Raw genomic sequence first — 56,662 nt, forward strand, 5'->3', positions numbered from 1 at the left:
CCCGTTTCGTCGCCGAAACGATCGACCAGCGCGGCCCACCGAGGGTCTATCTTCTCATGCCCGTGCCCGGGCTCGAGATCGGCCCACTTGACACCGCATTCGGTGCACAGTCCCCGGCAGTCCTCGGTGCACAGCGGGGCCAGCGGGAGCGCCAGCACCACCGCGTCGCGGACCGTCGGCTCGAGATCGATCCGGTCGTCCACCAGGCGGGGGATCTCGTCCTCGTCGGTGGTCTCCTCGGTCGCGGAGCCGGGGTAGGCGAAGAGCTCGGTCAGGTCGACCTCGACGTCCTCGGTGATCGGGTCGAGGCACCGCGAGCAGTGCCCCGTCGCGACGGCGGACGCCGTCCCGCTGACGAGCACACCCTCGACGACGGATTCGAGCATCAGGTCGAGTTCGAGGCTGGAGCCGGCGTCGATGGTGATGACGTCGGGCACACCGAGCGCGTTCTCGACGGGGATCGAGCGTTGGACGGCCTTGCTCAGGCCGGCGTGACGGCCGAGCTCGCGGGTGTCGAGCACCCACGGGTTCCGGTCGTCCAGCTGCGCAGGCCTGGCCTGCGGCGACTTGTTCTCAGACATCGGTCACCAGGGTACGCAGGTACCGCCACTCACTTTCGGGCGGCCGGAACCGGGCCGGTCCGTGAAGGCCTCCTTACCTACCCTGAAGGTAGTGAAGGAGGCCCTCACTACCTTCAGGGCCGGATGAACCAGCAGCCCTGGGGCGATCAGCTCTGGTAGTCGTACAGCGAAGTCCGGCTGTTGCCCGGCAGGTTGACCGGCGACCGCAGGTGGTTGCGCCCGGAGTCGACCGTCCGCAGCGTGGTCGCCAGCAGCTCGGAGAACTCGGCCAGCTTCCCGTCGACGTAGGCGTCGCAGTCGCCGCGCTGCTTGTCGGCCTCGACGTGCGCCTCGTCGACGATGCGCGCCGCCTCGCCGTGCGCGGCCTGGACGACCTCGGTCTGGGCGACGAGCCGGGCCTGTTCGGCGCGGCCGTCCTCGATGGCGCGCTCGTAGGCGTCGCGGCCGGCCTGGATCATCCGCTCCGACTCGGCACGCGAGCGGTCGGTGAGGTTCTGGAACTCCGCCTGCCCGGCGGCGACCATGCGCTCGGCCTCGCTGTGCGCGTCGCTCATCATCTGCTCGGCGCGGGCCCGGGCGTCGGCGAGGATGCGCTCGGCCTCGGCCTGCGCGTCGGCGACCGTGCGGTCGGCCTCGGTGTTCGCCGTGGTGATCGTCTCCGCCGCCTCGGTGCGGGCGGTCTGGATCAGCTGATCACGCTTGTCCAGGACGTCCTGCGCGTCGTCGACCTCGCCCGGCAGGGCGTCACGGATGTCGTCGAGCAGCTCCAGGGTGTCCCCGCGCGGGACGACGCAACTGGAGGTCATCGGCACGCCGCGGGCTTCCTCCACGATGGTGACGAGCTCGTCGAGCGCCTCGAAAACCCGGTACACGGCCACTCCCTACCTACAGCGATCCCCACATTCCCTGAGTTCAGTTTGCCCTCATCACCGCCGTAAGGGGTGAAAGCGCGCGGTACCGGGCGTGTCCCCGCCGGTACCGCGCGCCATGATCACCGAAGGGTCAGCTCCGGATCCAGGACGAGCGCCAGCAATTGCTGGTCGGTGAGCGACGGCCCGCCGCGGCCGTTCAGCGCGCCGAGGTCCGTCACGGTGACCGCGGTGCCGTCGGCCAGGAACGCGATCGCGTCGCGCCCGGAGACCGATTCGACGGTCGTCCCCTTCAGATTCGCTCCGGGGTCGCCCTTCTCGTTGATCACGACCCGAGCCCCGCCCGGCCGGGGCAGCACCTCGCACCGCAGGGGTTTCCCGTCCGGCAACGTGACCTTGACCTCGGGGCAGGCGGCCCGATCGGAATATCCGTTCCTGGTGGAGACCACCCCGGTGAGCGTCACGTTGAACCCTCGTTCGGTTTTCGAGGCGTCCCGATAGCGCACGCTCGCGGTCATCAGGTCCCACTCGTCCGGGTAGGACTGCTCGAACCCGCCGAACGTGAGCTCGGTCGCGCCGGGCAGGAGGGCCGTGACCGCCTTCTTCAGATGCTCCAAGTTGCGGACCTTCTGCGGCGTCAGGTCCATGCGCGGTGTGTTCCCGTCCGGTCGTATCTGGGGCGGGAGCGCGGAGGTGGTGGCGGCGGGCGAGACCGGCGCCGTCCCTCCCCACGGTGCCACGAACACCACCGCGGCCGCGATCACCGCCAGTGTCGCGATGCCCGTGGCGACGACCCCTCGCCGGTTTCGCGCCTTCTTCGCCGCCGTCGCGGCGACCTCGTCCGGGTCGAAGCCGAGCGGGGGCTCGGCCAAGGTGATCCCGCGCAGCCTGTTCTCGAGTTCGTCCATCACGCGCTCCTCCCGGAGACAGCCTCGTCGTGCTGTCTCTGCAGGGCCGCGCGGAGGACGCCGAGTCCTCGCGCGGCCTGGCTCCTGACCGTCCCTTCCGAACAGCGCAGCGCGACGGCGACCTCCGCGACCGGGAGATCGGCGCAGTAGCGCAGCACGACGGCGGCGCGCTGTTTCGGAGGAACTTCGGCGAGGGCGCGAAGCAGCGAATCCGAGATGCCGGCGGGAGCCGGAGCAGCGGGCTCTTCGGGGACGACGCCGTCGCGGTTCTCTCTGCTCCGCCATGGTCGTCGCCGCTCGTCGAGCCAGCAGCGCATCAGGATCTGCCTCGTGTAGTTGTCGACGGGCCCTTTCCGGCGGACCTTCGGCCAGACCCGGTAGAGCTTGATGAGCGCGGTTTGGACCAGATCCTCCGCGAGATGCCAGTCGCCGCAGAGCAGGTACGCCGTCCGCCTGAGCGGTAGCGCCTTGTCCCTGGCGAACTCCCTGAAGCTCGCATCGTCCCCAGACCGCATCGTGCCTCCTCGTCCGTGTTCCGGTGTATCTCACGGACGGGGAGGCACGAAATGTTGCACGGGCGGGTCAGCCGGCGAGGTTCACCAGCTTGAAGGTGACGTAGCGGTCCGGCGTGTAGACGATCTCGCCGCCCTTGCCGGAGATCACGCGGTCGCTCGTGCCCACCGGGAACAGCTGGTAGTAGCCGGCGGCGCACGACGGCAGCACACCTTCGCGGTTCTCGTAGACCGTGCCGGTCGCGCCGCCGCGAGCCTTGTCCACCACGGACTTCGCCGCGGACGACAGGGTCGAGTAGCCGATCTTCGTCAGCTTCGAGGTGTCGCCGCAGGACGGCGCGGGCGTGCCGTCGACGTCGATCACGGAGAAGGTCTTGTAGTGGTCGGCGGTGTAGAAGTGCTCGCCGGCGTTACCGGTCACGATGCGGCGCGCACCGCGATCGGGCGAGCCCGGCGTCGGGACCGTGTACTCGCGGTAGTAGCCCGACGCGCACTTCGGGAGGATGTTCTCCCGGTTCGAGAAGACCGTGCCGTCCTTGTCCGGGTACGGGAACGGGCCACCCTTCTGGATGAGGTTGTAGGTCGTCGTCGCCTCGGCGGGCAGCGACGACAGCGACACGTGCTTGAACCCGGTGAGATCCCCGCACGGGTTCTGCTGGACGGAGACGGGAGCGGCCGTGGCCTGCGCGGCGCTCAGCCCACTGAAAAGAGTGACAAGCAGAACGAGCAGCGCGGCGGCGATCCGCGATCGTTTGTTGGTCATTTTCGGACCGTAACCCGATCATGTATTCACCAGAAGGCGTCGAGATGAACTCTTCATCGCCGCCCACCAGCGCCCGACCAACGGCTTCGGCCGTTCGGGTCAACCTCGTTCGGAGTACTTCTCCGAGAGGCGTTTGAACACTATCGGCGGCACCAGGTGCTCGATGTCGCCACCGAGCGCGGTGACCTCCTTGACCAGCGAGCTCGACACGAAGCCGTACGCCGGGTTGTTCGCCATCAGCAGGGTTTCGAGCCCGGTCAGCTCGCGGTTCATCTGCGCCATCTGCAGCTCGTAGTCGAAGTCGCTGACCGACCGCAGGCCCTTCGCGACCGCGATGATGTCGTTCTCGCGGCAGTAGTCGACCAGGAGTCCCTGCCAGGAATCGACGCGCACGTTCGGCAGCTTCGCGGTGATCTCGCGCAGCATGTCCATCCGCTCTTCGGTGGTGAACAGGCCTTTCTTGCTCTTGTTCACCCCCACCGCGACGACGACCTCGTCGAACAGCTTCGACGCCCGCTCGATGATGTCGAGATGTCCATTGGTGGCCGGGTCGTAGGACCCGGGACAGACCGCACGCCGCATGGCGCGGACGCTACCAAGGGCGGCGCCCCCCTGCGCGTTCTGCGCGTTCTGCGTCACACCTGATATTCGGCCCAGTAGAGCGCGGTGTCGCCGTAGCGCTTCGTCCGCATCGGCTCGAAGCCCACCGGCCAGTCCGGTTCGCCGTCCCGCGCGGCCCGCTCGATGACCACCAGCGCCCCGTCCGTGATCCACCGGTTCGCCGCGAGCGCGGCCATGACCTCCCCCAGGCGGGTGGAATCCACAGCGTAGGGCGGGTCGGCGAGGACGATGTCGAAGGTTTCCGGTGCCGGAGCGGCCACGACGGACTCGACGGCCCCGGCCCGGACCGTGCCGCCGAGCCCCAGGGCGGCGACGTTCCCCTTGAGCACGTCGACCGCGCGCCGGTCCGATTCGACGAACAGCGCGCCCGACGCGCCGCGGGACAACGCCTCCAGCCCGAGCGCGCCCGAACCGGCGTAAAGGTCGAGGACCTGGGCCCCTTGCAGCTCGCCGGCGACCTCCAGCGCGTTGAACAGCGCCTCGCGTACGCGTTCCGAGGTGGGCCTCGTGCCTTTCGGCGGGACCTTCAGCCGCCTGCCGCCCGCGGTCCCCGCCACGATCCTGGTCATTGGAGCATCGTGCCTCAACGCCTTCCACCGTGACGTTGGCCGGGACTTGGTGAAGCCTCCGCCCAGCTCGCGTAGAGTCGTCCTTCGCCCTCGGAGGCGATAGAAGCGTTTAGGAGCGTTGCGTGTCCGAACCTCGGGTCAGACGGGCCGAGATCGCCATCGAGCAAGCCCATGTGGACACCGTCTACACCCGGCTCGCCGAACTGCGAGCCCAGGCTGAGGCCATGCGTACCAAGGGCTACGAGATCGGCCATGGCGCCGGGCGGGAAGCCATCTTCGAGCAGGCGTCCATGCTGTTCGAACGGGACATGATGGTGTATCACGCCAATCAGACCCTCCAGACCCTCGACGCGGAATACGAGGGCCTGGTCTTCGGCAGGCTCGACCACCTCGACAACGACCACATCTACGTCGGCCGTCTCGGCATCCGCGACGCCGAGTTCGACAACCTCGTCACCGACTGGCGCGCGCCCGCGGCCGCGGCGTTCTACCAGGCGACGGCCGAGGAGCCGATGGACGTCGTCCGGCGCCGGGTGATCCGGTGCTCGGGCCAGAACGTGCTCGACGTCGACGACGACGTCCTGATCGCCGACGCGGTCCCCGACGGCATGCAGATCGTCGGCGAAGGCGCGCTGATGGCCGCGCTCGGCCGGTCGCGCGGCGAGAAGATGCGGGACATCGTCGCCACCATCCAGAAGGAACAGGACGAGGTCATCCGCGCGCCGTGGCGCGGGGTCACCGAGATCACCGGCGGCCCCGGCACCGGCAAGACCGCGGTCGCGCTGCACCGTGCGGCGTACCTGCTCTACCGCCACCGCCGCCAGCTCGGCGGCGCGGGCGTGCTGGTGATCGGCCCGTCCGGCGTGTTCACCAGCTACATCTCGCGGGTGCTGCCGTCGATGGGTGAGACGAACGTCGAACTGCGCGCGCTCGGCGAGGTCCTCGACGGCCTCGAAGCCACCCGGCAGGACCCGGCTCCCCTGGCGGCGATCAAGGGATCGCTGCGGATGCGCAAGATCCTGCTGCGCGCGCTGCGGGACACGCCGGAAGACGCGCCCGAGGACATGAAGATCGTCTACCGCGGCGAGGTGCTGCGGCTCAACGCGCGCGAGCTCGACAAGGTGCGCCGCAAGGTGCACACCGCGGGCGGGCCGCCGAACCGGTCGCGGATACGCGCCGCCGAACTGCTGCTCGACGCGCTCGCCGCGAAGGCCGAGCAGCACGCGAAGGACGACGGCCGTCAGATCGACAAGGCCGAGCTGATCACCGAGCTCGGCGAGCGCATCGAGTTCCACCGGTTCCTCGTGGTCTGGTGGCCGATCCTGTACCCGGCGCAGATCCTGCGCTGGCTCGGCACCGAGAAGCGGCTCGCCTCCGCGGCGAAGGGCCTGCTCAACCGCAACGAGATCAGCATGCTCGCGGCCGACTTCGCCGACCGCTCGCGCGGCTGGACCATCGCGGACGTCGCGCTCCTCGACGAGCTTCGCGTCCTCATCGGCACGCCGCCCAAGAGCCGCCGGGCCCGCCAGAACGTCGAGGTCAACCCGGAGCGCGGCGGCGCCCCGACCCGGCCCGAGCACTACGACGAGTACTCGCACGTGGTCGTCGACGAGTCGCAGGACCTCTCGCCGATGCAGTGGCGGATGGTCGGACGGCGCGGCAAGTACGCGAGCTGGACCGTGGTCGGCGACCCGGTGCAGAGTTCGTGGCCGGATCCGGCCGAGGCCGCGATGGCGCGGGACCAGGCGTTCGGGCTCAAGACGACCCGCCGCCGGTTCACCCTGCGCACCAACTACCGGAACTCGGCGGAGATCTTCGACCTGGCCGCGAAGGTCGTCGCCGGGCACGCGGAGGCCGACGAGCTTCCGCGCGCGGTGCGGCAGACCGGCGTCACGCCGGAGGTCCGGCCCGTCGAGGCGTCCGGCCTGGAGGCGGCGACGCAGGCCGCGGTGAAGGAGCTGATGGGCGCCGTCGAAGGCACCGTCGGCGTGATCACCGCCATGGACCGGGTGCCCGAGGTCGAGGGCTGGCTCGCGGAGCTTTCCGACGAGCGGCTCAAGGTCGTCGGCAGCCTCGATTCCAAGGGTCTCGAGTACGACGCCGTCGTGCTGGTGGAGCCGAACGACCTCATCACCGAGTCGACCACCGGCCGCCGGGTGCTGTACGTCGCGCTGACCCGCGCGACCCAGCAGCTGACCGTCCTGGCGTCCAACCCGGACTGGATCCCGGCTGCCTGATCACGCGTGTCGTCCATCCGATCACGGGTGTCGTCCGCCTGATCACGCGAGTTCGCCGTTCAATCACGCGAGTTACGGGCCCAGTCACGCGAGTCGCGCGTTCAAGCACGCGAGTTCGGCCTTCGAGCACGCGGGTTCGCCGTGCCTCGACGGACGACACGCGTGATCGAACGGACGACACACGTGCTTGAGGACGCGACACGCGTGCCTGGACGCGCGACTCGCGTGCTTGGGGGCGTAACTCGCGTGATCGGGGGCGAAAAAGCTGAAGGGCTCCTTCAGGACACTGGTGAATGCCCTGAAGGAGCCCTTCAGACCCCCGGTGAGTGAACGATGTGGGGACGCATCGCACGTCCAGGGGTATTTCTAGCGCCTCTTCGTTGTTCGGTGTCACGGCGATTCCACCGAACAACAACGCCGAACAACGAATCGGCCGTGGTCACGGGCACGGAGGCGCGTAATCGAGCCCCGGCAGGTGTTGTTCCCACTCGTCCGCCGTGATCCGCGGGTACACCGTCGCGCAGATGCGTTCGGCCGCCCGCTCGGGGCTGGTCTCCCACAACCGCACGCTGCCGTCCGCGACCGAACCCGCGAGCGTATGCCCATCGGGGGCGAACGCCACGGCGTTGACCCGGTCGACGTCGTCGGTCAGGTTCGCCGATGCGCGGACGGATCCCGGATCGGAGACATCCCATAGTCGCACGGACCGGTCGTAGCTGCCGGTCGAGAAGGTCTTCCGGTCGCCGCTGAACGCGACCGAGATGACGTTGTCGGTGTGCCCCGCCAGCAACGCGGCCTCCCGCGGTGCCGCCGGATCCGTCACGTCCCAGAGCCGGGCCGTGCGGTCGGCGCTCCCGGTGGCGGCGAGTTTCCCGTCGGGGCTGTAGGCCACCGAGAACACCGTGTCGGAGTGTCCTTTCAAGACCGAAAGCTGCTTCGGCGCCTTCGGGATGGAGACGTCCCACAGCCGGGCGGTGTGGTCCCAGCCTCCGCTGAGCAGGGTGCGGCCGTCCGGGCTGAACGTGATCGAATGGACGTCGTCCTCATGCCCGGCCAGCGTCGCGAGCTCGACGGGCCGCCGGATGTCGGCGACGTCCCACAGCTTCATCGTGTGCCCGGAACCCGCGGTCGCGAGCGTCCGGCCGTCCGGGCTGAACGCGACGGGATCGATCTCGTCCGACGGCCGGTAGAAGACGCCCACGTCGACCGGCTTGCGCGGATCGGTGACGTCGATCAGCCGCATGGTGTGATCCCAGGAGCCGGCGGCGAGCGCCCGGCCGTCCGGGCTGAACGCGAGACCACAGACGCCTTGGCCGAAACCGGCGACCTTGCCCACCTCCCGCGGGTTGCGGGTGTCGGAGACGTCGACCAGGCGCACCACGCCGTCCTGGCTGCCGGTGGCCAGCAGTTTCCCGTCGGCGCTGAACACCGCCCGGCAGGCCGACCTCGCCGGACCGCTGATCGCGGGCCCCGGCAGATCCCACATCCGCACCGTCTGGTCGTCGCTCGCGGTCACCAGCGTGCGGCCGTCCGGGGAGAACACCGCCCAGACCACGGCCGCGGTGTGCCCGACGAGCGCCGGCTTCTGGCGCGGCTTCGCCGGATCGGTGACCTCCCACAGCCGCGCGGCACGGTCGAAACCGGTCGTGGCCAGTGTCGTCCCGTCGGGACTGAACGCCACGGACCGCACGATGGACTTGTGCGCGTCGATCGTCCCCAGCGGTGACGGCGCACTGGGGTCGGCGACGTTCCACAGGCGCGCGGTCTGGTCGATGCTCGCGGTGGCGAGCGTCCGGCCGTCCGGGCTGAACGCCGCGGAGTGGACCCCGGCGGTGTGCCCGTTCACGACTCCGAGCGGTTTGGCCGTGACCGGGTCGGCCACGTCCCAGAGCCGCGCGGTCTTGTCCGCGCCGGTCGAGACGAGTGTCCGCCCGTCGGGGGCGTAGGCGAGGCCGTTGACGTTGCCGGTGTGCCCGGTCAACGTGGCCGCCAGCACCGGTTTCGCTAGGTCACGGACGTCGAACAGGCGCACCGTGCCCTCGCCGTCCGCGGTGGCGAGCACCGCCGCCTTCGGGCTGAACGCCACCGCGTTGACCCGGCCCGGATGCTCCCCGACCAGCACTCCCTGCCCGGGTTTCGCCGGGTCGGCGACGTTCCACAGCCGCGCGGTCTTGTCCCAGCCCGCCGTCGCGACCGCGCCGCCGTCGGCGCTGAAGGACACCGAGTTGACGTTGCCGGTGTGCCCGGTCAGCGTGGCCAGCTCGCTCGGGCGATGGGGATCCTTGATGTCCCACAGCTTGGCCGTCTGGTCCCAGCTGCCGGTCACCATCACCTGGCCGTCGCCGCGCAGCGCGGTCGCGTTGACGCGATGGCCGTGCCCTCGGACACGGGTCGAGTACGGCGACTCGAACATCGCGAGCACACTGCCGCGGGTGTCCACACTCGGATCGACGCGGTACGCCGCCAGCGCGAGCTGCGCGGCCAGCGCCGGGTTCGTCATCCGCATCTCGATGGCCTGTCCGGCGACCTTCTGCGCGAGCGCGCTGTTGCGCTGGGCGGTCGCGGTCTGCTCGGCCCGGACGGCGTACACCATCGCTGCCGTCGCCAGCACCAGCAGGACCGCCAGGAGCGCGACCAGCTGGCGCAGCCGCCGGGTGCGGCGCCGCGCGACGGCCTGCTCCTGGTTCTCGATCGCCACGCTCGCCTCGAGGAACCGGCGTTCACGCTGGGAAAGCGCGCTCTCGTGCTCCCCCGCCCAGTCCCTGGCGATGGACAGCCGCGCGCCGCGGTAGAGCCAGCCGTCGTCACGGCCGACCGATTCCCAAGCGTCGGTCGCTTCGGTGAGCTGGCGGTGCACGCGCAGGCCCTCGCGATCCTCGGCGAGCCATTCGCGCAGGCGCGGCCAGCCCCGGATCAACGCCTCGTGCGCGATCTCGATGCCGTTGTCGTCGAGGGTGACCAGCCGCGAAGACGCCAGCCTGTCCAGCACGACGGCGACGTCCGGGTCGTCGGCATCCACCTCTTCGCGGGTGATGCGGCGCTTGGTGTCTTCGGTGCCTTCGCCGAGCGCGGTCATCCGCAGGAAGATCTGGTTCGCCAGCCGCTGCTGGTGTTCGCTCAGCGAGGTGAAGGTGTGCTCGGAGGTCTGCGCGACCGACCGTTCGATCCCGCCGGTGGACTCGTAGCCGGTGAGGGTGAGGGTGTTGCCGTGGCGGCGGCGCCAGGTCTCCAGCAGCGCGTGCGAAAGCAGCGGCAGCACGCCGGGCTGGCCGGTCGCGTCGGCGACGAGCCGCGAGACCAGCGCGTTCTCGACGCGGTACCCGGCGTCGATCGCCGGTCGCGAGATGGCCTGCCGCAGCTCCTCGGTGCTCATCGGGCCGACGAGGATCTGCGCGTCCTGCATGGCCTCGACCAGCTCGGGATGCCGCGCACAATGCGTGTAGAAGTCGGTGCGGATACCGAGGACGACCCTCGTCCGGCTCTCCGGTTCGGTCGTCGCGGTGACCAGCGCCGACAGGAAGGCTGCGCGCTCGTCGACGTCCTGGCAGAGCGTGAAGACCTCTTCGAACTGGTCGACGACCAGCACGACGTCACCCTCGCGGTCGGCGACCAGCTGACGGGCGGCCAGGCCGAGGTTGCGCGGATGTTCGGTGAGTTCGGTGAGCAGCCCGCCCGGCGCGAGCCCGAGCGCGGCGCCGAACTGGACGGCGCACTCCTGCAGCGGCCGCGACCCCGGGGTCATCAGCATGGTCACGGAGCCTTCGGCGAGCGCGGGGAGCAGGCCCGCCCGGAGCAACGACGACTTACCCGAACCGGAAGCCCCCAGAACCGCCAAGAATCGTTGATCCGAAAGCCTCGTGACGAGTTTTCCGACAAGTCGTTCGCGACCGAAGAATCGGCCCGCGTCATCCGGCCCGAATGCGGCCAGACCGATATAAGGGACCGATTCCCCATTCAGCGGGGCAACCGGTGAATCATCGACTCCGCCGCGCGTCCGCTCGGTCACGTCGTGCCATCGGGCCGTCCACTCCTCCTCGGGGCCGTCGCACGCCCGGACGTACGCCAAAGTCACCGCCAAGCTGGGCATCTTCTTCCCACCGGCGGCTTCGGAGAGGGTGCCCGCGGAGTAGTGGGCGCGCCTGCCCAGCTCGCGGTACGTCGGGTTCCCGGCCTTCTCCCGCAGACGCCGGAGATCGGCGGCGAACCCCAGCAACGGATCGTCGCCGGGGTCCAAAGGTCGTTCCGGACGCGGCACCCTCAATCCTTTCTTTTCAGTGGTTTTCCCACCCTCGCATTCGGGGGCAACCGTACCGTGGAAACGGGGGAACCCCACCGAGTACCGGGTACATCGGGACGGTTAATTTCGATCGATTGACAGACGCGGGAAGGGATCGGGGTCCCGCCGCGTTGTACCGGGGCGTGACCTCTTTGCCTGACATCCCGCTGTCCGTGCTCGACCTCTCGCCCGTCGTGGCCGGAGGCGGTGTCGCGGATTCGCTGCGCAACACGCTCGACCTCGCCCGCCGGACCGAAGCCCTCGGCTATCACCGGTACTGGCTCGCCGAGCACCACAACATGCCCGGTATCGCGAGCTCCGCGACCGCCGTGATGATCGGCCAGGTCGCGGCCGCCACCGAACGCATCCGGGTCGGCTCCGGCGGGGTCATGCTGCCGAACCACGCGCCGCTGGTGGTGGCCGAGCAGTTCGGCACCCTGGAGGCGTTCCACCCCGGCCGGATCGACCTCGGCATCGGGCGCGCGCCGGGCACCGACCAGCGGACCGCGCTCGCGCTGCGCGGCCCCGGCGGGCTCAGCGCGGAGAACTTCCCGCAGCAGTTCGCGGAACTGCTCGCCTACTTCGAGCACTCCGACCAGCGCGCCGTCAACGCCGTGACCGCCGAGGGCAACAAGCCGCCGGTGTGGCTGCTCGGATCGAGCGGCTTCAGCGCGCGCATGGCGGGCGAACTGGGCCTGCCGTTCTCGTTCGCGCACCACTTCAGCGCCGAGAACACGCTGCCCGCCGTGGCGCTCTACCGCGACGCGTTCAAACCGTCGGACGTCCTCGACGAGCCGTACGTGATGCTCGGCGTCTCCGTGGTCGCCGCCGAAACCGACGAACGCGCCCAGTACCTCGCCGCCCCCAGCGGGCTGACGTTCCTCAGCCTGCGCAAGGGCCGCCCCATCCCGCTGCCGACGCCGGAGGACGCCGCGGCGTACCCGTACACCGACATCGAGCGCGTGTTCATCGAGGACCGGGCTTCGAGCAGCATCATCGGCTCGCCTGAGACGGTCCACAAGGGACTGGAGACCTTGCTCGCGGACACGGGCGCCGACGAGCTGATGATCACGACCATGGTGCACGACCAGGCGGATCGGGTGCGGTCGTACGAACTGGTCGCCGAACTGACGCGCTGACGCCCGCCCTGACGCAGGTCGGCGGCAGGTTCGTGAAGGCCTCCTTGAGGGACTCTGGGTCCCTCAAGGAGGCCTTCACGGACTTTCGGCTCATCCGGCAGACCGGAAGTACATGAAGGTCCGGCGCCACGAATGGACCAACGCCCCGCCGATCACGAAAGAACGGACAAGATCCCCGCTCGCCTTTGTCAGAAAAAGACAAGAATTCACCGGTTACCAGGACGTGACGTCTTGATCACACCGAAGTTCTTGTCACCAGGCAGGCGCGTGATTAGCGTACCGACCAGTAGCAAACAGCACGGTAACACCCCGTTGATCCTCGTCAACGATTCCGTTCCGCCATTCGGAGCATAGGAATTGCGCAAGCTGGGGTGTATTCGCCGTGCCCGGAAAACGGGAGGGTCGGCGTGGGCGTCCGGACTGGCGCACCCTCATTCCCCGGCGCGGGTGCGATCCGGGAGACCGGAAGGCTCTATTCGCTCGGCCTCGACGTCGTCCGCCTGACCTTCCGACGGCCATTCCAGGCACGCGAGCTGATCCAGCAGTTCTGGTTCATCGCGAGTGTGTCGATCCTGCCGACGGCGCTGGTCGCGATCCCGTTCGGCGCGGTGATCGCGCTGCACATCGGTTCGCTGACCGCGCAGATCGGCGCACAGTCCTTCACCGGCGCGGCCAGTGTGCTGGCGATCATCCAGCAGGCCAGCCCGATCGTGACCGCGTTGCTGATCGCGGGCGCGGGCGGCTCGGCGATGTGCGCGGATCTCGGGTCCCGCACGATCCGCGAGGAGATCGACGCGATGGAGGTGCTCGGGGTCTCCCCGATCCAGCGCCTGATCGTGCCGCGGGTGCTCGCCGCGATGGGGGTCGCCGCATTCCTCAACGGAATGGTCAGCGTGGTCGGCGTTCTCGGCGGTTATTTCTTCAACGTCATCATGCAGAACGGGACACCGGGCGCATATCTGGCCAGTTTCTCCGCTCTCGCGCAGCTTCCGGACCTCTGGATCAGCGAGATCAAAGCGGTCATCTTCGGTTTCGTCGCGGCGATCGTCGCCTCTTATCGCGGGCTCAATCCGAAAGGCGGCCCGAAAGGCGTCGGTGACGCGGTGAACCAATCCGTGGTCATCACGTTCCTCCTCCTGTTCCTGTTGAACCTCGTGCTGACGACGCTTTACCTGCAGCTCGTCCCGGCGAAGGGCAGCTGATGGTCACGACCACACCCACCCGAACGACGCGCGTACGCGAAGCCGTCGACCGCCGGTTCGGATTCCTGGACACGCTCGGCGACCAGATCCTCTTCTTCCTCAAGGCGCTCGCCTGGGTGCCGCGCGCGGTGCGCCGCTATCTCCGGGAGATCACCCGCCTGCTGGCCGAAGTCAGTTTCGGCAGCGGCGCGCTCGCGGTCATCGGCGGCACGATCGGCGTGATGATCGGGATGACCGTGTTCACCGGCACGGTCGTCGGGCTCCAGGGGTATTCGGCGCTCAATCAGGTCGGCACGTCGGCGTTCGCCGGGTTCGTCTCCGCGTACTTCAACACCCGCGAGATCGCGCCGCTCGTGGCCGGGCTCGCCTTGTCGGCCACGGTCGGCTGCGGGTTCACCGCGCAGCTCGGCGCGATGCGCATCTCCGAGGAGATCGACGCGCTCGAAGTGATGGGCATCCCCAGCGTCCCGTACCTGGTGACCACCCGGATCATCGCGGGTTTCCTCGCGGTCATCCCGTTGTACGCGATCGGCCTGCTGACCTCGTATCTCGCGTCGCGCCAGATCACCGTCTGGTTCTACGGCCAGTCCGCGGGCACCTACGACCACTATTTCCTGCTGTTCCTGCCGCCGGGCGACGTGCTCTGGTCGTTCGGCAAGGTGCTGGTGTTCAGTGTCGTGATCGTGCTCGCCCACTGCTACTACGGTTTCCGCGCGAGTGGCGGCCCGGCGGGTGTCGGGGTCGCCGTCGGCCGTGGCGTGCGGACCGCGATCGTGGCGGTCAGCGTGCTCGACTTCTTCCTCAGCCTCGCGATCTGGGGCGCGACCACGACGGTGCAGGTGGCCGGATGAGCCGGCGCGGGCTGCGCAAAGCCGGGGTCAGGACGGCCGGGGTGCTGTTCCTCGTGGTGATGTCCGCTCTCGTGCTGCTGTCGATCAAGATCTACCGGAAGGATTTCGTCGACTCCGTGCCGGTGACACTGCAGGCGGACCGCGTCGGCAACCAGTTGCGCACCGGCGGGCAGGTCAAGGCACGCGGCGTGGTGGTCGGCGAGATCCGCGAAGTCCGCGCCACACCGGGCGGCGCGGAGATCGACCTGGCGATGGAGCCCGGGAAGGTCTCCCAGCTGCCGAAGAACGTGTCCGCGCTGCTCGTGCCGAAGACGCTGTTCGGTGAGCGGTACGTGCAACTGTCCATTCCGGACGGGACGAAGGCCGGACCGTTGAGTTCGGGCGACGTGATCACCCAGGACCGGTCGGCCAACGCGATCGAGCTGGAGCGCGTCTTCGACAACCTGTTGCCGCTGCTCAAGGCGGTGCAGCCGCAGAAGCTCGCGACCACGCTGACCACGGTCGCCACCGCGCTGGAAGGCCGCGGCGACCAGATCGGCGACACGCTCGCCACCGCGGCCGCGTACCTGAAGGAGTTCAACCCGAACCTCCCGGCGCTGAACGACAACATCCGCGACCTCGCCACGGTTTCGAAGCTGTACGGCGACATCGCGCCGGATCTGCTCGACGCGCTGAGCGCTTCGGCCGTCACGCTCGACACGGTCAAGGAGAAACGGGCCGAGCTGGCCTCGGTGTACCAGCAGGTGACGTCGTCGTCCCAGCAGGTCACGACATTCCTCGCCAACAACCGCGCCAACATCATCGCGCTCGCCGCCGAAAGCCGCGCGCCGCTGGAGGTCGCCGCGAAGTACTCGCCCAGTTTCGCCTGCACGCTCGACGCGCTCGCCAAGCTGAAGCCGCAGATGGACAAGGTGCTGGGCGCCGGAACCGACGAACCCGGCCTGCACGCGGAGATCGTCATCACCCAGCCTCGCGGCAAATACGTCCCCGGCAAGGACGATCCGGTCTACAACGCCACCGGTGAACCGCGCTGCTACCCGTCGAACGGCCTGATGGGCCAAGGGATCGCGGCGAGCGGCGAGAAGACCGCCGCGCTGCCGGGTGTGCAGGGCGACCTCGGCCTGCCGAACTCGCCGCAAGAACGGGAACTGATCTCCACGCTCCTCGCGCCGTCCATGGGCGTTCCGACGGCCGAGGTTCCCGCGTGGGGCAGCGTGCTCGTCGGCCCGCTCTACCGGGGCACGGAGGTGACCCTGCGATGAGGAACTTCGTGAGTCCCCTGCTCAAGGGGCTGATCTTCGTCGTCGTCACGACGCTGGCGACGGTGCTGCTGGCGGTGTCCATCACGAACACCGGCCTCGGCGACACCAGGAACTACAGCGCCAAATTCCTCGACGCGACGTCGCTGAACGTCGGCGACGACGTCCGGATCTCCGGGGTGCGGGTCGGCCAGATCGAGGCACTCGAGATCGCCGACCACAGCCTCGCTCGCGTCGAATTCTCCCTCGACTCCCAGCGCAGGCTGCCCGCCGACGTCACCGCGGTGATCAAGTACCGCAACATGGTCGGCCAGCGCTACATCGCCCTCGAACGCGGCAAGGGCTCCAGCGACTTCCTGGAGCCCGGCGCGGAGATCCCGCTGGAGCGCACGACCCCCGCGCTGGATCTCACGGAACTGTTCAACGGCTTCAAACCGCTGTTCCAGGCGTTGTCCCCGAAGGACGTCAACCAGCTTTCCGGCGAGATCGTCCAGGTGCTGCAGGGCGAAGGCGGCACGGTGGAAAGCCTGCTGGCGCACACCGGTTCGCTGACCACCACGCTCGCCGGCCGCGACAAGGTGATCGGCGAGGTGATCACGAACCTGGACACGGTGCTGAAGAGCATCAACGGCAAGGGCGACGCGCTGTCCACTTTGGTCTCCACGCTGAAGGAACTGGTGACGGGCCTCGCCGGTGACCGCACCGAGATCGGGGAAGCCGTCTCGGGCCTCGCGGAACTCACCACGGCGACGGCCGGTCTGCTCGAACAGGGCAGGAAGCCGCTCAAGGACAGCATCGAAGGACTCGGCCTGCTCTCCGGCCAGCTGACGACCGACGAAGGCAAGGCCGAAGTCGACAACTTCCTCACCGTCCTCCCCGGGAAACTGAACGACCTGGGGCGGATCGGCTCCTACGGATCGTGGATGAACTTCTACCTGTGCTCGGCCGTCCTCAAGACCACGCCTCCCCGCGGGGTACCGGCGACGGCGGAGAGGTGCACGTCGTGAAACCCTTCAAGGAACGGAATCCGATAGTCGTCGGTCTCGTCGGCAGCGCCGTCGCAGCGGCGGTACTGACCGCGACGCTCAACTACGAGAACCTCCCGATCGTCGGCGCCGGGACCACGTACCAGGCCGAATTCTCCGAAGCGGCCGGCCTGCAGGAGGACGACGAGGTCCGCATCGCCGGGATCAAGGTCGGCGAGGTGAGCGACGTCCGGCTCGCCGAAGACCACGTGGTGGTCAGCTTCCGGGTCAAGGACGCCTGGGTCGGCGACAAGACCGCCGCCGAGATCAAGATCAAGACCCTGCTGGGCCGGAAGTTCCTCGCACTGCGCCCGACCGGCGAGACGGTGCAGAATCCGAAGCAGGTCATCCCGCGCACCAGGACCGTGACGCCCTACGACGTCACCGAGGCCTTCAACGGGCTGGCCGACACCGCGGGCGCCATCGACACCGATCAGCTCGCGGAGAGCTTCACGACGCTGTCCGACACGTTCAAGAACTCGCCCGAGCACATCAAGAAGGCGCTCGACGGGCTGACGTCCCTGTCGAAGACCGTGTCCTCCAGGGACAGTGAGCTCGCGAGCCTGCTATCCAACGCGCACGGCCTCACCACGACGCTCGCGAACTCGAACGACGACTTCGCCAAGCTCCTCTCGAACGGCAATCTCCTGCTGACCGAACTGGACAACCGCCGCCAGGCGATCCACGACCTGTTGACCGGCTCGCAGCAGCTCGCCTCCCAGCTTTCGGGGCTGGTGAAGGACAACAAGGACCAGCTCGGCGGAGCGCTCAGAAAGCTCGGAGAGGTGACCGACATCCTGCAGCGGCAGAACGACAATCTCGCCAAGAGCCTCGACCTCGCCGCGCCGTACTTCCGCGTGGTGAACAACTCGCTCGGCAACGGGCGCTGGGTCGACAGCTACCTGTGCGGCCTCGTCCCGGAGAACCGCGACCCCTGCACCCCGAAGATCCCGGGAGGCCGCCGGTGATCGGCAGATTCGTCACCCTCGCGCTCGTGCTCGCGCTGGCCGTCGTCGGCGGCCTCTGGTGGATCTTCTCCGGCAGCGGGCTCGACCGCGTCACGGTGTACTTCTCGCGCGCGGTCGGTGTCTACAGTGGATCGGACGTGCGCGTGCTCGGCGTCCGGGTCGGCCAGGTGGAATCGGTGAATCCACGCGGGGAACAGGTCGAGGTCGTGCTGACCGTCGACGGCGCGACGCCGATCGCCGCCGACACGAACGTCCTGGTCGTGGCGCCGAGCGTGGTGGCGGACCGGTACGTCCAGTTCACCAAGCTCACCCGTGCGGGGAACCGCCTGGACGACGGCGCGGTGATCCCGGTCGAGCGCACCGGCACCCCGGTGGAACTCGACCAGCTCTACGCCAGCCTCGACACGCTCGCCAAGGCGCTCGGCCCCAAGGGGGCGAACGCCGACGGCGCGCTTTCGGAGCTGCTGCGCACCGGCGCGAAGAACCTGCAGGGCAACGGCAAATCGTTCAACGAGTCGGTGCGCAACTTCGCCGACCTTGCCAGAACCCTGTCCGGGAACTCGCAGAACCTGTTCGCCACCGTCGACGAGCTGCAGCGGTTCACCTCGATGCTGGCGACCAACGACCGCAACGTCAGCGAGGTCAACAGGCAGCTCGCCTCGGTGACCGGGACGCTGGCCGCGAACAAGGACGAGCTCGCCCGCGCGCTCAACGGCCTCGGCGGCGCGCTCGCGGAGATCCAGCAGTTCATCAAGGAGAACCGCGCGCTGATCAAGTCCAATGTGGACAAGCTCGCGGCGACCACCGGGACGCTGGTCGACAAACGCGCCGCGCTGGCCGAGACCCTCGACACGATCCCGCTGGCGGTGACGAACGTGCTCGAAGCCGTGGACCCGAAGACCGGCAAGCTGCAGAGCCGCGGCAACATGCTCGAATACGCGCCGCTCCCGCTGCCCGTCGCCGGTGACACCTACACCGGGGGGCGTTGATGGCCACGAAACGGGCGATCGCCGCGCTCACCGCGTGCTGCCTCGCGCTCACCGCGTGTTCGTCGGATTTCAAGGGCGTCTACGACCTGCCGCTGCCCGGCGGCGCGGATATCGGCGACCATCCGTACCGGGTGACCGTGCAGTTCGCCGACGTGCTCGACCTGGTCCCGCAGGCCGCGGTGAAGGTCGGCGACGTCCCGGTCGGCCGGGTCGAGACGATCAGGCTCGCCGAAGACGGCTGGACGGCCGAGACCGTCCTCGCGGTCAACGGCGACGTCCAGCTGCCCGCCAACGCCATCGCGCGGCTGCGGCAGTCCAGCCTGCTCGGCGAGAAGTTCATCGAGCTCGCCCCCAGCGCGGCGAAGGCCGAGGGCAGGCTGGGCGACGGCGGCGTGATCCCCGTCGCGAGCACGAACCGCAACCCGGAGTTCGAAGAGATCTTCGGCGCGCTGTCCCTGCTGCTCAACGGCGGCGGGATCGGGCAGTTGCAGACCATCAACCGCGAGCTGTCGAAGGTGATGGACGGCAACGAGGAGGAGATCCGGTCCTTTCTGTCCACTGTGGAGAAGCTGGTGTCCAACCTGGACTCCCACCGCTCCGAGATCACCTCGGCGCTCGACGGGCTCAACCAGCTCTCGGCCACGCTGGCGAACCGGAAGAAGCAGGTCGAAGGCGCGCTCACCGATCTCACCCCCGGCCTGCAGAGCCTTTCCGATCAGCGCACGCAGCTGGTCTCGATGCTGCAGTCGCTGGACCGGCTCTCCGGGGTCGGCGTCGACGTGATCAAGAAGAGCCGCGCCGACCTCGTCGCGGACCTCACCGCGCTCGCGCCGATCCTGAAACGGCTGGCCGACGCCGGCGAGAGCCTGCCCAAATCGCTGGAGATCCTGCCGACGTTCCCGTTCACCGACGCCGTCCGCGACGGGATCAAGGGCGACTATCTGAACGTCTACGCCACGATGATCCCCGCACCGGGCGTCGAACTCCCGCCTCCTGGTGAAGGGGTCCCGCCGGGGCTCCCGACCCTTCCGCTGCCGTCCTCCGGAGGTAGCTGATGCTCACCACCCGTGTCCGGATCCAGGTGATCGCGTTCGTCATCCTCGCCCTGGCGACGACGGCGTTCGTCGGGGCCAGCTACGCGGGGCTCGGCCGGCTCTTCGGGGCGAGCGGGTACACCGTGAAGCTCGCGCTGACCGACGGCGGGGGCCTGTTCACCAACGGCGAGGTGACCTATCGGGGCGTCGCCGTCGGCCGGGTCGGCGAACTGCGGCTCACCGACGGCGGGATGGAGGCGGATCTCCTGATCGACGAAGACGCGCCGCCGATCCCCGCGAACTCGCGGGCGGTCGTGGCGAACCGGTCCGCCGTCGGCGAGCAGTTCGTCGACCTGCAACCCCGGACCGGCGACGGACCGTTCCTCGCCGAGGGTTCGGTCATCCCGCGCGAGGCGACCACCGTGCCGCTGCCGGTGCAGAATCTGCTGACCGATCTGGACTCGCTGACCGCGTCCGTGCCGACCGAGGACCTGCGGACCGTGGTCGACGAACTCGACAACGCCCTGCGCGGCTCCGGCGCGAACCTGCAGGTGCTGCTGGATTCCACCACCGACTTCACGAAACAGGCGTCGGATCACCTGCCGCAGACGGAGAAGCTGATCACCGACGGCTCGACCGTGCTGAAGACCCAGGTCGACTCGTCGCAGGCCTGGCGGCAGTTCAGCGGCAACGCCAAGCAGTTCGCCGAGCAGCTGTCCCGTTCGGACGGTGACCTGCGGCGGCTGATCGCGACGGCGCCCGACGCGGCGACGCAGCTCTCCGGGCTGTTGCGCGACAACGAACCGGGTCTGCCGATCCTGCTGGCGAACCTGCTCACCACGTCGCACGTGTTCTCGGCACGCACCGACGGACTCCGGCAGCTGCTGATCAACACCCCGAAGGCGGTGTCCGCGGTGAACGCGGCCGTCGACGAGCAGTCCGGGAAGGTCGGGCTGGTCCTGACCTTCTTCGACCCGATGCCGTGCACCAAGGGCTACGAGGGCACGAAGGTCCGCACCAGCGCGGAGCTCTCACCGCTGCCGTTCAACACGGGTGCCGCGTGCACGCTCGAAAGGGGCAACGCGAGTTCGGTCCGCGGCTCGCAGAACGCGCCGAAGGGCGGCGTCCCGCCCGCCGCGATCCCCGGCGGCTTCGGCGCCGACGGCCAGCCGACGTCCACCAGCCTCGAGGAGATGTTGTGGCTCCGAAACTGAAGATCGCGATCGCGGTGTTCGCCGCGGCCTGCGCGTTCGCGGGCTGGGCCGGGTACTCCTGGTTCACCGCGACGGCTTCCGAGGCCGTGTCCTACGGGAACTCCCGTGACGAAGCGCTGAAGACCGGCCGCGAACTCGTCGCCCGGCTGACGAGCCTCGACCATCACCGGGTCGACCAGGGCATCGCCGACTGGCTCGCCGCGTCCACCGGTCCGCTGCGCGATCAGCTGGGCAAGACCGACGACGCGACGAGGCGGACGCTCACCAAGGACGCGACGGTCTCGACGGGCAAGGTGCTCGACGCGGCGATCAGCGAACTCGACGACCACGCGGGAACGGCGAAGATGCTGGCTTCGGTGGAGATCACGATGGCGAAGGAAGGCTCGGCACCGACGACGAAACGCAACCGCTTCGCCGCCGGGCTGACCAGGACGGACGAGGGCTGGAAGCTCAGCGCGCTCGACCAGCTGCCGGTGGGTGCGCGATGACCGCCACGGCCGATACCGACGCCGATGTCCCTGCGGAGGCCGAGCCCGAGACCACGGCCGAAGAGACCACCGAAGAGGCCGCCGGGAAGCCGCCCCGCCGGCCGGACCTGTCACTGATCCTGCTGCTCGCGGCGGCCGTGCTGGTGGCGGCCGGCGCGTGGTTCACGCTGGAGGCGAGGTCGATCTCGGCGGCGCCGTCGGCGGCCAACACCGCGCTCACCGACGTCGGCGCCACGGCCGAGGTGAACTCCGCGGTGACGGTGGCGCTCGACAAGATCTTCTCCTATTCCTACGACCGGACCGATGTCACCGAAAAGGCGGCGGCCGCGGTGCTGAGAGGAAAGGCGCTGGACTCCTACAACAGGTTGTTCGCCCAAGTCCGGGAAAAGGCTCCGGCACAGAAACTCGTCCTCACCACCCGGGTCTCCTCATCCGCCGTCCAAGAACTCGGCGGCGGGAAAGCGAGGCTGCTGGTATTCCTCGATCAAGCGGCCGTCCGGGCCGACAACAATTCTTCGACGGCGGCCGCGGCGCAGCTTTCGATCACCGCGGAACGCGAAGGCGACAACTGGGTCATCACCGACCTCATCCCCAGGTAATCCGCTTTGTAAACCAGGAGAGAAAACGAGGAGATTCCCATGTTCGGTCGAACGCGCCCTAAAACAGCCCGTCGCCGTCTCGGCACGGTCGTCGCACTCACGTCCGCGCTCGCCATGGCGGGCAGCCTGGCCGCGACCCCGGCCCTGGCGGACGACCCGGTGGAGATCCCGGTGTCCTACACCGTCACCGGGACGACCACGGTGAAGAAGACCGGCGGCACCCTCGATCTCGGCCCGGGTCAGCTCAACGGCGCGCTGGTCATCGACGGTGACAACGTCGGCATCCGCGGCGATCTGGCCCTGCCGCCGTCGACGGCGAACATCTCGCTGGTCTCGGGGGTCTTCAAGATCAAGGCCCGCGTGCGGATCGAGCCGACCGGCCCGGTCACCGGCACGCTCGCCAACGGCGACCTGACCACCCACTCGCAGGCGAACATGCTGATCGACAACATCGTGGTCGGCCTGTTCTGGCCGGTCATCCCGCTCCCGACGGTGCCGAACGCCTGCAAGACCGTCAAGCCGCTCGACCTGACCCTGGTGTCGAAGAACGTCGACCTGTTCGCGCCGACCATCCCGTCTTCGGGGACGTTCACCATCCCCGAGTTCAAGGACTGCTTCATCAACGACCTCGCGCTGGGGGCGTTGATCTCGGGACCGGACAACACGATCAACCTGAGCATGAAGTCGAACCTGTCCTGAAAACTCGTGAGTGGTAAGGACGGTTCTAACCGTCCTTACCACTCACGAGGCCCAGCACTCCACGTCAGCAGAAGTACGGCGCCGTGGGGTCGACCAGCGCGACGCCGGTGCTGTCACCAGCGGAAACGGCGTAGACCGGAGCGCACACGCCGGAGAACTTCCAGAAGTCCGTCGGCGGTTCCGTGCTGGTGTCACGGCTTTCGGACTTCACGTTGCTGCCCCAGGCGAAGACACTCCCGTCCGCCTTCAGCGCGACGTTGTGGTTGAAGCCCGCGTCGATGGCGACCACGCCGGATTGCGCCTCCGGCGGAACCGTGGCCTGGCCGTAGAAGTTGTCGCCCCAGGCGATCACGCCGCCGTTCTTCAGCGCGATGCTGTGCCGGAGTCCCGCCGAGACCGCGCTGACCCCGGAGGTCGCCGCCGCGGGCACCGTGATCTGGCCCTTTCCGTTGCTGCCCCACCCGATCACGCCGCCGTTCTTCAGCGCGAGCCCGTGGTCCCCACCGGCCGAGATCGCCGTGACACCGGAAGAAACCGTCGCGGGGACAACGCTTCGCGATCCCCAACTCACCACACTGCCGTTCGTCTTGAGCGCCAGGTTGAAGTAGGCGCTGGTGGAGATCGCCTGGACGCCCGAAGTGGCGGTCGCCGGCACCACGTTCTGGCCATAGAAGCCATTGCCCCAAGCGATCACGCCGCCGTTCTTGAGCGCCAGTTCGTGCGCCCAGCCCGCGGCGATCGCCGAGACGCCGGACGTGGCCGCCGCCGGAACCGTCAACTGGCCGTAACTGTCGTTCCCCCAGGCGATCACCCCGCCGTCCTTGAGCGCGAGATGGGTGATCGCGCCGGCGGAGACCGCACTGGCGCCGAGCGCGGCGGCCGGTATGGTCCCCTGCCCGTAGTCGTTGCTCCCCCATGGCCGCGCTTCGCCGGTCTGCGCGGCGCTCGCCGTACCGCAAAGGGAAACCGTTGCGATCATTACGGTAATCGCGACGCCCGCTACCCGTCGTGATGCCGATCGTCGATTCTCGGAAGACATGCGCCGAATGTTAACCCGGCTGCACCGATCGGCCGCCTCTTTGTCATCCACGGACAAACTTCATAATCGCATTCAGCGCCCGCTGACAAGAAAGAACGGACGTCTCATCCACTTCGAAACATGTCGACATGAATCCTTGTTACGTACATAACTCGCGGGTAACCTCGGTTTACCCCACCACCGAGAAAGCCGCTCGAGTCGAGCATATTTGATCAGAAAAATCCGCCGAAAGGCGCATGGGGAAAGCCGCCCGAGACGTAAACTGGATCAAAGGAGATGACAGGTATGTCCCGTAGACTTGGCAAGTTGTCGGCAGGCGTCGCCACCACCGGCATCGTGCTCGGCGCCGTCGCCGTGCTCACCGCCGGAACGGCCGCTGCCGCGACCACCTACGCGACCGGCACCGTCGCCTACATGTGCAACTTCCCCGGTATCGGCCAGCAGCAGCTGGACGTGAAGGCGAACTTCGTCGGGCCGGACTCGGTCGCCTCCGGCGGCACCGCCACTCCGTCGAGCGTCGGCGGCACCGCGACGATCAACGCGACCATCAACGCGCTGCTCAACGCCGCCAACTACGACGGCGTGCGCGGCAAGGCCAACATGCCGATCACCGCCACCAACGCCACCCCGACGTCGGCGACGGTGACCAACCTGGACGTTCCGACCCAGATCAACCCGTACGTGCCCGGCCCCCGGTCGTTCAACATCGTCCAGGACGCCGGCACCAGTGTTCCGACGCTGACGGCGGGCGTTCCCGGCTCGGGCGTGATCTCCCTCGGCACCACGATCAACGCTCCGCTGGACTTCCACAAGAAGGACGGCACCTGGACGGCGTGGAACTTCAACTGCACGGTGAAGAACACCAACCCGGCGCAGAACCGCGCGTTCAGCCCGGCGATCCCGATCACCTGATGAACCACCCGTGCGGGGCGGGGACGCCCGCCCCGCACGGCCTCCACGCAGGACACGAGAGGAAGACCGCATGACGCAGCAGGTTCGCCGGATACTCGGGAGGGCTCCCGTGATCGCGGGCGTGATCCTGCTGGCCGGCGTGAACGGCGCGCTGACCGGCTCGGCGGCGACCGATCCGGCGGCCAAGCCGATACCGCCGCTCCAGGGCGCCGAGCCGGCGCACAAAAGCCTGGCGAACACCTGCGTCTTCCCTGATCCGGTCGGCGAACGACCGGTCACAGTGGACACCAAGGCCACTCTGCCGAAGGTCGTCGATACCGGAAAACCCATCCACGTCAAGGACTTCTCCCTCACCTTCGCGATACCCGCCGGCGCGCTCGGGGACGTGACCGAGATCGAGGGTGCCGCCACCGTCGAACTCACGGCGACCCGCGAGGACAAGAAGACCCCGGTCCCGGTCACTCTCACCATTCCGGCGACCAAGGTGCCCACCACCGGCGACCTGATCCTGGTCGCGACCGGCAAGGTCCCCGACATCGTGATGAAGGTCGAGGGCGAGCTCCAGCTGACCACCGGCGCACCGTCCCTCGCGCTCACCGTCCCGGCCACCGGAACCCCGCTCAAGCCGATCACCTGCGTCCAAGGTCCCGGCCAGGATCCGGCACTCGGCACTGTCGCGCTGCTGCCGTTGAAGCCGCTCGAGCAGAGGACCGGGAAGCCCGGCGAACAGAAGCCGCGGGGTGAGGTCCGCACCGCGGACGACCCGCCGGACCCGAACATCATCGTCATCCCGCTGCTGCCGTTCGAGCTGATCAACACGGCCACGATCAGCAAGGTCGGCGCGGTCGCCAGGCTGAAGCCCGGGTTCATGTTCAACGCGATCTGGAAGGTCTATCTCGACCGGACGACGAGTGAGATCAGCGGCACGGCACTCCAGCCGCCGAGCAAGCTGAACCTTCTCGGCTTCGGCTTCCTGCCGATCACCGGGACGATGGAGCTACTCCCGACCGACTATCGCACCGGCAACACCCTCATCGACGCCGCCGGGACCGTGATCGCCGAACCCGACGGCAGCTCGACCGCGACCGTCAAGGTCCAGGGCTACGGCAAGCTGAGCAACATCACCGTCAACGGCGTCGACCTCGGTGTCGGTGACAACTGTGTGACGGCCGAACCGTTCGAACTGAACTTGCGGGGAACCAAGTACGACACGGCATACGGCGGTGTCCTGCGGACCGACCCCGACTCGCCCGACCCGCTGTACCGGGGCTTCACGCTGCCCAGGTTCGCCGGCTGCGGTGTCAAGGAGAACCTCGACTCGCTGCTAAGCGGGATGTCCTCGGGCCCAGGTAACCAGGTTTGCTTCGGTGTCAACCAGGTCGGCCTGCCCCGGACGCCGGAACGGGAGTGTCCCAACGCGACACCGCCCTCCGGGCGCTGACCACAAAGGCCCCGCGCTTCTCGTGAAGCGCGGAGCGGCGAACCCGGGCGCGGTGCCGGTCGCTTCCCCGCTCAGCTCGGCGTCCACTGTGGACTCTTGCGCGGCGACGGCAGCACCTCCGGCAGCGCGTAACCGGCGGGCGCGCCACCGGCCCGCAGCGCGAGCTCCATCTCGAACCGCGCCCCCGGATCACGCAGGTGCTCACCGAAGGTCGCCTGCAGCTGCCGCATGCGGTACCGGACGGTCTGCGGATGCACCTGGAGCCGCTCGGCGATGTCGACGACGTTGCCCTGGCTGTCGAGCCACGCGCGGAGGGTTTCGAGCAGCCGTTCCCGCTGTTTCCCGGTCATCTCGGCGAGCGGGGCGAACAGGCGATCGCGCAGCTGGCAGGTCAGCGCGGCGTCGGCGTTCACGAGCAGGGTGGCGAGATGGTCTTCGGCGCGGATCACGCGGCGGGCCTGGATGATGCCTCGCTCGGACAGGTGCAGGGCCTCGCGTGCCCAGCGGAGGGAATCGGCGACGGAATCCAGCGGGCGGCACGGGCCGATCGACAGCCGGTACTCCGGCAGCGCGGCCTGCAGAGTGGCCAGGCGGGCGATCGAGAGCTCGCCCGGGACGAGAAGACGCGGCTCAGCGCAGTCGAGTTCGGCGAGAACGTCCGAATCCACCGCGTTGTGCCGCCGGGGTCTGACGGTGTCGCCGATCGGGTGCAGCACCACCGGGGTGGCGCGTTCGGGGACCGTCCAGCCGGTCAGCTGCGCGAGTTCCGCGATCGCCTTCGACGGCGCGGGCGGGGTCTCCAGCACGAGGTGCAGCAGTTTGCGGCGCCACGTGTCCAGCGCGCCGGCGGTGCGCGCCTTCGCTTCGAGGTAACCGTCCAGCGCGACGGACGCGAGTTCGTCCATGAACGCGAGCATCGCGTCGGCCAGTTGCGACATCACCGCGGACGAGAGCCCGCTGCGGCGGCCGACGCGCATGATGCGCCGCCAGGAGACCCGGGCACCGACCCGGTAGGCCGACTGGAGGGTGTCGAGGCTGCGGCCCTCCCGCATCTCGTTCTGCCCCAGCCGATGGTGGACCTCGTGCGACTGTTCCTTGGAGACGGAGGGATCCGCGATCTGCGCGACGAACAACGTGATCGCGTATTCGACGCCCGCGCGGATCGACTTGCCGTAGGGCCCGTCGAGCGGGCGCGCGTACGCGGGGATGGTCGCCCGGATCTCGTCGACGATCTCGTTGGCGAGACTGCCGAGCTCCGGTCGCAAAATGTCGGCGAGTTTGCGGGGAAGTGCCGCGGGAGGCTGCGCAGCGTGTTCGATTCCGCGCTCCACCGACATCGCAGCTCCTTTGCTCCGCCCAGCGTCCCGACCGCCCACAATCGTCGTGGGGTGACAACGAACACATCGTGAAGTCGCCCGTGAATGTGTCACCTTTCGCAGAAGAAACCGATTTCTTGTCACCATCGTGACAAAATCACGGGTCGGTCCTGAATTTTGATGACAAGTGCCCGGCAAACGCCTCGCGAGGTACGTACGAACGGCCGAAGTGGATACGACCGTGACGCTGCGTCACTACTTTCCGGTGAGCAATTCACCGAGTACTTCGAGCACGGGGGCCAGCACGCGGACCTCGGTGCCGGCGCATTCGGTGATCCCGGCGCCGACGACCTCGAAACCGCTCAGCCCGCGAAGCATCGCCACCAGACGTTCGATCGTCAAGCCACCGGGCTCCGGATAGTTCAGCCCGTCGAACTCCGCCGGGTCGAGCACGTCGAGATCGAGATGGACGTAGACCTTGTCCGCACCGGCCAGCCCGGCGGCGATGTCGGGCGTCTCGACGACGAGCCCGCGATCGACCACGGCACGCTCGGCGTCATCGAAGGCCCTCGTCCCGGCGAGAACGACGCGCCCCGGCTCGACCGGCGGATTCGCGGCGAACTCCGGGTCGCCCTCGCCGAGCAGCGACCGCAGCACCATGCCGTGGAACGCACCCGACGGCGACGTCTCCGCGGTGTTGAGGTCGGAATGCGCGTCGAACCAGGCGACGCCGAGCCCCGGCCCGAAGCGGTAGCGCGCGACCCCGATCGGGATCAGCTCGACGCCGCAGTCCCCGCCGATGGTGAGCACCGGCCCGCCGGGCGCCTCCAGCGCGGCGAGCTGCGCGGCCCGGTTCGCGCCCGTGAGCACCGCGCGGTTGGCGATGCCGTCGACCACGGGTGAGGTCTCGCGCGTCTGCCGGATGTGGTGCACCGGCACGCCCAGCACGTGGCCCGCGAGCTCGGCGAGCGCGACGCAGCCTTCGGGCAACTCCGGCGCGCGCTCGGTCAGTGCGCCTTGGAACTGGGGTACGGCGTTGATCAGCACCCGGTCCAGGCTAGTGGCTGAAGGGGACTTTCCCCGCATCAGACGTGACGAAAGGGCCCTTCACCGCGTGGCATGCGGTGAAGGGCCCTTTCAGCCCACGGCTACTCCAGGACGAGCAGCAGGTCCCCGCCTTCCACCTGCTGGACGGCGTTGATCGCGCGCCGCGACACCTTGCCGCCGGTGGAAGCGGTGATCGATGCCTCCATCTTCATCGCTTCGATGGTCGCGACCGTGGCACCGGCCTCGACCTCGTCGCCCTCGGACACCTGCAGCGTGACCACGCCCGCGAACGGCGCGGCGATCTGCTTCGGGTCGCCCTTGTCGGCCTTCTCCGTCGCCGGGATGTCCGACGCGATCGACGTGTCGCGCACCTGGATCGGGCGCAGCTGGCCGTTGAGCGTGGACATCACCGTGCGCAGGCCGCGTTCGTCGGCCTCGCCGATGGCCTCCAGCTCGATCAGCAGCCGGACACCCTGTTCCAGGTCGACCGAGTACTCCTCGCCCGGCCGCAGGCCGTAGAAGAAGTCCTTGGACGGCAGGACGGAGGTGTCACCGTACTGCTCACGGTGCGCCTCGAAGTCCTTCGTGGGCCCAGGGAACAGCAGCCGGTTCAGCGTCGCACGCCGGTTCTCGGCCAGCCCCTTGTGGTCCTCTTCGGACAGTTCCTGCACCGGCTTCGGCTGAGCGCGGCCTTCGAGGGCCTTGGTGCGGAACGGCTCCGGCCAGCCGCCGGGCGGGTCGCCCAGTTCGCCGCGCAGGAAGCCGATCACCGAGTCGGGGATGTCGAACTTGTTCGGCTCCGCCTCGAAATCGGACGGCGAGACGCCCGCGCCGACGAGGTGCAGCGCGAGGTCACCGACCACTTTGGACGAAGGCGTGACCTTGACCAGATGCCCGAGGATCTTGTCCGCGGCCGCGTACATCGCCTCGATGTCCTCGAACCGCTCGCCGAGGCCGAGCGAGATCGCCTGCGTGCGCAGGTTCGACAGCTGCCCGCCCGGGATCTCGTGGTGGTACACGCGCCCGGTCGGCGACGAGAGCCCCGCCTCGAACGGCGCGTAGATCTTGCGCACGCTCTCCCAGTACGGCTCCAGGTCGCCGATGGCCTGCAGGTCCAGCCCGGTCGGACGGCCCGAGTGATCCGTCGCCGCGACGAGCGCGGACAGCGACGGCTGCGACGTCGTACCCGCCATGGACGCGACGGCACCGTCGACGGCGTCCGCCCCGGCCTGGATCGCGGCGAGGTACGTCGCCAGCTGGCCACCGGCGGTGTCGTGCGTGTGGATGTGCACCGGAAGGTCGAATTCCTTGCGCAGCGCGGAAACCAGCCGTGCCGCCGCCGGCGCCCGCAGCAGGCCCGCCATGTCCTTGATGGCCAGGACGTGCGCCCCGCGCCGACGATCTGCTCCGCCAGCTTGAGGTAGTAGTCCAGCGTGTACAGCTTTTCGGCCGGATCCGACAGATCCGAGGTGTAGCAGAGCGCCACCTCGGCGACGGCCGATCCGGTCTCGCGGACGGCTTCGATCGCCGGGCGCATCTGCTCGACGTCGTTGAGCGCGTCGAAGATCCGGAAGATGTCGATCCCGGTCGCCGTCGCCTCCTCGACGAAGGCGTGGGTCACCTCGGTGGGGTACGGCGTGTAGCCGACGGTGTTGCGGCCGCGCAGCAGCATCTGCAGGCAGATGTTCGGCACCGCTTCCCGCAGCTTCGCCAGCCGCTCCCACGGGTCTTCCGCCAGGAAGCGAAGGGCGACGTCGTAGGTCGCGCCGCCCCAGCACTCCAGCGAGAGCAGCTGCGGCGTGGTCCGCGCGACGATCGGCGCGACGGCGAGCAGGTCCTTCGTCCGCACACGGGTCGCGAGCAGCGACTGGTGCGCGTCGCGGAAGGTGGTGTCGGTGACGCCGATGGTCGGCGACTCCCGCAGCCAGCGGGCGAAACCCTCCGGGCCCAGCTCGGTCAGCTTCTGCTTCGAGCCGGGCGCCGGTTCGAGGCCCTTGGGCAGCTTCGGCAGTTTGACCTGCGGATCGAGGGTGCGCGGACGCTCGCCGTGCGGTTTGTTGACCGTCTTGTCGGCGAGGTAGGTCAGCAGCCTGGTCCCGCGGTCGGCCGAATGGCGCGCGGTGAGCAGATGCGGGCGCTCCTCGATGAACGACGTCGTGACGCGGCCTTCGCGGAAGTCCGGGTCGTCGAGGACGGCCTGCAGGAACGGGATGTTCGTGGCCACGCCGCGGATCCGGAACTCGGCGACCGCGCGGCGGGCGCGGCCGACGGCGGTCTTGAAGTCGCGGCCACGGCAGGTGAGCTTCACCAGCAGCGAGTCGAAATGCGCGCTGATCTCGGTGCCGGAGAACGCGGTCCCGCCGTCGAGGCGGATACCGGAACCACCGGGCGAGCGGTACGCGCTGATCATCCCGGTGTCCGGGCGGAAGCCGTTCGCGGGATCCTCGGTGGTGATGCGGCACTGCAGCGCGGCGCCGCGCAGGTACACCCTGTCCTGCGACAGGCCGAGATCGTCGAGCGTCTCACCGGAGGCGATGCGCAGCTGCGACTGGACGAGGTCGACGTCGGTGACCTCCTCGGTCACCGTGTGCTCGACCTGGATGCGCGGGTTCATCTCGATGAAGACGTGGTTGCCGTCCCGGTCGAGCAGGAACTCGACGGTGCCGGCGTTGCGGTAGCCGATCTGGCGGGCGAACTTCACCGCGTCGGCGCAGATCCGGTCGCGCAGTTCCGGCGGCAGGTTCGGCGCCGGGGCCAGCTCGACGACCTTCTGGTGCCGCCGCTGGACCGAGCAGTCGCGCTCGTAGAGGTGGATCACGTTGCCCGCGCCGTCGGCGAGGATCTGGACCTCGATGTGGCGCGGCTCGACGACGGCCTTCTCGATGAACACCGTCGGGTCGCCGAAGGCCGACTCGGCCTCGCGCGCGGCGGCCTCGATGGACTCGCGCAGCTGCGCCGGGTCCTGGACGCGGCGCATACCGCGTCCGCCACCACCGGCGACGGCCTTGACGAACACCGGGAAGCCGATCTCCTCGGCGGCGGCGATCAGCGCGTCGACGTCGGACGACGGCTCGGAAGAACCCAGCACCGGCACGCCTGCCTCGCGGGCGGCCTTGACCGCGCGGGCCTTGTTGCCGGTCAGCTCGAGGATGTCCGCGCTCGGTCCGACGAAGGTGATTCCTTCGTCCTCGCACGCGCGCGCGAGGTCCGGGTTCTCGGAGAGGAAGCCGTAGCCGGGGTAAACGGCGTCGGCGCCCGCCTTCTTGGCGGCCGCCACGATTTCCTCGACCGACAGATAGGCCCGCACCGGGTGACCGGGTTCGCCGATCTCGTAGGCCTCGTCGGCCTTCAGCCGGTGGAGCGAATTGCGGTCTTCGTGCGGGAACACAGCCACCGTGCCCGCGCCGAGCTCGAATCCGGCGCGGAACGCGCGGATGGCGATCTCACCCCGGTTGGCGACCAGTACCTTGCGGAACATGCCGGTCCTTCCCATCATCGGATCGGTAGGTGAGGCACGTTACCTGCTCGGTCCCGCAGGGCGGGAGTTGTTGCCCAGGTGATGGACATCATCCCTGGCCGGGTTGCACCCCGGGGCTCTGGAGCAACCTGTTCGCGGTGCCCTCGTGGACCCCGGTCAGCACGTCGACCGAAGCGAGGTCGACGAGCGCTTTCGCGACGTCCGGCGCCGGCGCCTCCGGGTGCAGGGCCCGGTACAGCGCGGCCACCCCGGCGACGTGCGCGGCGGCCGACGACGTCCCGCTGAGCACGCGGCCGCCGCTCCCGCCGGCGTTGGGTCCCGGCACGTCGACGCCGGGCGCGAACAGGTCGACGACCTCGCCGTAGTTCGACGTCGACCCGACCTGGTCACTCGCGTCGGTCGACCCGACGGTGAGCGCTTCGGTGACCCGGCCGGGTGAGAACTTCCCCGCGTCGGTGGCCTCTCCGCCCGCCGGGAGGGCGATCGGGACGACCGCCGCGAGCGCCCGGACGGCGGCGTCGAGCTGGTCGTTGGCCGTGCCGCCGATGCCGAGGACGGCGACGGCGGGCTGCTGTGCGTTCTGCGTCACCCAGTCGATACCCGCGATGATCTTGTCCGTCGCGCCGCCGCCCTGTGCGTCGATCACCCGGACCGGGACGATCTGCGCGGCCTTCGCGACGCCGAAGGTCCTCGACGCGGCGACACCGGCCAGGTACGTGCCGTGACCGTTGGTGTCGGAGGTGTCCGTGCCGCCGTTCAGGAAGTCCTTACCGGGTTTGACGCGGCCGCCGAAGTCCGGATGCGCCGCGTCGACCCCGCTGTCGATCACGTAGACCGTGACGTCCTTGGCGTCGGTCTCGTAGTGGTAGAGCTGATCGAGGCCCGTTCGCTGGTCGATCCGGTCCAGCCCCCAGTTCGGCGGGTTCTGCTGGACTTCCGTCGCGGAGGCGGGCTGCGCCACCAGCACGAGGAGCGCCAGCGCGGCCATGATCCGTACCAGTCGAATGATCATGCCTTGGCTCTACGCCTGTGCCCCGGGGCGGCAACCCCGGAGTGTCACCCGTTCGACTGGTCTTGGCCGATGTGGGCGCTGACCGTCGACTTCGGGAAGCAGACCAGCGCGTCGAACGCCGCCACGACGTCGACGGGGTTGAACAGGTGCGCGTGCCGGATGCTGCGGGGTCCCGCGGTTCCGCGGCGTGCGCGGAGATCGACCAGCCCGGGGCCCTCGGCTTCGACGCTGCCGTCCTCGGGTGCTTCGAGTTCCTGGCGGTACACGGTGAAACCGAGTCGTGCTTCGGGATCGGGCCGGAGCCCGGTGGTCTCGCCCTCGACCGCGGTGAGCCCGAGCGCGAAGTAGTCTTCGCCGAATTCGGCGGCCAGATGCGTACCCGCCGACGGCGAGGTGAGGCCGGGGAACGGCGAGAACGGCACGCGCTGGAGGTGTCCGTTGTGGAGCATCACGACGATCTTCGTGTCGTCGCCGTGCAGCCGCCGGATCAGCCGGACGGTGTCGGCCATGTACGCGTCGCGCGAACCGCTCTGCAGGGCGGGCGCGTCGCCGGACATCATCGCGGCGACTTCGGCGAGGTACGCGTCGACGCGCAGTGCGCCTTCGACGTGGTGCTCCGCGACGGCGGTGTCCCCGTAGACGGGACGCAGCGACGTGAGATGCGTCTTGAGCCGGGTGAGCGCCGCGGTCGCCTTGTCCTTGGCGGCGGTGTCGAGGGCGGCGTACTTGGCGGGCGCTTCCGCGCTGCTGACCGACGCGTACCCCTTGGTGGCCTCGATCGCCGCGTCGACAAGGGCTACGGCGTTTTCGTCCACAGTGGACAGGTACGCGCGGACGGCGTCGAGCGACGGCACCGGCGAGCCCGCGGAACTCGGCACGTCGAGGCCGTAGTACCGGACGTCGCCCCGTTCGCGGAGCCACGTCAGCATTTCGTGCGCCTCGGGCGACTCGCCGAGCGAGAAGGTGAAGCCGTCGCGACCGATGCCGTCGACGTCCCCAGCGGCACCCTTCAGCCAGGCTTCGACGAGCTCGCCCTCGGCGAAGCCGGACTCGAACGCCACGACCCGGAAGCCGTGCTGCTCGACGAGGTGCCGGAGCAAACGATTGCGCAGGTCGCCGAACTCGTGGATGTGGTGGTTGTTCTCGCCGATGGCGACGATCCTGGCGTCCCCGATGAGTTCGGCGATCTTCGCTGGGTCTGACATACTGGCCACACTAACGCAACAGGAGTAGCAATTGGCAACCTCCGGTACCCAGCGGCCCGGCGGCCGGACCGAGCGCACGCGCCAGGCCGTCCTGCACGCCACCCTCGACCTGCTGGCCGAACGCGGGTTCGGCGAACTGACCGTGGACGCGGTCGCCGAACGGTCCGGGGTGCACAAGACCACGGTGTACCGGCGCTGGTCGTCACCGGACGGGCTCGTCGCCGCCGCGCTGCAGATGGGCGCGGAGGACGACTGGAAGGCGCCCGACACCGGGTCGCTGGAGGACGATCTGTACGAGATCGCGGCCGAGGTGGTGCGGTACTTCACCGAGCCCTCGCTGAAGGAGCTGCCGACGGCGTCGGTGTCGGCGGCGTTCCAGTCACCGCAAGCGGCCGAGGCGCTGCACGATTTCTACGCCGACCGGCACGTGCGCATGGCGCCGATCGCGGAACGGGCCGTCGCGCGGGGCGAGATCCCCGAGGGCACGGACGGCGACGAGCTGGTGCGAGCGACGTGCGGGCCGATCTTCTACCGGCTCTTCCTGTCGCGGGAAAGCGTGACGGTCGCGGACGCGCGGGTCACGGCACGGGCCGTCGCGGTCGCGGCGCGGGAAGGCGCTTTCGTGCGGATCTCTTGACCGGCTCCTGCGGACTCGTCGCTCGCCTGAGTACGTGAAGGTCGAGTTTCTTCGGCTGGGGCAGGTGGTGCAGCCGGGCCGCGGGTGGCGATCGCATAGTTCGTGAGGGCCTCACCGCCTATTCGACCACTCACGACCATCTGGGCCCGCCGAGCCCGAGCTGCGGACAGTTTTACCGTCAGCGCCAAGCCTTTTCCGCGCCAGACTGGTCTCTCCGTGCCACGAGAGGGGACCGTCATGACCGAAGAAGTCCGGAACCGGCCGCGGGAGATGCCGCGCCAGCTCAAGTTCGTCCGCGTCTTCCTGTGGATACAGGCGGTCCTCAACATCCTCGTCAGCGCGCTCGTGACCGCGCTCGCGATCAACGAACTCGACCACGGCAACGAGGAAGCCGGCCTCGCCCTGGCGCTGGCGATCCTCGGTTTCGTCGTCGCCGTCGTGCTGATCGCTTGCGCGATACGGATTTCCCACGGTTCGCCCTGGGTGCGGCCGACGGTCATCGCGGTGGAAGGGCTGGCCGTGGTCATGGGTCTGATCAGCCTGGTCAACGGCGGGGCGATCACGCAGCTGATCGGGATGGGCATCGCCGTCGGCATCATCGTCACCCTCAACAAACCCGAGGAAAGCGCCTGGTTCAAGCGCTGACGAGGTCGATCCGGTAGCGCACTTCGGAAAGCGGGACGTCCTCGCCGGGCATGGTGTCGGTCTTGGTCGCCCCGTCCGGCCTCCATCCTCCGGCCGCGTAGAACCGCTGGGCGCGTTCGTTGGTGTCGAGCACCCAGAGCGTCGCCTCGCGGTGGCCCGATTCCCGCAGCGCGGCGACGGCGGTATCGAGCAGCAGCCTGCCCAGTCCGGTACCCCAGCGCGCCGGTTCGAGGTAGATCGCGCGCAGTTCCCCGCGAATCCGGTCGACGGCGGTGAAGCCGAGCAGCGATCCGTCTTCGACCAGGACCAGGATGTCGCCCCGGTGGGCGGGATCGGCGAGGGTCCGCTGCCAGCGGGCCGCCCTTTCCTCGACGGACAGATCGCGAAGGTAGAGCTCGGGCAGCAGGCCCTGGTAGGCCGACTGCCACGACCGCACGTTCACCTCCGCGATGGGCCAGGCGTCCTCGACGGTCGCGAGGCGGATCGTCGCCATCGTCAGCCTTTCGCTTTCCGGGCGGCGAAACCGGTCACGACGGCCAGCGAGAGCACCGCCCCCAGCGCGATCCCCCAGCCGGCGCCGGTGACGCTCGAACTGCTCGGCATCGCGTAGAACAGCACACACACCATGACGATGCCGCCCGCGGCCACCCCGCCGAGGAAGGCGACGCCGAAGGCCGCCGGCCGCAGCAACACCCCGAGCAGCGTCCCGACCAGGAGCACCACCGAGACCACGACGTGGATCGCCGCCTCGTCGGCCCGGCTCGACGAGTAGCCGGTCAGTTCGATCGCCTCCGCCACCAGTCCGGCCGCACAACCGGCCCCGGCAACAAGGGCCGCGATGGCGAATCCGTCCCTCGGTTTCCCCAGCCCGAGCCGGAAACTCCGGTCACGCCGCACCGCGATCAACGCGCAGACGGCCCCCGCGAGCAGGCAGCCGGAGGTGAGGACGAGCAGCGCCGGGCCGGCCGGGATCGCCGACAGCAGCGCGAGTCCGCACAACGTCCCCGGCCCCACCATCCGGCGCGTGTCCGGCAGGAGCATCGCGATCCCCGCCGCCGTCGCGAAGAGGACGAGCGGCACGACCGTCCAGCCGCCGTCTTCGAAGAAATCCTCCATGCTGTGGCTGAGCGCGAAGGAGATGGGCACCAGGTACACCGCGGCCGCGAACGCGAGCAGGCTCGCGGCGACGGCGAACGGCTCGGCCTTCGATGAGCGAGCCGCCGCCGGCACGGGTTCCGGGACCGGTTCGGGCGTGGGCACCGGGAGCGGCCGGGGAACCGGCGCGGGTTCCGCGACGACCTGGCCCTCGACCCGCACCACCGCTTCGCCGGTCGGCCCGGTCACCGTGATCCGCCCTTCGAACGCCCCGGGTTCCGGCAGCTCCAGGGCGATCTCGGCACCGTCGCCGTCTTCGGTCACCCGCAGCCAGGAATGCGACGAGGCGAAGTGGCACGCCCGCGCGATCGGCGGCCCGGCCAGCCGGACGCGGGCCACCGGGCACGATCCCCGGACGACCTCGCCGAACCGGATCACCTCGGATTCGGCCCGCACCCGCGCTTCCCGTCGCGCCCGGTCGGCGGCCTCGGCGATGTGCTGGATGTCGGTCTGCGCCATCGCGGTGAGGACTTCGTACGCGCCGATGGCGACCGACAGGTTGTCGCTCGTCAGCCGTCGCCGGAGTTCGGTCACCGCGCCGAGGCGGGTGAACATGTTGGGATCCTCGCTCGCCGCGCGCAGATCGGCCGGGACGGGCGACGGTTTGATCCGGCGGCGCCTGCTCCTGGCCAGATACAGCTCGCCCTGCATCTCGATGTCGCGGCTGGGCGTCTGGTTCGGATTCCGCTCGCGGACACTGTCGAACAGGTAGTCGTAGAGCTCGCCGAGCGCGATCCAGCCGTCCTCGTCGCGGTCCGCGTCGCCCGTCCGCAGCCCCTCGACCAGTGCCGAGGTGAACACCGACGGCCGGACGTGGTCGTCGGCGAGCTGATCGCCCTCGAAGGCGTACTCGATGGAGTTCGACGCGGTGATCACCGCGCGGCCGCGGCCGCCGAAACCCCCGCCGGGGAACGCGTCGAGCACGTTGGCCTCGCCGGTGGCGCGCACGGCGACCCCTTGACTGAAAGCGCCGCCGTAACAGCAGTCCAGCAGGAGGACGATGCTGCGCGACCGGCTCATCCGCATACAGCGCTGGACGAAGTCGGCGGGGACGGCGGTCGACGCGAGCCGCTCCGGCCGGGTGTTGCGTGCTGCGAAGAACAGCTCCCCCGACTCGCTTTTCAAGCCGTGGCAAGAGAAATGCACCAGCAGGACGTCGTCCGGCGCACTGTCGGCGAACAGATCCTCGACCCGGCCCGCGATCACGTGCGCGGTCTCGTCGCGCACCACCTGGACGTCGAACTCGCTGACGGCCCGGTCGGCGAGGACGTCGGCGAGCGCCTCGGCGTCGGCGGCCGGGGACCGCAGCGCGCTCAGCCCGGGGTTGTCGTACTCCCCGTTGGCGATGATCAGGGCACGCCGCTCGCCGGTCATGACGACGAATGCCTGCGCACGAAGAGATCGACGAGTTTGTCCTGATCGGTGAGCGTCGCTTCGGACAGCTCCAGCACGTCGCCGTCGATCTCCAGCCGGACCGTGCGTTTCACCCGTCCGCCGCGCGACAGCCATTCCCGCACGGCCGCCACCACCGAGCGCAGGCCTTCGGCGGACTTCCCCAGCGTGACCAGCAGGCCGCCCGCCGTCGCCACGTCGAAGCCCCGCGAGCCGGGTGGCGCCTCGCCGGCGGGCAACGCCTTGACGTCGGCGACCCCGCGCTCGATCAGTTCCCCTCGGAGGTACCCGGCGAGCCGGTCGACCCGTTCCGCGTCGGCCCCGTCCTCACCGAGCCGGATCCGCACCGCTGCTGTCATCCCGGCCTCCCTCGCCCGTACGGAACGAGGAAAGCCCCTGTACCCGTCCGGCGGCAAGGTCCGAACGGGCAGAGCTGTTCACCTCAGCTTTTTTCCAGGTACTCCACACGATCTTCGTCGACGACGTCGGCGATCATATGCGCCAGCCCCAAGTAATTACCCAAGGCCGGGTCCTTCTCGACGATTTCCAACGCGCGGGCCCGCGCCTCGGCGATGACGTCCTCGTCGCGCAGCAGCGACAGCAGTTTCAGGGTCGACTTCTTCCCCGACTGCGCGGCCCCGAGGATGTCGCCCTCGCGGCGCAGTTCCAAGTCCATTCTGGACAGTTCGAAACCGTCCGTCGTGGACTCGACGGCGGCGAGCCGCTCGCGGGTGGTCGTCCCGTCCAGGGTTTCGGTGACCAGCAGGCACAGTCCCGGCACGCTGCCCCGGCCGACCCGGCCGCGCAGCTGGTGCAGCTGGCTGATGCCGAAGCGGTCGGCGTCCATGATCACCATCGCCGTCGCGTTCGGCACGTTCACGCCGACCTCGATCACGGTGGTCGCGACGAGCACGTCCAGGTCGCCCTTGGAGAACGCCTGCATCACGGCGTCCTTGTCGTCGGCGGGCATCCGGCCGTGCAGGGCGCCGATCTTCAGCCCCTTCAACGGTCCTTCGGCCAGCTCGGGAGCCACATCGAGGACGGCGAGCGCGGGCCGCTTGTCCCCCTTGTCCGAAGCCGGTTCGTCGCCGATGCGCGGGCAGACGATGTACGCCTGATGCCCCTTGCCGCATTCCTCGCGGACCCGCTGCCACGCCCTGTCCAGCCAGGCGGGCCGCTCCGCGACCGGCACCACCGACGTCTTGATCGGCGACCGGCCGACCGGCATCTCGCGCAGCGCGGAGATCTCCAGGTCGCCGTAGACGGTCATCGCGACCGTGCGCGGGATGGGCGTCGCGGTCATGACGAGGACGTGCGGGCTGGTCTCGTCGGCGCCGCGGGACCGCAGCGCGTCCCGCTGCTCCACGCCGAAGCGGTGCTGTTCGTCGACCACGACCAGGCCGAGGTCCGCGAAGGACACCGTGTCCTGGATGAGCGCGTGCGTGCCGACGATGATCCCGGCCTCGCCGCTGACCGTCTCCAGCAACGCCTTCTTGCGTTCCTTGGCGCCCATCGAACCGGTCAGCAGGGTCACTCGCGTCGCGTTCTCCGCGCCGCCGAGCTCGCCCGCCTGCCCGAGGTCGCCGAGCATCTCGCGCAGCGACCGGGCGTGCTGCGCCGCGAGCACCTCCGTCGGCGCGAGCATCGCCGCCTGCCGTCCGGAATCGACGACCTGCAGCATGGCGCGCAACGCGACCACGGTCTTGCCGGAACCGACCTCGCCCTGCAGCAGCCGGTTCATCGGATGCTCGGTGGACAGATCGCGGGCGATCTCTTCGCCGATGTCCCGCTGGCCCGAGGTCAGCGCGAACGGGAGCCGCTTGTCGAAGGCGTCGAGGATGCCGCCTTCGGTGTGCGGGCACGCTTTCGCGGGCCGCGAGACCAGGGAATGCCGTCGCTGCGCGAAAATCAGCTGCACCGCCATGGCTTCGTCCCATTTGAGCCTTCGGCGCGCGGAGTTCAGCGCGTCCCAGCCCGACGGGCGGTGGATGCCGCGCAGCGCGCTTTCCAGGCTGGGCAGGCCGTACTGGGCGAGCAGCTCGATCGGCATCGGGTCCTCGTCGACCTCCAGCACGTCCAGCACCTGCCGGACGGCCTTGGCGATCACCCAGGTGGGGATCCCCTGCGCCGCCGGGTACACCGGGATGATCTCGGCGAGGAAATCGTCCATCGCCTCGGCTTGGCGATCGGCGTCGAACAGCTCGTACTCCGGGTTCGCCAGCTGCAGGACGTCGCGGAAGGCGGTGACCTTGCCCGCGAACAGCCCGTTCTTGCCGGGCACGAGCTCCTTTTCACGCCAGGCCTGGTTGAAGAAGGTGCACTGCAGGCGGCGTTTGCCGTCGGTGATCACCATTTCGAGCAAGGTGCCGCTGCGCGCCTTCATCCGGCGCTTGTTGACCCGCTCGATCCGCGCCATCACGGTGGCGTGCTCGCCGAGTTCGAGGCCGGCGATGTCGGTGAGCTGCCCGCGCTCGGCGTAGCGGCGGGGATAGTGGCGCAGGAGGTCGCTGACCGTCTCGATCTTGAGGCCCTTGGCCAGCGCCTTCGCCGTCGCCGCGCCCACGACCAGTTTGAGGTCCGCGCGCAGGTTGGTCATGCGGTCACTCCACCCCCATCAGCAGCACGGCGTCGGACTGACCGCCGGCGTAACTCGTCACTTCGACCTCGGGATGCTCCAGGCGGAGCTGATCGGCCAGCTCGCCGGGCAGCCGGACCGGCGCGTCCACGCCGGTCAGCACGGTGACCAGTTCGCCGCCGAGGGCCAGCATCCGGTTCAGTACGCCGACCGCCGCCGCGACCAGGCTCGTCTCCGAGGCGGGCGCGGGCTCGATCAGCACGACCTCGCCGTCGACGAGGCCGACGACGTCACCGGCCTGCGCCCGGCCCACCCAGGTTAGCGACTCCTCCTGCGCGATCCGCAGTTCGCCACGCCTGGTGGCGGCGGCCGCCTCTGCCATCGCGACCACGTCGTCGTTGGTGCGGCGGTCCTTGTCGTGGACCGCCAGCGCGGCGAGCACCTGGACGGGTGACACGCACGGGATGACGACGACGTCGCGATCCGCGGCCATCGCGTGCCCGGCCGCCGCGTCGGCCGCCGCGGTCAGCCGCTGGCCGCCGGGAAGGACGGTGACGTGATGGCCGGCGGCCTCGTTGATCAGGCCGAGCATCTCCTCGACCGTCGGCTCGCTCCCTTGCGGGACGGAAAGCACCGCGACCCCCTCCGCACGGAGGAGTTCGGCCAGCTGCCCGCCGTGTACCACGGCGACCACCGACCGGTCGATCCCGCCGCCGACCTCGACCGGGGTCGGCGTGATCAGCGGCTCGACGCGGACCTTGCGGGGGCGGCCCAGCTCGATCCCGGCCTCCAGCGCCGCGCCGATATCCGCGCAATGGACATGGACGGCGTACGCGCCCGCGCCGTCCCCGGCGACCGTGACGCTGTCACCGAGGCCGCTGAGGGTCTCGCGGAGCCCGGGGAGACTGCCTTCGTCGACGTCGTCGAGCAGGTACATGACCTCCCACGCGGTCGGCGCGTCGATCGTGTGCCGGTGATGCGCTTCGAGCGGATGCTCCGGCTCGGTGATGCCGCCGGAGATCACTCCGGCAAGCGCGTCGAGGACCGCGACGAGGCCGCGGGCACCCGCGTCGACCACCCCGGCGACCGCCAGGACGGGCAGCTGCTTCGGGGTCTCTTCGAGCGCTTCGGCGGCGACGCTCGCCGCTTCGGCTGCCACCTCTTCGAGTGAGCCCGTCGCGTCGCGGACGGCCGCGGCGACGGTGTGGAGGACGGTCAGGATGGTCCCGGCCACCGGGCGGCTCACCGCGCCCGTGGCGGCCCGGTCCGCGCGGCCGAGCGCCTCCGCGAGCCCCGGCCCGTCGAGCTCCCTGACGGCCGCCGACTCGGCGATCCCCCGCACGACCTGCGACATGATGACGCCCGAGTTGCCCTTGGCGGCGGCGACCGCACCCTTGGCGAAGGCCGCCAGCGCCTCGGCGGTCGTCGCGGGCTCGGCCTCGGCCAGCGCGTCGCGGGCCGCCGTCATGGTGAACAGCAGGTTGGAGCCGGTGTCGGAGTCGGCGACCGGGTAGACGTTGATGCCGTCGATCGCCGGCCGCAGCACCGCCAAGCTGTGCGCACAGGCCGCCGACCAAGCCGACACCGCCGCCACGTCCAGCACCCGCACCCCGTAACCTCCTACCTGTTCCAGCGAGGGTATCGACCCGGTGCCGGAGGGCTCTGAGCCACTGGTTACTATGGTCGAGTTGCCCAGCATGCTGGGCGCATCATTCTTTGTCCCAGATCCAGAGGAGTTCGACGTGGCTGCCGTGTGCGACGTCTGTGGCAAGGGACCGGGCTTTGGCAAGTCGGTCTCGCACTCCCACCGGCGTACCAACCGCCGGTGGAACCCGAACATCCAGACCGTTCACGCCAAGATCGGTCTGTCCCAGCGCAAGCGCCTGAACGCCTGCACCTCGTGCATCAAGGCGGGCAAGGTCGTTCGCGGCTGAGCCGGGTTTTTGGGGAATGGCGGGTGCTCTTCGGAGCGCCCGCCATTTTTTGTGCTCCGGGCCGGCTCGTTGTCCGGTGGCACGTTGTCCGTGAAGGGCTGCTTCGCGTGCGAGGCGTCGCCCGAGGTACATGAAGGCCCCCTTCCTTGCGCCTAGGTACAGGAAGGGGGCCTTCATGTACTTGGGCGACCAAGCTCAGGTCATGACGTCGTGAGGGCCTCCTTCCCTACCCTCAAGGTAGTGAAGGAGGCCCTCACGGACTTCGACGTCGCCTCAGGAGTCACATCGGTCACTGCTGTCGCGGCAGAGCGCGTGAAGGCCTAAGGGAGCTTCCAGTCCACCGGACCGGCGCCCTGCTGCTCCAGCAGCTGGTTCGCCCGGCTGAACGGCCGCGACCCGAAGAAGCCGGCATGCGCCGAAAGCGGGCTCGGGTGCGCCGACTCGATGCACGGCACCTGCCCCAGCATCGGCTTCAGGTTCCGCGCGTTGCGGCCCCACAGGATCGCCACCATCGGCTCGTCCCGCGCGGCGAGGGCCTTGATCGCCTGCTCGGTGACCGCTTCCCAGCCCTTGCCCTGATGCGAGTTCGACTTCCCGGGCTGCACGGTCAGCGACCTGTTGAGCAGCAGAACCCCCTGGTCGGCCCACGGCGTCAGGTCGCCGTTCGACGGCAGGGGATGCCCGAGGTCTTCGCAGTACTCCTTGTAGATGTTGATCAGGCTCTTCGGGATCGGCCGGACGTCCGGCGCCACCGAGAAGCTCAGCCCGACCGCGTGCCCGGGCGTCGGGTACGGGTCCTGCCCGACGATCAGCACCCGCACGTCGTGGAACGGCTGCTGGAACGCCCGCAGCACGTGTTCACCAGCCGGGAGATAGGTCCGGCCCGCGGCGATCTCCGCGCGGAGGAATTCCCCCATCGCGGCGACCTGCGGCGCCACCGGTTCGAGGGCCTGCGCCCAGCCTGCTTCGACGATGTCCTGCAGCGGTCGTGCGGTCACGGCGTGCGAGCTTACTCACGTCCGTCGAGGCGCCGGAGTTCGACCCGGAACCGAGCCGCACGCTCGACATACCCGTCCACCACGAGTTTGATCATGTCCGGCCCGAACGACGTGTTCGGCCGGGTCTTCGCGGGCACGCCGAGAGCGATGTGCCCACTGTCCACATAGGACCCGTAGGAGAGGACCGCGCCCGCGCCGACCATCCCGCCGTCCTCGACGACGGTTCCGTTCAGCACCACCGATCCCGAGGCGATCAGGCAGCCCTCGCCGATCCGCGCGCCCTCGATGTGCACGGAATGCCCGACGGCGGAGGACTTCCCGATGATCGTCGGCTCCTTGCGGGTGCAGTGCAGCACGCAGCCGTCCTGGACGTTGGACCGCTCGCCGATCTCGATGTACCCGTGGTCGCCGCGCAGGACGGTCTGCGGCCACACCGACGCGAACGCCGCGATCCGGACGTCGCCGATCACCGTCGCGTCGGGATGGACGTAGGCGTCGGGGTGGATCGAGGGTTCGAGGTCGCCCAGTGCGTAGATCGGCATACGTCCTCCTAGACCAGCGACTTGCCGTAGCAGATGCTTCCCTGCTCGTCCTTGTAGTACCCGAAACCCGGTATCTCCCGGTATCCCGCCGATTCGTACAGCGCGATGGCCTCCGGCTGTTTGTCCCCGGTCTCCAGCACCATGCGCAGCCGTCCGGCCTCGGCGGCCGTCCGTTCCAGGTCGGCGAGGAGCGCCCGCGCGAGGCCCCGGCCGCGCGCCGAGGCCATCACGAACATCCGCTTGATCTCGGCGTCACCGGGCAGCAGCGGATCCGGCCCGTCGTGCGCCCGCCAGGCACCGCACGCGACCGGGACGTCGTCGAGGTACGCGGCCAGGAACAGTCCCTTCGGCGCGGCGAACTGCGCCGCGTCCATGGGCGTCTCGTCTTCGCTGCCGTACCGGGCGGCCAGCTCGAGCTGGGCTTCGGCCAGCAACTTCACCGCGTCGGGGTGGTCGTAGGCCAGCACACGAAGGTCCATGAGCGCGAGATTAGCGATCTGCCCTCCGGCGAGGGAAGCGAGCGTTAGGTTCAGCTCATGTCGATCGAAGCAGGCCTCGCCGAGGCGCAGCTCCGCCAGGCCCGCAACTCCGCCGCCTTCTGGGCGGCCACCGGCCGGTCCCGCGGTCACGAAGTGATCCGCCGCAACGGTTTTCTCGCCGTCGCCGGTGACGAGCGCGCGGGATTGCGTGTCCTGATCCAGGAACCCGGCCTCACCGACGGCGAGGTGGCGGAGATCACGGAGCTGGCCCGGCGGGCGACGGGCCCGGTGGACGCCGAGGATCCCTTCAGTGCCACGGATCTGAGCCACCTCGGGGATATGCGCAGCTGGCGGATGCCCGTCATGCTGCGTCCTCCCTCCCCGGTCGCCGAACCCTCGATGGAGGTGGTCCGGGTGCGCGGGGAGGAAGACCTGCGAGCCGCCGAACGCGCGGTCATCGCGGGCTTCGAACTCGACCGGTTCGAGCCCTACCGCGAGGGGGAGATGTTCCCCATGGCCCTGCTCCGGGAGCCGGGGGTCGACGTGTTCGTGGCACGGCTCGGCGGCGAGGTCGCCGGCGCGTGCGTCACCGTCGTCGAGGACGGCTTCGGCAGCCATTACTGGGTCGGCACGCCGCCGGCTTTCCGCTCTCGCGGCGTCGGGCGAGCCGTGATGCTCGGTTCACTCGTGCCCCTGACCGGAAAGCCGGTGACCCTCACCGCGTCCAAAGCGGGCAGGCCGCTGTACGAATCCCTCGGTTTCACCGTGGCCGGCGAGTCGACCTGGTGGGCTTCACGCTCCTAACGCCAGTGCTGCCAGCCGCTGTCGTGGCCGTACCGCTTCCCGTCCACCGTGACCCCCGAATCCGGCATGGTGACCACGCCGATCTCGGTCCAGCCCTCCGGCAGTTCGGCGAACGAGGGGAAGGTGGCCGCGAACGCGTGGTCCTCGCCGCCGGTGAGCACCCATTTCAGCGGGTCGGCGCCGAGCGCGGTGCCGACCTCGGTCAGCCTGCTCGACACGTCGAGATCCGCCGTCCGCACGTCGATCCCCACGCCGGAGGCCTCGGCGATGTGGCCGAGGTCGGACAGGAGCCCGTCGGACACGTCGATCATCGAAGTCGCGCCGCCGTCGGCCGCGCGGATGCCCGCCTCGTAGTCCGGTTCGGGGCAGCGCTGCGCGTTCACCACGCTGACCGGTGACCGGAAACCCCGGCCGAGCACGGCGAGACCGGCGGCCGCCCAGCCGAGCCGTCCGCAGACCGCGACGACGTCGCCGGGCCGCGCGCCGGACCGCGTCACCGGTTCCCGGCCGCCGAGGTCACCCAGTGCGGTGACACTGATCACGATCTGGTCGGCGCGCACCATGTCGCCGCCGACGATGCCGACCCCGGCGCGATCGGCCTCGAGCCACATGCCCTGGGTGAGTTCGGCGACGAGTGCCGTCGGAGTGTCCGAGGGGCAGGCGAATCCCATGAGGACGGACGTCGGGCGGGCGCCCATCGCGGCGATGTCGGTGAGGTTCACCGCGACCGCCTTGCGGCCCACCTGCTCGGCACTGGACCAGTCGAGCCGGAAGTGGACGCCCTGCACGAGGACGTCGGTGGAGGCCACCGTCCGGCCGTCCGGGGTGGCCACGACGGCCGCGTCGTCCCCCGGTCCGAGCAGGGTCGACTCCGGCTGTTTCCGGCCTGCCGTCACCGCTTCGATCAACCGGAATTCACCGGTCCCGGCGACCGTGCCGTCGTTCGGTGACACCCGTCACCTCCACTTTCCCTTGTCCGGACAAATATCGATCACCGATAGTCGGAAGCCCTAGGTTTTTCCCGGGGCTGGCGATACGTTGCTACAACGTTCCTACCTTGAGCCGACTTTTACGAAGGGGCGCGCCGTGGTCCACGCATACATCCTCATCCAGACCGAGGTCGGCAAGGCCGCCGCGGTCGCCGCGGAGATCTCCACCATCTCCGGTGTCACCAGTTCGGAGGATGTCACCGGCCCGTACGACGTCATCGTCAAGGCCGCCGCCGACACCGTCGACCAGCTCGGCCAGCTCGTGGTCGCCAAGGTGCAGAACGTGGAGGGCATCACCCGTACGCTGACCTGCCCGGTGGTGCATCTCTGAGAGGTGGTGTAGTGGTCCGGTGGCTGACACGGACACCGGCGCTCCCCCGAAACCCCTGCTGATCGCGGCCGCCTGCCTGGCGATCCTGCTCGTCGCGGGGGTGGCCGTCTTCGGGCTGACCCGCGGCGCGGAATCCGACGCCCCGGCCGCGGACGGCCCGCTCCCGCTCGTCCCGGTCCCGGCGCCGCAGTCGGGGTCACCCGAATGCGCGAAACTCATCGGCGCGCTCCCCCACGAGCTCACGTCGTCCGGCGCCACGCTGGTCCGGCGGACGCTGGCCGATCCCGCCCCCGAGGCGACGATCGGCTGGGGCACCGGCGACCCGGTGGTCCTGCGGTGCGGTCTCGGGAAGCCGCCGGAGCTGACCCGGACCTCGCAGCTGCGGACGATCAACGGCGTCCAGTGGCTGCAGGTCGAGGGTGAGGGCACCGCGACGTGGTTCGTGGTGGACCGCCCCGTCTACACCGCGCTCACCGTGCCGGACACCGCGGGGACCGGGCCGCTCCAGACCGTTTCCGAGGTCATCGCCGCCAATCTCCCCGCGGTGCCGCTGCGGTTCTGAGCGATCAGGGCAGAAGCAGGCTCTTCCCGGTGTACCGCCGCGCCTCGATGTCCGAGTGCGCGGCGGACGCCTCCGCCAGCGGATACGTCCGGCCGATGACCGGCGTCAGCCTCCCGCCTGCCGCCTGCCGCAGCACTTCCCGCACCCGGCGCGGGTTGTCCGGCCAGAATCCGACCAGCTGCGCCATGTCCACAACGGACAGCCGGGCGCGGTCGGCGTCGCCGAACACGGTCTCCGCTCCGCTGGACATGCCGTAGCCGGAGAACCGGCCGCCGTTCTTCAGCAACGCGATCGAGGCGGCGCCGAGCTCGCCTCCGACGCCGTCGAAGACCACGTCCAGGCGGTGGCCGCCGGTAAGGGCGAGGACCTCGCCCGTCCAGTCGGCCACCGAGTAGTCGACCGGCTCGGCGCCCAGTTTCCGCGCGATCGCCGCTTTTTCCTCACCGCGCACCGCCGCGATGACCGTCGCGCCCGCGGCGCGGGCGAGCTGCACCAGCACGCTGCCGAGCCCGCCGACGCCGGGCACCACCAGGACTCGCTCCCCGGCGGTGACCGGGGTCTTCTCCAGCAACGCCAGCGCGGTACTGCCGTCGTCGAACAGGGCCACCGCGTGCCGGGGGTCCAGCCCCTCCGGAATCACGAAGGTGTCGTCCGGCAGCGCGACGACCGTGTCCGCGTATCCCCCGCCGTATCCACCGGGCGCGTGGGCGAGGACCCGCTCGCCCAGCCAGGCCGCGTCGACTCCGGCACCCACCGCGTCGACGGTGCCCGCCACCGAGCCTCCGGGCACGTACGGTGGCTCGACCGCGAACACGTCGGGCCCGTCGCCTCGCCGGATGAGGGCGTCGAGCCAGCCGACCCCGGCCGCCGTCACCGCGACGCGGAGCTCCCCCGCACCGGGTTCGGGAGTGGGGACTTCGACCTGCTCGAGGACGTCGGGACCGCCGAACCGGGACACTCTGATCTCACGCATGATCGCAAGCTATGACCTCCAGCAAGGTGGAGGTCAACAGAGCACGGGAATCAGCGGTTCGAGCGCGGAGTGGAGCGCCTCGCGCGAGCAGCCCGCGTAGCCGATGAGGTTCCCGAACACCGTCGGTGTCCCGGCGAAATGCCGGGCCAGCCCGTCGAGCCGGATCCCGGCGCGTTCCGCCGCCGCCATCCGTGCCGCTTCCTGGTCCGCCGATCCACAAGGGACGACCAGATGCGCGCCCGCGTCGTCGCCGAGCACCGGGATCCCCGCCGACGTCAGCGCGGCCGACACGAGGGACCGGCGCTCCGACAGTTCTCGCCGGAGCTTCCGCAGATGCCTGCCCAGATCGCCGTGGCGCGCCAGTTCGGCGAGCACCCGCTGCCCCGCGGGCGACGGTCGCGTTCCGGTCGCCTCGCGGTACTCCAGCACCGAGGCCGCGACCGGGGCGGGCGCGACCATCCAGCCCGCGCCGAGCGCCGGGGTGAGGATCTTGCTCGTGGTCCCGAGATGCGCGACGACGTCGGGTGCGAGCGCGGCCAGCAGCGGCAGCGGGGCGACGTCGAACCGCAGCTCGCCGTCGTAGTCGTCCTCGATCACCAGCATGCCTTGGGCACGGGCGAGTTCGACCAGGTCGACCCGGCGGGACGCGCTCATCCGGCTGCCGAGCGGGTACTGGTGCGCGGGCGAGCAGTACACCGCGCGCACGTCGGCGGGAACGGCGTCCGGGCGCAGGCCCTCTTCGTCGACCGGGACGGGCACGACCTCCATCCCCGCCCGGCGGAACGCCTGCACGGCCCGCTGATAACCCGGCTCTTCGATCGCGACACGGTCACCGCGCGAGAGCATCGCGCCGGCGAGTTCGATCACCGCGGCCGTCGTCCCGCCGGTCGCGAGCACCGTCCCGGCCGCGAGGCCGCGGTGCCGCAGCAGATGTTCGGACACGGCGTCCCGGTACGCGGGCAGGCCGGCCCTGTCCTCGCGGTAGGTCGGGCGCGGATCGGCGGCGGCCCGCCACGCGCGGCGCCAAGCTGCCCTCTCGACGCCGTCGGCCCACGGGACGCCCGGGGTGAGGTCGACCAGCGTGGGCGGCGCGGCGGGAGAGCCGGGCGCTGGGCCCTTCGACGGCCTGTCCGCGGGCGGCGTGGTGGTGACGTACGTGCCGGAGCCGTGGCGGCCGGCGATCCAGCCCTCCGCGTGGAGCTGCTCGTACGCGGCCGACGTCACCGTGCGGCTGACGCCGAGACGGCTCGCGAGCGCCCTGGTCGAGGGAAGCCTGTCCCCGCCGCGCAGATGCCCGTCGCCCGCGGCCGCGCGCAACGCGTCGGCCAGCTGGACCGCGAGCGGGACGGCCGAATCGCGGTCGAGGCTGACCGGCAGAGCGGTGTCGGACATGGGTTACTCCACACTGGAGGGAAGTGGCCTTCTCAAGTATAGGAGAATTGGACATTATTACAGGCCACTCGCGTGGGTGAGACTGGTCGCATGTCGACCCCGCTCTCTCCCACCGACCGGACCACCCTCGGCCGCAAGAAGGACCGTGCGCTCACCGACCGCTCGGCGCTGTACGCGGTGCTCGACGAAGGCCTGATCTGCCATCTCGGCATCGTGCGCGACGGCGTCCCGCTGGTCATCCCGACCGGCTACGGCCGCGACGGCAACACGCTCTACCTGCACGGATCGACCGGAGCGAGGAGTATGCGCGACTCCGACGGCGTCGAGGTCTGCGTCACGGTGACCCTGCTCGACGGCATCGTCTACGCGCGCTCGGTCAACAACCACTCGATGAACTACCGCAGCGCGGTGATCCTGGGCAAGGCGGCCGCGGTCACCGATCGCGACCGGAAGATGCACGGCCTCCACGTGCTGACCGACCACCTCGCGCCCGGTTCGTGGGAACACGCGCGGGACATCAACGCGAAGGAGTTCGCGTCCGTGTCGGTCCTGGAGCTGGACCTCACCGAGGCGTCGGTGAAGATGCGCGGCGCAGGCCCCGACGATCCCGAGGACGACGTCGCGGCCGACCTCTCGTGGGCGGGGGTGCTGCCGGTGCGGACCGTGTTCGGGGAACCGGAGCCGTCGGCCGATCTCGTGGGCGAGTGGACGGTGCCGGACCATGTGAAGCGGCGCGTCGGGTAGTGGGCCTCGTGAGTGGTGAGGACGGTTCTAACCGTCCTCACCACTCACGAGCGGTGGCGCGGCAGCCGCACGGTGAACGTCGTCGCCCCCGGCACGCTCTCGACCTCGATCGTCCCGCCGTGCGCCGAAACCAGCGAGAGCACCACCGAGAGCCCGAGCCCGGTGCCGCCGTTGCCGCGGGTGCGGGCGGTGTCCACCCGGTAGAACCGGTCGAAGATCCGCTCCCGTGCATCCGGCGGGATGCCGGGCCCGGCGTCGCTCACCCGCAGGACGACCTCCGAGTCCGAAGCCGTGGCCGACAACGTGACCGGCGTCCCGGGCGGCGTGTGCACCGCGGCATTGGCGAGCAGATTGTCCAGCACCTGCCGCAGGCGCACCGGATCCGCTTGCAGGACAACACCTTCCGGTAACGCGCCGATGCTCAGCGGATGCTCCGGGCGTCCGGCGGCGAAGGCCTCCCCCGCGTCGGTGATCAGCTCGGCGACATCGACGCCGACCAGCCGCAGCGGCGCCTCGGTCTCCGGCGCGTCGAGGCGCGCGAGGAGCAGGAGGTCGTCGACGAGCACACTCATCCGCTGCGTCTCTTCCCTGATCTTCGACAGATGCGCCTCGCGTTCGGCGGGTTCGTTCGCCGCTGCGTAGCGGAAAAGCTCGGCGTAGCCCCGGATCGACGTCAGCGGTGTGCGCAGTTCGTGCGAGGCGTCGGCGATGAACCGCCGCAGCCGTTCGTTCGCCTCCCGGCGCGCGACCAGCGAGGAATCGAGGTGCGCCAGCATGACGTTGAACGCCGTCCGCAGTTCCTCGACCTCGGCGCCGCCGCCACTCGCCTGCGCGCGCACCGGGAGATCGGCGTTCGTGGTGAGGTCGTGCGACGCGATGTCGTGCGCCGTCCCGGCCATGTCGCTCAACGGCCGCAGCCCGCGCCGCAGCACCAGCCGCCCCGCGATCACCAGCACCGCGAGCGCCAGCAGGAACGCGACGACCTCGACCATGATCAGCTGGCTGACCGTCCGGTCCAGATCGGCCTGCGGCGCGGCGCTGACCAGCACGATGTTCTGCGCCGGTTCGATCGGGCAGGCCCGGACCCGGTACGTGCCCTTGTCCTCGATGTAGACGGTGCGCAGGACCTCGGTCCGCGTCGCGTCCTCGGCGACCTTTGCCAGTGCCTTCGTGTCCGGCGGCAGGGAACCGCCCGCCTGCGGCAGCGCGTCGCCGTTCTGCACCGCGAAGACGGCGGAGAACCAGCCGTAGGCCTGCTGCGGTTTCCCGCCGTGCGTGGTGCGCAGCGACGGCACCTGGCTGATCTGGGTCTTGGCGAGCTGTTCGTCGAGCCGGTCGTTCAGATAGCCCTTCATGATGCCGACCATCACGGTGCCGACCACGGCGAACACGACCAGTGCCAGCGCGCCGAGCCCGAGCGCCAGCCGGGTCCCGAGCCTCGACCGGCGCCACGCGTCGTACCACCGGCGCAACATCCTCATCTCGACGCCTGGCGCACGACGTAGCCCACGCCGCGCACGGTGTGGATCAGCGGCTCGTCGCCCGTGTCGAGTTTGCGGCGCAGATGCGAGATGACGAGTTCGACCACATTGGACCGGCCGCCGAAGTCGTACTCCCAGACGTGGTCGAGGATCTGTGCCTTCGTCATCACCGAAGGCGAATGCCGCATGAGGTAGCGCAGCAGTTCGTACTCGGTCGGGGTCAGGTCGGCCGGTTCGCCGTCGCGGGCGACCTCGCGGGTGTCCTCGTTGAGGGTCAGGTCGCCGACCCGCAGCACCGCGGCCTTCGCCTGATTGGTGCTCCGCCGCAGGACCGCGCGCAGGCGCGCCATCAGTTCCTCGACGGAGAACGGTTTGACGAGGTAGTCGTCACCGCCCCGGGTGAGCCCGGCGACCCGGTCGGCGGTCGCGTCCTTCGCGGTGAGGAAGACCACGGGTACCGCCGTCCCGGCCTCGCGGAGCTTGTCCAGCACGGTGAACCCGTCGATCCCGGGCAGCATCAGGTCGAGCACGACGATGTCGGGCACGAATTCGGCCGCCTTGGCCAGCGCGGCCTCACCCGATCCGGCGGTCACGGCCTGCCAGCCCTCGTAGCGGGCGACGGTGGCCACCAGATCGGCGATATGCGGCTCGTCGTCCACCACCAGCAGGCGCACGGGGTTCTCGGTGTTCACAACGCCATCCTCCGTGAACGCGCGCGCGAGGGCGAGGCGGGACCGCACAAGACAGCAAGCCGACAGCTTCCGCCAAGAAAGGTCACAGGTTGGCACAGCAGGCTCGGGCACTGAACCGGACCGGAAGGGACCACGTGTGACCACCATGACGCAGACCGCCGTGAGACCGCGCCCGGCGATCCGCCCCAGGATCGCCGCGCGCGCCGGGCTCTTCCTCTTCCTCGGGGCCAACGTGGCCGCCGTGACCGCGCTCTTCTTCGCCGCCGGGCCGTCGGACAACGTGCTCATCAGCATCGGCAGGCTCGCCGGGCTGTACGGGGCCCTGACGATGGCGTTCCAGCTGCTGCTGGTCGCCCGGCTTCCCTGGCTCGACCGCCGCCTCGGCATGGACCGGCTCACCGGCTGGCACCGCTGGACCGGGTTCGGCCTGCTGTGGACGCTGCTCGCCCACTTCGTGTTCATCGTCTTCGGCTACGCGCAGGTCGAGGACAACGGCGTGGTGGACGAGTTCGTCACGATGGTGACCAAACTGGAGGGGATCCTGCGCGCGGTCGTCGCGTTCGCGCTGATCCTGCTCGTCGGCGCGGTTTCCGCCCGGTTCGCCCGGCGGCGGCTGGCGTACGAGACCTGGCACTTCATCCACCTCTACACCTACGCCGCGGTCGTGCTGGCGTTCACGCATCAAATCGCGCTGGGCGGATCGTTCGCGTCTTCACCGGGGGCCCAGGTCTACTGGTGGGCGGTGTGGGGTGTCGCGCTCGGCTCCGTCGTCGCCGGCCGGGTGGTGCTGCCGCTGGCCCGGAATCTGCGGCACCGGTTGAAGGTCGTCGCCGTGGTGCCCGAATCCCGCGACGTCGTCTCGGTGTACATCTCCGGCAGGGATCTCGACAAGATGCCCGCGCGGGCGGGCCAGTTCTTCCTGTGGCGCTTCATGACCCGGGACCGTTGGTGGCAGGCGAATCCGTTCTCCCTCTCCGCCGCGCCGGACGGCCGCACCCTGCGCCTGACCGCGAAGGCCGCCGGTGACGGCAGCGCGTCCCTGCGGTCGCTCAAGGTCGGCACCCGGGTGTTCGCGGAAGGCCCGTACGGTGCGTTCACCACGATGCACCAACGGAAACCGGACGCGCTGCTGGTCGCGGGCGGCGTCGGGATCACCCCGATCCGCGCGCTGCTGGAGGAGATCTGCGGGCACGTCGTGGTGCTCTACCGCGTGCGCGACCAACGCGACGCCATCCTGCTGCCGGAGCTGATCGGCTTGGCACGGGCGCGCGGCGCGGTCGTCCGAGTCCTCAGTGGACCGTCCGATCAGGCCGGTCCGGTCCTCGGCGCGCCCAATCTGCGGCGGCTGGTGCCGGACATCGCGGAGCGGGACGTCTTCGTCTGCGGCCCGCCCGGGATGACCTCGGCGACGCTGCGCAGCCTGCGGGAGCTGCGGGTGCCGAGCGGCCAGGTCCATGCCGAACGTTTCAGCCTCGCCGCCTGAACCAGGGAGACCCGATCATGAAGAAGACCATCGTCGCGGCCACGGTCGCGCTGTCGGCCGCCGGCTTCCTCGGTGTGTGGCTGTACGAACCCGGCCCGCTCGGCACGGAGACCGTGGCCGTCGCGGCGCCCGCCCCGTCGTCGCCGAGCGCGGACGGCGGAGCGGCCGAGGGCGCCGAACGCACCATCGACGGATCGGTGGAGAGCAACCGGTACGGCACCGTCCAGGTGCGGCTGGTGATCTCCGCCGAGGACAAGATCTCCGAAGTCCGCCTGCTGCAACGGCCGACGAGCGGCCGCGGGGTCGACGCGATCCCGATCCTGCAGGAGGAAACGCTGACCGCGCAGAGCGCCGACATCGACACCGTCTCCGGCGCGACGTCGACGAGCGAGTCGTACGTCAAATCGCTGCAGGCGGCGCTGGACGCCAGATGAACCGCGTCGAACAGGTGATGGGGCTGCCGGTCTCGGTCGACGTCCGGGCGGGCGGCGAACTCGCCGGCCACGCCATCGACGGCGTCTTCGGCTGGCTGCGGGAAGTCGACGCGCGGTTCAGCCCGTTCAAGGCGGGCAGCGAGGTCTGCCGTTACGACCGCGGCGAACTCTCGCCGTCGGAGCTGAGCGACGACCTCCTGGAAGTGCTTTCGCTGTGCGACCACTACGAACGGCTGTCCGGCGGGGCGTTCACCGCCCGGCTCCCCGGACGGCGGCTCGATCCGAACGCGGTGGTCAAGGGCTGGGCGGTGCAGCGGGCGGCGGCCCTGCTGGTGGCGGAGGGACTGGACGTCTTCTGCATCAACGCCGGCGGGGACGTGATCACCTCCGGCGAACCGGAACCCGGCCGCGCCTGGCGGGTCGGCATCCGGCATCCCGAACGGCCCGACGCGATCTGCGCCGTGGTGGAATCGTCCGGCGGCGCCGTCGCGACCTCGGCCGAATACGAACGCGGCGCGCATATCCTCGACGGCCGGACCGGGCGCCCGCCCGTCGGGCTGCTGAGCGTCACGGTCGCCGCCGACGACCTCGTCACCGCGGATTCCCTCGCCACGGCCGCTTTCGCGATGGGGACCGAGGGGATCGCGTGGGTCGCGTCGCGGCCGGGCTGTCAGGTGCTGGTCATCGACGCGGACCGGCAGGTGCACCGGTCGCCGGGGCTGCGGCTGGCTTAAACCGTTGGCCGGGTCTCGCGGGCTCGGGCAGACTGCGGCGTCATGACCTCTGTCGTACAGAACTTCTTCTTCGACTGCGCCGACGCCTACGAACTGGGCCGGTTTTGGAGCGGTGTCGTCGGCAAACCGATGGCGGACGACGACCAGCCCGGCGATCCCGAGGCGATCATCGAGATGGACAACGGTGTCACGCTGTTCTTCGGGCAGGTCCCGGAGCCGAAGACGGTGAAGAACCGGATCCACCTCTGTCTCACGCCGGACATCCCGCGCGACGAGGAGGTGGAGCGCCTGCTGAAGCTCGGCGCGACCCTCCTGCACGACCGGCGCAATCCGGACGGCACCGGCTGGGCCGTCCTCGGAGACCCCGAGGGCAACGAATTCTGCGTGCTGCGCAGCGCCGCCGAGAAGGCCGCGACTTCGTGACGGACTACGTGACGGTCAACCGGGCGAACTGGGACGAACGCGCTCCCGCACACGCCGCTTCGGCCGACTACGGCTACGAGAAGTTCGTCGCGGACCCGACGCACCTCAGCGGCGTGGTCACCTTCGACCGGCCGCTGCTCGGCGATGTCTCCGGGGCGCGCGGGGTGCACCTGCAGTGCCATATCGGCACGGACACGCTTTCCCTGTCCCGCCTCGGCGCGCGGATGACCGGCCTCGACTTTTCCGCGCCCGCGCTGGAGATCGCGCGGCGGCTGGCCGCCGAGACCGGCGCGGAGATCGACTATCACGAGTCCGATGTGTACAGTGCCGCCGACGTGCTGGGCGCCGGGGAATTCGACCTCGTCTACACCGGCATCGGCGCGATCTGCTGGCTGCCGGACATCGCCCGCTGGGGGCAGGTCGTCGGGAAGCTGCTGAAGCCGGGCGGACGGCTGTTCATCCGCGACATGCATCCGATGCTGGGCACCCTCGACGAGACGCAGCCGCTGCTCACACCGCGGTACCCGTACTTCGAGCAGGCCGAACCGCTGGTGTTCGACGAACCGGGGACCTATGTGGACACCGACGTTTCGTTCCAGCACAACCGGACGCACGAATGGAACCACGGGCTGGGCGAGATCGTCACTTCGCTGCTCGACGCGGGCCTGACGCTGACGCGGCTGGTGGAGCACGACAGTGTGCCGTGGAACGCGTTGCCCGGGCTGATGACCCTGAACGAGGTGACCGAGGAATGGCGGCTGACGGAGGATCCGCAGCGGCTTGCGGCGAGTTTCACCATCGAGGCCGTGAAGGCGCGCTGAGCAAAAGGGCCTCGTGAGCGTTGAGGAAGGTCAGCGCCAAGGTGGCTTAGGTACGTTTCACGTGACTGACCGGACGACACACGTGATTGGACGGACGGCTCGTGTGATTGGGCGGACGGCTCGCGGCGAAATCCCGGCCGCGGTCGTGTCGTCCATCCAGTCACGCGTGTCGTCCGCCGGATCACGCGC

The 56,662-nt window shown here is 69.6% G+C and carries 53 protein-coding genes and 1 pseudogene (1 of these 54 only partly in view); 27 read left to right on the top strand and 27 right to left on the bottom strand.

The features are described 5' to 3' along the window. The 7 genes from MJQ72_RS29765 to rsmD all read right to left on the bottom strand — a co-directional run. On the bottom strand, positions 1 to 581 hold the 5' portion of the coding sequence (locus tag MJQ72_RS29765) for a DUF177 domain-containing protein (protein WP_240594375.1). Its footprint begins 37 nt before the window's first position; the window shows 581 of its 618 coding nt (coding positions 1–581); it begins with the start codon at positions 579 to 581; the stop codon falls past the left edge of the window. 146 nt (positions 582 to 727) lie between these two features. Further along, on the bottom strand, positions 728 to 1,453 hold the full coding sequence (locus MJQ72_RS29770) for a DivIVA domain-containing protein (RefSeq protein WP_240594376.1): 726 nt from the start codon (positions 1,451 to 1,453) through the stop codon (positions 728 to 730). Positions 1,454 to 1,572: 119 nt separating this feature from the next. Then, positions 1,573 to 2,358, bottom strand: coding sequence for a hypothetical protein (locus tag MJQ72_RS29775; RefSeq protein ID WP_240594377.1), 786 nt, complete (start codon positions 2,356 to 2,358; stop codon positions 1,573 to 1,575). Continuing rightward, positions 2,358 to 2,873 (bottom strand): SigE family RNA polymerase sigma factor, encoded by a 516-nt coding sequence (locus tag MJQ72_RS29780; RefSeq protein ID WP_240594378.1) that lies wholly within the window; start codon positions 2,871 to 2,873, stop codon positions 2,358 to 2,360. The genes MJQ72_RS29775 and MJQ72_RS29780 overlap by 1 nt, the downstream gene beginning before the upstream one ends. A 67-nt stretch (positions 2,874 to 2,940) precedes the next feature. Then, positions 2,941 to 3,633, bottom strand: a complete 693-nt coding sequence (locus MJQ72_RS29785; RefSeq protein ID WP_240594379.1) for a ribonuclease domain-containing protein — start codon at positions 3,631 to 3,633, stop codon at positions 2,941 to 2,943. Positions 3,634 to 3,732: 99 nt separating this feature from the next. Beyond that, entirely contained in the window at positions 3,733 to 4,215 is a 483-nt protein-coding gene (gene coaD, locus MJQ72_RS29790) for a pantetheine-phosphate adenylyltransferase (RefSeq protein ID WP_240594380.1), read from the bottom strand. A 53-nt stretch (positions 4,216 to 4,268) separates the two neighbouring features. Continuing rightward, entirely contained in the window at positions 4,269 to 4,823 is a 555-nt protein-coding gene (gene rsmD, locus MJQ72_RS29795; protein ID WP_240594381.1) for a 16S rRNA (guanine(966)-N(2))-methyltransferase RsmD, read from the bottom strand. A 122-nt stretch (positions 4,824 to 4,945) separates the two neighbouring features. Here rsmD and MJQ72_RS29800 point away from each other — a divergent pair, with 122 nt between their 5' ends. Further along, complete coding sequence (locus MJQ72_RS29800; protein WP_240594382.1) at positions 4,946 to 7,060, top strand: AAA family ATPase; 2,115 nt, start codon at positions 4,946 to 4,948, stop codon at positions 7,058 to 7,060. A 439-nt stretch (positions 7,061 to 7,499) separates the two neighbouring features. Here MJQ72_RS29800 and MJQ72_RS29805 read toward each other — a convergent pair whose 3' ends face one another. Beyond that, positions 7,500 to 11,294: a hypothetical protein gene (locus MJQ72_RS29805; RefSeq protein WP_396427012.1), complete on the bottom strand. Its 3,795-nt coding sequence runs from the start codon at positions 11,292 to 11,294 to the stop codon at positions 7,500 to 7,502. Positions 11,295 to 11,479: 185 nt separating this feature from the next. Here MJQ72_RS29805 and MJQ72_RS29810 point away from each other — a divergent pair, with 185 nt between their 5' ends. From MJQ72_RS29810 to MJQ72_RS29865, 12 genes are all read left to right on the top strand, one after another. Next, positions 11,480 to 12,475, top strand: coding sequence for an LLM class flavin-dependent oxidoreductase (locus MJQ72_RS29810; protein ID WP_240594383.1), 996 nt, complete (start codon positions 11,480 to 11,482; stop codon positions 12,473 to 12,475). Positions 12,476 to 12,882: 407 nt separating this feature from the next. Continuing rightward, a complete protein-coding gene (locus MJQ72_RS29815) occupies positions 12,883 to 13,677 on the top strand; it encodes an ABC transporter permease (RefSeq protein ID WP_016336400.1) in 795 nt (264 codons plus the stop codon). Beyond that, positions 13,677 to 14,528 carry an ABC transporter permease gene (locus tag MJQ72_RS29820; RefSeq protein ID WP_240594384.1) on the top strand — a complete coding sequence of 284 codons (852 nt, stop codon included), beginning with the start codon at positions 13,677 to 13,679 and terminating at the stop codon, positions 14,526 to 14,528. Before MJQ72_RS29815 ends, MJQ72_RS29820 begins: the two co-directional genes overlap by 1 nt. After that, complete coding sequence (locus tag MJQ72_RS29825) at positions 14,525 to 15,790, top strand: MCE family protein (RefSeq protein ID WP_240594385.1); 1,266 nt, start codon at positions 14,525 to 14,527, stop codon at positions 15,788 to 15,790. Before MJQ72_RS29820 ends, MJQ72_RS29825 begins: the two co-directional genes overlap by 4 nt. Further along, positions 15,787 to 16,794, top strand: a complete 1,008-nt coding sequence (locus MJQ72_RS29830) for an MCE family protein (protein WP_240594386.1) — start codon at positions 15,787 to 15,789, stop codon at positions 16,792 to 16,794. Before MJQ72_RS29825 ends, MJQ72_RS29830 begins: the two co-directional genes overlap by 4 nt. Continuing rightward, on the top strand, positions 16,791 to 17,780 hold the full coding sequence (locus MJQ72_RS29835; RefSeq protein ID WP_240594387.1) for an MCE family protein: 990 nt from the start codon (positions 16,791 to 16,793) through the stop codon (positions 17,778 to 17,780). Before MJQ72_RS29830 ends, MJQ72_RS29835 begins: the two co-directional genes overlap by 4 nt. Beyond that, positions 17,777 to 18,769: an MCE family protein gene (locus MJQ72_RS29840; protein ID WP_240594388.1), complete on the top strand. Its 993-nt coding sequence runs from the start codon at positions 17,777 to 17,779 to the stop codon at positions 18,767 to 18,769. The genes MJQ72_RS29835 and MJQ72_RS29840 overlap by 4 nt, the downstream gene beginning before the upstream one ends. After that, positions 18,769 to 19,824: an MCE family protein gene (locus MJQ72_RS29845; RefSeq protein ID WP_240594389.1), complete on the top strand. Its 1,056-nt coding sequence runs from the start codon at positions 18,769 to 18,771 to the stop codon at positions 19,822 to 19,824. The genes MJQ72_RS29840 and MJQ72_RS29845 overlap by 1 nt, the downstream gene beginning before the upstream one ends. Then, on the top strand, positions 19,824 to 21,017 hold the full coding sequence (locus MJQ72_RS29850) for an MCE family protein (RefSeq protein ID WP_240594390.1): 1,194 nt from the start codon (positions 19,824 to 19,826) through the stop codon (positions 21,015 to 21,017). The genes MJQ72_RS29845 and MJQ72_RS29850 overlap by 1 nt, the downstream gene beginning before the upstream one ends. Then, positions 21,002 to 21,505, top strand: a complete 504-nt coding sequence (locus tag MJQ72_RS29855; RefSeq protein WP_240594391.1) for a hypothetical protein — start codon at positions 21,002 to 21,004, stop codon at positions 21,503 to 21,505. Before MJQ72_RS29850 ends, MJQ72_RS29855 begins: the two co-directional genes overlap by 16 nt. Further along, on the top strand, positions 21,502 to 22,104 hold the full coding sequence (locus MJQ72_RS29860) for a hypothetical protein (protein WP_240594392.1): 603 nt from the start codon (positions 21,502 to 21,504) through the stop codon (positions 22,102 to 22,104). Before MJQ72_RS29855 ends, MJQ72_RS29860 begins: the two co-directional genes overlap by 4 nt. A 39-nt stretch (positions 22,105 to 22,143) precedes the next feature. Further along, positions 22,144 to 22,803: a hypothetical protein gene (locus tag MJQ72_RS29865; RefSeq protein WP_240594393.1), complete on the top strand. Its 660-nt coding sequence runs from the start codon at positions 22,144 to 22,146 to the stop codon at positions 22,801 to 22,803. 64 nt (positions 22,804 to 22,867) lie between these two features. Here the strand turns inward: MJQ72_RS29865 and MJQ72_RS29870 are convergent, their stop codons facing one another. After that, the gene (locus tag MJQ72_RS29870; protein WP_240594394.1) at positions 22,868 to 23,782 is read right to left on the bottom strand and encodes a hypothetical protein; all 915 of its coding nucleotides are present in this window, start codon (positions 23,780 to 23,782) and stop codon (positions 22,868 to 22,870) included. Between the two features lie 345 nt (positions 23,783 to 24,127). Here MJQ72_RS29870 and MJQ72_RS29875 point away from each other — a divergent pair, with 345 nt between their 5' ends. Then, positions 24,128 to 24,754, top strand: coding sequence for a DUF6801 domain-containing protein (locus MJQ72_RS29875; RefSeq protein WP_240594395.1), 627 nt, complete (start codon positions 24,128 to 24,130; stop codon positions 24,752 to 24,754). Positions 24,755 to 24,824: 70 nt separating this feature from the next. Next, positions 24,825 to 26,195 carry a DUF6801 domain-containing protein gene (locus MJQ72_RS29880; protein WP_240594396.1) on the top strand — a complete coding sequence of 457 codons (1,371 nt, stop codon included), beginning with the start codon at positions 24,825 to 24,827 and terminating at the stop codon, positions 26,193 to 26,195. Positions 26,196 to 26,266: 71 nt separating this feature from the next. On the opposite strand, the gene MJQ72_RS29885 is transcribed toward MJQ72_RS29880, so the two are convergent. The 5 genes and pseudogenes from MJQ72_RS29885 to MJQ72_RS29905 all read right to left on the bottom strand — a co-directional run bounded on the left by MJQ72_RS29885 (position 26,267) and on the right by MJQ72_RS29905 (position 34,253). Continuing rightward, a complete protein-coding gene (locus MJQ72_RS29885; RefSeq protein WP_240594397.1) occupies positions 26,267 to 27,532 on the bottom strand; it encodes a CdaR family transcriptional regulator in 1,266 nt (421 codons plus the stop codon). A gap of 234 nt (positions 27,533 to 27,766) precedes the next feature. After that, the gene (locus MJQ72_RS29890; RefSeq protein ID WP_240594398.1) at positions 27,767 to 28,558 is read right to left on the bottom strand and encodes an arginase family protein; all 792 of its coding nucleotides are present in this window, start codon (positions 28,556 to 28,558) and stop codon (positions 27,767 to 27,769) included. Positions 28,559 to 28,659: 101 nt separating this feature from the next. Then, a pseudogene (locus tag MJQ72_RS29895) lies at positions 28,660 to 32,036 on the bottom strand (pyruvate carboxylase). Positions 32,037 to 32,124: 88 nt separating this feature from the next. Next, positions 32,125 to 33,024, bottom strand: coding sequence for a S8 family peptidase (locus MJQ72_RS29900; protein WP_396427013.1), 900 nt, complete (start codon positions 33,022 to 33,024; stop codon positions 32,125 to 32,127). 68 nt (positions 33,025 to 33,092) lie between these two features. Continuing rightward, on the bottom strand, positions 33,093 to 34,253 hold the full coding sequence (locus tag MJQ72_RS29905) for an erythromycin esterase family protein (protein WP_240594400.1): 1,161 nt from the start codon (positions 34,251 to 34,253) through the stop codon (positions 33,093 to 33,095). A 31-nt stretch (positions 34,254 to 34,284) separates the two neighbouring features. Here MJQ72_RS29905 and MJQ72_RS29910 point away from each other — a divergent pair, with 31 nt between their 5' ends. Further along, positions 34,285 to 34,890: a TetR/AcrR family transcriptional regulator gene (locus tag MJQ72_RS29910; RefSeq protein ID WP_240594401.1), complete on the top strand. Its 606-nt coding sequence runs from the start codon at positions 34,285 to 34,287 to the stop codon at positions 34,888 to 34,890. A gap of 237 nt (positions 34,891 to 35,127) precedes the next feature. Further along, positions 35,128 to 35,535 carry a hypothetical protein gene (locus tag MJQ72_RS29915; protein WP_240594402.1) on the top strand — a complete coding sequence of 136 codons (408 nt, stop codon included), beginning with the start codon at positions 35,128 to 35,130 and terminating at the stop codon, positions 35,533 to 35,535. Here MJQ72_RS29915 and MJQ72_RS29920 read toward each other — a convergent pair. The 5 genes from MJQ72_RS29920 to MJQ72_RS29940 form a co-directional block, all read right to left on the bottom strand. Next, positions 35,525 to 36,028, bottom strand: a complete 504-nt coding sequence (locus MJQ72_RS29920) for a GNAT family N-acetyltransferase (RefSeq protein WP_240594403.1) — start codon at positions 36,026 to 36,028, stop codon at positions 35,525 to 35,527. The genes MJQ72_RS29915 and MJQ72_RS29920 overlap by 11 nt on opposite strands. A gap of 2 nt (positions 36,029 to 36,030) precedes the next feature. Beyond that, positions 36,031 to 38,064 (bottom strand): caspase family protein, encoded by a 2,034-nt coding sequence (locus MJQ72_RS29925; RefSeq protein WP_240594404.1) that lies wholly within the window; start codon positions 38,062 to 38,064, stop codon positions 36,031 to 36,033. Then, positions 38,061 to 38,441 (bottom strand): hypothetical protein, encoded by a 381-nt coding sequence (locus MJQ72_RS29930; protein ID WP_240594405.1) that lies wholly within the window; start codon positions 38,439 to 38,441, stop codon positions 38,061 to 38,063. The genes MJQ72_RS29925 and MJQ72_RS29930 overlap by 4 nt, the downstream gene beginning before the upstream one ends. Before the next feature lie 83 nt (positions 38,442 to 38,524). Continuing rightward, on the bottom strand, positions 38,525 to 40,678 hold the full coding sequence (gene recG / locus MJQ72_RS29935) for an ATP-dependent DNA helicase RecG (RefSeq protein ID WP_240594406.1): 2,154 nt from the start codon (positions 40,676 to 40,678) through the stop codon (positions 38,525 to 38,527). Between the two features lie 4 nt (positions 40,679 to 40,682). After that, complete coding sequence (locus MJQ72_RS29940; RefSeq protein ID WP_240594407.1) at positions 40,683 to 42,266, bottom strand: DAK2 domain-containing protein; 1,584 nt, start codon at positions 42,264 to 42,266, stop codon at positions 40,683 to 40,685. A gap of 133 nt (positions 42,267 to 42,399) precedes the next feature. On the opposite strand from MJQ72_RS29940, the gene rpmB reads away from it, so the two are divergent. Continuing rightward, positions 42,400 to 42,591: a 50S ribosomal protein L28 gene (rpmB, locus tag MJQ72_RS29945; protein ID WP_007031450.1), complete on the top strand. Its 192-nt coding sequence runs from the start codon at positions 42,400 to 42,402 to the stop codon at positions 42,589 to 42,591. A 320-nt stretch (positions 42,592 to 42,911) separates the two neighbouring features. Here the strand turns inward: rpmB and MJQ72_RS29950 are convergent, their stop codons facing one another. From MJQ72_RS29950 to MJQ72_RS29960, 3 genes are read right to left on the bottom strand one after another with little or no spacing between them, the layout of a single operon-like run. Next, on the bottom strand, positions 42,912 to 43,589 hold the full coding sequence (locus tag MJQ72_RS29950; RefSeq protein ID WP_125673366.1) for a uracil-DNA glycosylase: 678 nt from the start codon (positions 43,587 to 43,589) through the stop codon (positions 42,912 to 42,914). 11 nt (positions 43,590 to 43,600) lie between these two features. Further along, entirely contained in the window at positions 43,601 to 44,131 is a 531-nt protein-coding gene (locus tag MJQ72_RS29955; protein WP_037342086.1) for a gamma carbonic anhydrase family protein, read from the bottom strand. An 8-nt stretch (positions 44,132 to 44,139) separates the two neighbouring features. Next, entirely contained in the window at positions 44,140 to 44,610 is a 471-nt protein-coding gene (locus tag MJQ72_RS29960) for a GNAT family N-acetyltransferase (RefSeq protein ID WP_240594408.1), read from the bottom strand. A 57-nt stretch (positions 44,611 to 44,667) separates the two neighbouring features. Here MJQ72_RS29960 and MJQ72_RS29965 point away from each other — a divergent pair, with 57 nt between their 5' ends. Continuing rightward, positions 44,668 to 45,414, top strand: a complete 747-nt coding sequence (locus tag MJQ72_RS29965; RefSeq protein ID WP_240594409.1) for a GNAT family N-acetyltransferase — start codon at positions 44,668 to 44,670, stop codon at positions 45,412 to 45,414. Here the strand turns inward: MJQ72_RS29965 and MJQ72_RS29970 are convergent. Continuing rightward, entirely contained in the window at positions 45,411 to 46,367 is a 957-nt protein-coding gene (locus tag MJQ72_RS29970; RefSeq protein WP_240594410.1) for a thiamine-phosphate kinase, read from the bottom strand. The two genes, MJQ72_RS29965 and MJQ72_RS29970, sit on opposite strands and share 4 nt — an antisense overlap. 133 nt (positions 46,368 to 46,500) lie before the next feature. On the opposite strand from MJQ72_RS29970, the gene MJQ72_RS29975 reads away from it, so the two are divergent. Both MJQ72_RS29975 and MJQ72_RS29980 read left to right on the top strand, forming a co-directional pair. Further along, on the top strand, positions 46,501 to 46,734 hold the full coding sequence (locus MJQ72_RS29975) for an Lrp/AsnC ligand binding domain-containing protein (RefSeq protein WP_005160289.1): 234 nt from the start codon (positions 46,501 to 46,503) through the stop codon (positions 46,732 to 46,734). 19 nt (positions 46,735 to 46,753) lie between these two features. Next, complete coding sequence (locus MJQ72_RS29980; RefSeq protein ID WP_240594411.1) at positions 46,754 to 47,296, top strand: DUF3515 domain-containing protein; 543 nt, start codon at positions 46,754 to 46,756, stop codon at positions 47,294 to 47,296. Between the two features lie 4 nt (positions 47,297 to 47,300). Here the strand turns inward: MJQ72_RS29980 and MJQ72_RS29985 are convergent, their stop codons facing one another. Beyond that, positions 47,301 to 48,269 (bottom strand): zinc-binding dehydrogenase, encoded by a 969-nt coding sequence (locus MJQ72_RS29985; protein WP_240594412.1) that lies wholly within the window; start codon positions 48,267 to 48,269, stop codon positions 47,301 to 47,303. Between the two features lie 33 nt (positions 48,270 to 48,302). After that, on the bottom strand, positions 48,303 to 49,661 hold the full coding sequence (locus tag MJQ72_RS29990; RefSeq protein ID WP_240594413.1) for a PLP-dependent aminotransferase family protein: 1,359 nt from the start codon (positions 49,659 to 49,661) through the stop codon (positions 48,303 to 48,305). Positions 49,662 to 49,751: 90 nt separating this feature from the next. On the opposite strand from MJQ72_RS29990, the gene MJQ72_RS29995 reads away from it, so the two are divergent. Further along, complete coding sequence (locus tag MJQ72_RS29995; protein ID WP_240594414.1) at positions 49,752 to 50,405, top strand: pyridoxamine 5'-phosphate oxidase family protein; 654 nt, start codon at positions 49,752 to 49,754, stop codon at positions 50,403 to 50,405. Between the two features lie 44 nt (positions 50,406 to 50,449). Here MJQ72_RS29995 and MJQ72_RS30000 read toward each other — a convergent pair whose 3' ends face one another. Both MJQ72_RS30000 and MJQ72_RS30005 read right to left on the bottom strand, forming a co-directional pair. After that, a complete protein-coding gene (locus MJQ72_RS30000) occupies positions 50,450 to 51,886 on the bottom strand; it encodes a cell wall metabolism sensor histidine kinase WalK (protein ID WP_240594415.1) in 1,437 nt (478 codons plus the stop codon). Then, entirely contained in the window at positions 51,883 to 52,578 is a 696-nt protein-coding gene (locus tag MJQ72_RS30005) for a response regulator transcription factor (protein WP_240594416.1), read from the bottom strand. The genes MJQ72_RS30000 and MJQ72_RS30005 overlap by 4 nt, the downstream gene beginning before the upstream one ends. A gap of 145 nt (positions 52,579 to 52,723) precedes the next feature. Between MJQ72_RS30005 and MJQ72_RS30010 the strand changes: the two genes are divergently transcribed. From MJQ72_RS30010 to MJQ72_RS30030, 5 genes are read left to right on the top strand one after another with little or no spacing between them, the layout of a single operon-like run. Further along, a complete protein-coding gene (locus MJQ72_RS30010) occupies positions 52,724 to 54,061 on the top strand; it encodes a ferric reductase-like transmembrane domain-containing protein (protein ID WP_396427014.1) in 1,338 nt (445 codons plus the stop codon). A gap of 17 nt (positions 54,062 to 54,078) precedes the next feature. Then, positions 54,079 to 54,495 carry an FMN-binding protein gene (locus MJQ72_RS30015; protein WP_240594418.1) on the top strand — a complete coding sequence of 139 codons (417 nt, stop codon included), beginning with the start codon at positions 54,079 to 54,081 and terminating at the stop codon, positions 54,493 to 54,495. Continuing rightward, the gene (locus MJQ72_RS30020; protein WP_240594419.1) at positions 54,492 to 55,229 is read left to right on the top strand and encodes an FAD:protein FMN transferase; all 738 of its coding nucleotides are present in this window, start codon (positions 54,492 to 54,494) and stop codon (positions 55,227 to 55,229) included. Before MJQ72_RS30015 ends, MJQ72_RS30020 begins: the two co-directional genes overlap by 4 nt. 42 nt (positions 55,230 to 55,271) lie before the next feature. Continuing rightward, on the top strand, positions 55,272 to 55,652 hold the full coding sequence (locus MJQ72_RS30025) for a VOC family protein (protein ID WP_125736798.1): 381 nt from the start codon (positions 55,272 to 55,274) through the stop codon (positions 55,650 to 55,652). Then, positions 55,649 to 56,473 carry a bifunctional 2-polyprenyl-6-hydroxyphenol methylase/3-demethylubiquinol 3-O-methyltransferase UbiG gene (locus MJQ72_RS30030; protein ID WP_240594420.1) on the top strand — a complete coding sequence of 275 codons (825 nt, stop codon included), beginning with the start codon at positions 55,649 to 55,651 and terminating at the stop codon, positions 56,471 to 56,473. The genes MJQ72_RS30025 and MJQ72_RS30030 overlap by 4 nt, the downstream gene beginning before the upstream one ends. Positions 56,474 to 56,662 lie beyond the last annotated feature (189 nt).

Origin of the sequence: Amycolatopsis sp. EV170708-02-1 (assembly GCF_022479115.1) — a bacterium.
In the GTDB taxonomy this organism is placed as follows: domain Bacteria; phylum Actinomycetota; class Actinomycetes; order Mycobacteriales; family Pseudonocardiaceae; genus Amycolatopsis.

Coding starts and splice junctions, on each gene's coding strand:
- MJQ72_RS29780 (WP_240594378.1), bottom strand. CDS start 2,873: ATGCGGTCTGGGGACGATGCGAGCTTCAGGGAGTTCGCCAGGGACAAG.
- MJQ72_RS29870 (WP_240594394.1), bottom strand. CDS start 23,782: ATGATCGCAACGGTTTCCCTTTGCGGTACGGCGAGCGCCGCGCAGACC.
- MJQ72_RS29915 (WP_240594402.1), top strand. CDS start 35,128: ATGACCGAAGAAGTCCGGAACCGGCCGCGGGAGATGCCGCGCCAGCTC.
- MJQ72_RS29860 (WP_240594392.1), top strand. CDS start 21,502: ATGACCGCCACGGCCGATACCGACGCCGATGTCCCTGCGGAGGCCGAG.
- MJQ72_RS29820 (WP_240594384.1), top strand. CDS start 13,677: ATGGTCACGACCACACCCACCCGAACGACGCGCGTACGCGAAGCCGTC.
- MJQ72_RS29775 (WP_240594377.1), bottom strand. CDS start 2,358: ATGGACGAACTCGAGAACAGGCTGCGCGGGATCACCTTGGCCGAGCCC.
- MJQ72_RS29955 (WP_037342086.1), bottom strand. CDS start 44,131: ATGCCGATCTACGCACTGGGCGACCTCGAACCCTCGATCCACCCCGAC.
- MJQ72_RS29900 (WP_396427013.1), bottom strand. CDS start 33,024: ATGGCCGCGCTGGCGCTCCTCGTGCTGGTGGCGCAGCCCGCCTCCGCG.
- MJQ72_RS29875 (WP_240594395.1), top strand. CDS start 24,128: ATGTCCCGTAGACTTGGCAAGTTGTCGGCAGGCGTCGCCACCACCGGC.
- coaD (WP_240594380.1), bottom strand. CDS start 4,215: ATGCGGCGTGCGGTCTGTCCCGGGTCCTACGACCCGGCCACCAATGGA.
- recG (WP_240594406.1), bottom strand. CDS start 40,678: ATGACCAACCTGCGCGCGGACCTCAAACTGGTCGTGGGCGCGGCGACG.
- MJQ72_RS30015 (WP_240594418.1), top strand. CDS start 54,079: ATGAAGAAGACCATCGTCGCGGCCACGGTCGCGCTGTCGGCCGCCGGC.
- MJQ72_RS29995 (WP_240594414.1), top strand. CDS start 49,752: ATGTCGACCCCGCTCTCTCCCACCGACCGGACCACCCTCGGCCGCAAG.
- MJQ72_RS29925 (WP_240594404.1), bottom strand. CDS start 38,064: ATGACCGGCGAGCGGCGTGCCCTGATCATCGCCAACGGGGAGTACGAC.
- MJQ72_RS30020 (WP_240594419.1), top strand. CDS start 54,492: ATGAACCGCGTCGAACAGGTGATGGGGCTGCCGGTCTCGGTCGACGTC.
- MJQ72_RS29990 (WP_240594413.1), bottom strand. CDS start 49,661: ATGTCCGACACCGCTCTGCCGGTCAGCCTCGACCGCGATTCGGCCGTC.
- MJQ72_RS29830 (WP_240594386.1), top strand. CDS start 15,787: ATGAGGAACTTCGTGAGTCCCCTGCTCAAGGGGCTGATCTTCGTCGTC.
- MJQ72_RS30000 (WP_240594415.1), bottom strand. CDS start 51,886: ATGAGGATGTTGCGCCGGTGGTACGACGCGTGGCGCCGGTCGAGGCTC.
- MJQ72_RS29880 (WP_240594396.1), top strand. CDS start 24,825: ATGACGCAGCAGGTTCGCCGGATACTCGGGAGGGCTCCCGTGATCGCG.
- MJQ72_RS29865 (WP_240594393.1), top strand. CDS start 22,144: ATGTTCGGTCGAACGCGCCCTAAAACAGCCCGTCGCCGTCTCGGCACG.
- MJQ72_RS29785 (WP_240594379.1), bottom strand. CDS start 3,633: ATGACCAACAAACGATCGCGGATCGCCGCCGCGCTGCTCGTTCTGCTT.
- MJQ72_RS29850 (WP_240594390.1), top strand. CDS start 19,824: ATGCTCACCACCCGTGTCCGGATCCAGGTGATCGCGTTCGTCATCCTC.
- MJQ72_RS30010 (WP_396427014.1), top strand. CDS start 52,724: ATGACGCAGACCGCCGTGAGACCGCGCCCGGCGATCCGCCCCAGGATC.
- rsmD (WP_240594381.1), bottom strand. CDS start 4,823: ATGACCAGGATCGTGGCGGGGACCGCGGGCGGCAGGCGGCTGAAGGTC.
- MJQ72_RS29960 (WP_240594408.1), bottom strand. CDS start 44,610: ATGGACCTTCGTGTGCTGGCCTACGACCACCCCGACGCGGTGAAGTTG.
- MJQ72_RS29905 (WP_240594400.1), bottom strand. CDS start 34,253: ATGTCAGACCCAGCGAAGATCGCCGAACTCATCGGGGACGCCAGGATC.
- MJQ72_RS29930 (WP_240594405.1), bottom strand. CDS start 38,441: ATGACAGCAGCGGTGCGGATCCGGCTCGGTGAGGACGGGGCCGACGCG.
- MJQ72_RS29885 (WP_240594397.1), bottom strand. CDS start 27,532: ATGTCGGTGGAGCGCGGAATCGAACACGCTGCGCAGCCTCCCGCGGCA.
- MJQ72_RS29825 (WP_240594385.1), top strand. CDS start 14,525: ATGAGCCGGCGCGGGCTGCGCAAAGCCGGGGTCAGGACGGCCGGGGTG.
- MJQ72_RS29985 (WP_240594412.1), bottom strand. CDS start 48,269: ATGCGTGAGATCAGAGTGTCCCGGTTCGGCGGTCCCGACGTCCTCGAG.
- MJQ72_RS30025 (WP_125736798.1), top strand. CDS start 55,272: ATGACCTCTGTCGTACAGAACTTCTTCTTCGACTGCGCCGACGCCTAC.
- MJQ72_RS29965 (WP_240594409.1), top strand. CDS start 44,668: ATGTCGATCGAAGCAGGCCTCGCCGAGGCGCAGCTCCGCCAGGCCCGC.
- MJQ72_RS29920 (WP_240594403.1), bottom strand. CDS start 36,028: ATGGCGACGATCCGCCTCGCGACCGTCGAGGACGCCTGGCCCATCGCG.
- MJQ72_RS29845 (WP_240594389.1), top strand. CDS start 18,769: ATGGCCACGAAACGGGCGATCGCCGCGCTCACCGCGTGCTGCCTCGCG.